Origin of the sequence: Hymenobacter sediminis (assembly GCF_003231285.1) — a bacterium.
Classification (GTDB): Bacteria; Bacteroidota; Bacteroidia; order Cytophagales; family Hymenobacteraceae; genus Hymenobacter; species Hymenobacter sediminis.
The window spans coordinates 227,948-285,618 of the sequence record NZ_QKNS01000001.1 but is presented as its reverse complement, the minus strand read 5'-3'; the positions used below and the strand labels follow the sequence as shown (position 1 = coordinate 285,618).

Annotated in this window: 48 protein-coding genes, 1 tRNA gene and 1 pseudogene (2 of these 50 running past the window's edge); 28 read left to right on the top strand and 22 right to left on the bottom strand. The window is 56.7% G+C overall.

Annotated features, from left to right (window positions below; genetic code table 11):
• The 7 genes and pseudogenes from DNI29_RS01225 to DNI29_RS01200 all read left to right on the top strand — a co-directional run.
• A protein-coding gene (locus tag DNI29_RS01225) for a T9SS type A sorting domain-containing protein (RefSeq protein WP_123823023.1) crosses the window boundary here: on the top strand, positions 1 to 153 show its 3' end. It extends 8,436 nt beyond the left edge of the window; only the last 153 of its 8,589 coding nucleotides appear in the window; the start codon falls outside the window, past its left edge; the stop codon is at positions 151 to 153.
• Positions 154 to 495: 342 nt separating this feature from the next.
• Positions 496 to 2,013, top strand: a pseudogene (locus DNI29_RS25295) (PA14 domain-containing protein); the annotation flags it as partial.
• Between the two features lie 99 nt (positions 2,014 to 2,112).
• Positions 2,113 to 7,569, top strand: coding sequence for a cadherin-like domain-containing protein (locus DNI29_RS01220; RefSeq protein ID WP_238387971.1), 5,457 nt, complete (start codon positions 2,113 to 2,115; stop codon positions 7,567 to 7,569).
• Between the two features lie 141 nt (positions 7,570 to 7,710).
• Complete coding sequence (locus DNI29_RS01215) at positions 7,711 to 8,676, top strand: NAD(P)/FAD-dependent oxidoreductase (protein WP_110976247.1); 966 nt, start codon at positions 7,711 to 7,713, stop codon at positions 8,674 to 8,676.
• A 252-nt stretch (positions 8,677 to 8,928) separates the two neighbouring features.
• Positions 8,929 to 11,442 (top strand): DUF5686 and carboxypeptidase-like regulatory domain-containing protein, encoded by a 2,514-nt coding sequence (locus DNI29_RS01210; protein WP_110976246.1) that lies wholly within the window; start codon positions 8,929 to 8,931, stop codon positions 11,440 to 11,442.
• A gap of 203 nt (positions 11,443 to 11,645) precedes the next feature.
• Positions 11,646 to 12,815 (top strand): galactokinase, encoded by a 1,170-nt coding sequence (galK, locus tag DNI29_RS01205; protein ID WP_110976245.1) that lies wholly within the window; start codon positions 11,646 to 11,648, stop codon positions 12,813 to 12,815.
• Between the two features lie 362 nt (positions 12,816 to 13,177).
• On the top strand, positions 13,178 to 13,453 hold the full coding sequence (locus tag DNI29_RS01200) for a hypothetical protein (RefSeq protein WP_110976244.1): 276 nt from the start codon (positions 13,178 to 13,180) through the stop codon (positions 13,451 to 13,453).
• Between the two features lie 73 nt (positions 13,454 to 13,526).
• Here DNI29_RS01200 and DNI29_RS01195 read toward each other — a convergent pair whose 3' ends face one another.
• The 4 genes from DNI29_RS01195 to hemW all read right to left on the bottom strand — a co-directional run bounded on the left by DNI29_RS01195 (position 13,527) and on the right by hemW (position 16,999).
• Positions 13,527 to 14,330 carry a cyclase family protein gene (locus tag DNI29_RS01195; protein WP_317048742.1) on the bottom strand — a complete coding sequence of 268 codons (804 nt, stop codon included), beginning with the start codon at positions 14,328 to 14,330 and terminating at the stop codon, positions 13,527 to 13,529.
• 23 nt (positions 14,331 to 14,353) lie between these two features.
• Positions 14,354 to 15,013, bottom strand: coding sequence for an alpha/beta fold hydrolase (locus DNI29_RS01190; RefSeq protein WP_110976242.1), 660 nt, complete (start codon positions 15,011 to 15,013; stop codon positions 14,354 to 14,356).
• A 186-nt stretch (positions 15,014 to 15,199) separates the two neighbouring features.
• The gene (locus DNI29_RS01185; RefSeq protein ID WP_110976241.1) at positions 15,200 to 15,682 is read right to left on the bottom strand and encodes a hypothetical protein; all 483 of its coding nucleotides are present in this window, start codon (positions 15,680 to 15,682) and stop codon (positions 15,200 to 15,202) included.
• Positions 15,683 to 15,865: 183 nt separating this feature from the next.
• Positions 15,866 to 16,999, bottom strand: coding sequence for a radical SAM family heme chaperone HemW (gene hemW, locus DNI29_RS01180; RefSeq protein WP_110976240.1), 1,134 nt, complete (start codon positions 16,997 to 16,999; stop codon positions 15,866 to 15,868).
• A gap of 282 nt (positions 17,000 to 17,281) precedes the next feature.
• On the opposite strand from hemW, the gene DNI29_RS01175 reads away from it, so the two are divergent.
• Positions 17,282 to 19,147: a BamA/TamA family outer membrane protein gene (locus DNI29_RS01175; RefSeq protein WP_110976239.1), complete on the top strand. Its 1,866-nt coding sequence runs from the start codon at positions 17,282 to 17,284 to the stop codon at positions 19,145 to 19,147.
• Between the two features lie 95 nt (positions 19,148 to 19,242).
• On the opposite strand, the gene DNI29_RS01170 is transcribed toward DNI29_RS01175, so the two are convergent.
• On the bottom strand, positions 19,243 to 20,397 hold the full coding sequence (locus tag DNI29_RS01170) for an alpha/beta hydrolase (RefSeq protein WP_238387970.1): 1,155 nt from the start codon (positions 20,395 to 20,397) through the stop codon (positions 19,243 to 19,245).
• Positions 20,398 to 20,612: 215 nt separating this feature from the next.
• Between DNI29_RS01170 and DNI29_RS01165 the strand changes: the two genes are divergently transcribed.
• Both DNI29_RS01165 and DNI29_RS01160 read left to right on the top strand, forming a co-directional pair.
• Positions 20,613 to 20,685: transfer RNA gene (locus DNI29_RS01165), tRNA-Met, on the top strand.
• A gap of 327 nt (positions 20,686 to 21,012) precedes the next feature.
• Positions 21,013 to 23,283, top strand: coding sequence for a heavy metal translocating P-type ATPase (locus DNI29_RS01160; protein ID WP_110976238.1), 2,271 nt, complete (start codon positions 21,013 to 21,015; stop codon positions 23,281 to 23,283).
• A gap of 231 nt (positions 23,284 to 23,514) precedes the next feature.
• Here the strand turns inward: DNI29_RS01160 and rpmA are convergent, their stop codons facing one another.
• Both rpmA and rplU read right to left on the bottom strand, forming a co-directional pair.
• Positions 23,515 to 23,799, bottom strand: a complete 285-nt coding sequence (rpmA, locus tag DNI29_RS01155; RefSeq protein WP_110976237.1) for a 50S ribosomal protein L27 — start codon at positions 23,797 to 23,799, stop codon at positions 23,515 to 23,517.
• Positions 23,800 to 23,904: 105 nt separating this feature from the next.
• Complete coding sequence (gene rplU, locus DNI29_RS01150) at positions 23,905 to 24,210, bottom strand: 50S ribosomal protein L21 (RefSeq protein WP_110976236.1); 306 nt, start codon at positions 24,208 to 24,210, stop codon at positions 23,905 to 23,907.
• A 451-nt stretch (positions 24,211 to 24,661) separates the two neighbouring features.
• Between rplU and DNI29_RS01145 the strand changes: the two genes are divergently transcribed.
• From DNI29_RS01145 to DNI29_RS01110, 7 genes are all read left to right on the top strand, one after another.
• Entirely contained in the window at positions 24,662 to 25,624 is a 963-nt protein-coding gene (locus DNI29_RS01145; RefSeq protein ID WP_110977252.1) for a ribonucleoside-diphosphate reductase small subunit, read from the top strand.
• Positions 25,625 to 25,826: 202 nt separating this feature from the next.
• Positions 25,827 to 26,762 (top strand): DUF6624 domain-containing protein, encoded by a 936-nt coding sequence (locus DNI29_RS01140; protein WP_110976235.1) that lies wholly within the window; start codon positions 25,827 to 25,829, stop codon positions 26,760 to 26,762.
• Between the two features lie 412 nt (positions 26,763 to 27,174).
• A complete protein-coding gene (locus DNI29_RS01135) occupies positions 27,175 to 29,556 on the top strand; it encodes a ribonucleoside-diphosphate reductase subunit alpha (protein ID WP_110976234.1) in 2,382 nt (793 codons plus the stop codon).
• Between the two features lie 119 nt (positions 29,557 to 29,675).
• The gene (locus DNI29_RS01130) at positions 29,676 to 30,137 is read left to right on the top strand and encodes an SUKH-3 domain-containing protein (protein ID WP_162303466.1); all 462 of its coding nucleotides are present in this window, start codon (positions 29,676 to 29,678) and stop codon (positions 30,135 to 30,137) included.
• A 161-nt stretch (positions 30,138 to 30,298) separates the two neighbouring features.
• Complete coding sequence (locus DNI29_RS01125) at positions 30,299 to 30,901, top strand: hypothetical protein (RefSeq protein WP_110976232.1); 603 nt, start codon at positions 30,299 to 30,301, stop codon at positions 30,899 to 30,901.
• Positions 30,902 to 31,774: 873 nt separating this feature from the next.
• A complete protein-coding gene (locus DNI29_RS01115) occupies positions 31,775 to 32,485 on the top strand; it encodes a hypothetical protein (RefSeq protein ID WP_110976230.1) in 711 nt (236 codons plus the stop codon).
• 233 nt (positions 32,486 to 32,718) lie between these two features.
• On the top strand, positions 32,719 to 33,411 hold the full coding sequence (locus DNI29_RS01110; RefSeq protein ID WP_110976229.1) for a haloacid dehalogenase type II: 693 nt from the start codon (positions 32,719 to 32,721) through the stop codon (positions 33,409 to 33,411).
• A 105-nt stretch (positions 33,412 to 33,516) separates the two neighbouring features.
• On the opposite strand, the gene DNI29_RS01105 is transcribed toward DNI29_RS01110, so the two are convergent.
• A complete protein-coding gene (locus DNI29_RS01105) occupies positions 33,517 to 33,819 on the bottom strand; it encodes a hypothetical protein (protein WP_110976228.1) in 303 nt (100 codons plus the stop codon).
• 164 nt (positions 33,820 to 33,983) lie between these two features.
• Here DNI29_RS01105 and DNI29_RS01100 point away from each other — a divergent pair, with 164 nt between their 5' ends.
• Together DNI29_RS01100 and DNI29_RS01095 are read left to right on the top strand one after the other, a co-directional pair.
• Complete coding sequence (locus tag DNI29_RS01100; protein ID WP_110976227.1) at positions 33,984 to 34,553, top strand: glycosyl-4,4'-diaponeurosporenoate acyltransferase CrtO family protein; 570 nt, start codon at positions 33,984 to 33,986, stop codon at positions 34,551 to 34,553.
• A gap of 98 nt (positions 34,554 to 34,651) precedes the next feature.
• The gene (locus tag DNI29_RS01095; protein ID WP_123823022.1) at positions 34,652 to 35,539 is read left to right on the top strand and encodes a DUF5694 domain-containing protein; all 888 of its coding nucleotides are present in this window, start codon (positions 34,652 to 34,654) and stop codon (positions 35,537 to 35,539) included.
• A gap of 39 nt (positions 35,540 to 35,578) precedes the next feature.
• Here DNI29_RS01095 and DNI29_RS01090 read toward each other — a convergent pair whose 3' ends face one another.
• From DNI29_RS01090 to DNI29_RS01075, 4 genes are all read right to left on the bottom strand, one after another.
• Entirely contained in the window at positions 35,579 to 35,980 is a 402-nt protein-coding gene (locus tag DNI29_RS01090) for a nuclear transport factor 2 family protein (protein WP_110976225.1), read from the bottom strand.
• A gap of 81 nt (positions 35,981 to 36,061) precedes the next feature.
• On the bottom strand, positions 36,062 to 36,391 hold the full coding sequence (locus tag DNI29_RS01085; protein WP_110976224.1) for a hypothetical protein: 330 nt from the start codon (positions 36,389 to 36,391) through the stop codon (positions 36,062 to 36,064).
• Between the two features lie 189 nt (positions 36,392 to 36,580).
• Positions 36,581 to 37,024, bottom strand: a complete 444-nt coding sequence (locus DNI29_RS01080; protein ID WP_110976223.1) for a hypothetical protein — start codon at positions 37,022 to 37,024, stop codon at positions 36,581 to 36,583.
• Positions 37,025 to 37,333: 309 nt separating this feature from the next.
• Positions 37,334 to 38,791 (bottom strand): aldehyde dehydrogenase family protein, encoded by a 1,458-nt coding sequence (locus DNI29_RS01075; protein ID WP_110976222.1) that lies wholly within the window; start codon positions 38,789 to 38,791, stop codon positions 37,334 to 37,336.
• 421 nt (positions 38,792 to 39,212) lie between these two features.
• Here DNI29_RS01075 and DNI29_RS01070 point away from each other — a divergent pair, with 421 nt between their 5' ends.
• Together DNI29_RS01070 and DNI29_RS01065 are read left to right on the top strand one after the other, a co-directional pair.
• Positions 39,213 to 39,836, top strand: a complete 624-nt coding sequence (locus tag DNI29_RS01070; RefSeq protein WP_110976221.1) for an Hsp20/alpha crystallin family protein — start codon at positions 39,213 to 39,215, stop codon at positions 39,834 to 39,836.
• A 174-nt stretch (positions 39,837 to 40,010) separates the two neighbouring features.
• Positions 40,011 to 41,291: a TPM domain-containing protein gene (locus DNI29_RS01065; RefSeq protein ID WP_110976220.1), complete on the top strand. Its 1,281-nt coding sequence runs from the start codon at positions 40,011 to 40,013 to the stop codon at positions 41,289 to 41,291.
• Positions 41,292 to 41,390: 99 nt separating this feature from the next.
• On the opposite strand, the gene DNI29_RS01060 is transcribed toward DNI29_RS01065, so the two are convergent.
• From DNI29_RS01060 to DNI29_RS01025, 8 genes are all read right to left on the bottom strand, one after another.
• The gene (locus DNI29_RS01060; RefSeq protein WP_110976219.1) at positions 41,391 to 41,699 is read right to left on the bottom strand and encodes a hypothetical protein; all 309 of its coding nucleotides are present in this window, start codon (positions 41,697 to 41,699) and stop codon (positions 41,391 to 41,393) included.
• Between the two features lie 412 nt (positions 41,700 to 42,111).
• Complete coding sequence (locus tag DNI29_RS01055) at positions 42,112 to 42,525, bottom strand: hypothetical protein (protein ID WP_110976218.1); 414 nt, start codon at positions 42,523 to 42,525, stop codon at positions 42,112 to 42,114.
• A gap of 133 nt (positions 42,526 to 42,658) precedes the next feature.
• Positions 42,659 to 43,033 (bottom strand): hypothetical protein, encoded by a 375-nt coding sequence (locus DNI29_RS01050; protein WP_123823021.1) that lies wholly within the window; start codon positions 43,031 to 43,033, stop codon positions 42,659 to 42,661.
• 111 nt (positions 43,034 to 43,144) lie between these two features.
• Positions 43,145 to 44,731, bottom strand: a complete 1,587-nt coding sequence (locus DNI29_RS01045) for a M56 family metallopeptidase (protein WP_110976216.1) — start codon at positions 44,729 to 44,731, stop codon at positions 43,145 to 43,147.
• A complete protein-coding gene (locus DNI29_RS01040) occupies positions 44,728 to 45,093 on the bottom strand; it encodes a BlaI/MecI/CopY family transcriptional regulator (RefSeq protein WP_110976215.1) in 366 nt (121 codons plus the stop codon). The genes DNI29_RS01045 and DNI29_RS01040 overlap by 4 nt, the downstream gene beginning before the upstream one ends.
• Before the next feature lie 140 nt (positions 45,094 to 45,233).
• Positions 45,234 to 47,372 (bottom strand): M13 family metallopeptidase, encoded by a 2,139-nt coding sequence (locus DNI29_RS01035; RefSeq protein WP_110976214.1) that lies wholly within the window; start codon positions 47,370 to 47,372, stop codon positions 45,234 to 45,236.
• Between the two features lie 104 nt (positions 47,373 to 47,476).
• Positions 47,477 to 49,591 carry a M13 family metallopeptidase gene (locus DNI29_RS01030; RefSeq protein ID WP_110976213.1) on the bottom strand — a complete coding sequence of 705 codons (2,115 nt, stop codon included), beginning with the start codon at positions 49,589 to 49,591 and terminating at the stop codon, positions 47,477 to 47,479.
• 1,005 nt (positions 49,592 to 50,596) lie between these two features.
• Positions 50,597 to 51,670: an NADH:flavin oxidoreductase/NADH oxidase gene (locus DNI29_RS01025; protein WP_110976212.1), complete on the bottom strand. Its 1,074-nt coding sequence runs from the start codon at positions 51,668 to 51,670 to the stop codon at positions 50,597 to 50,599.
• 218 nt (positions 51,671 to 51,888) lie between these two features.
• Between DNI29_RS01025 and DNI29_RS01020 the strand changes: the two genes are divergently transcribed.
• The 4 genes from DNI29_RS01020 (at position 51,889) to DNI29_RS01005 (ending at position 54,412) form a co-directional block, all read left to right on the top strand.
• Positions 51,889 to 52,743, top strand: a complete 855-nt coding sequence (locus DNI29_RS01020; RefSeq protein ID WP_110976211.1) for a pirin family protein — start codon at positions 51,889 to 51,891, stop codon at positions 52,741 to 52,743.
• A gap of 181 nt (positions 52,744 to 52,924) precedes the next feature.
• A complete protein-coding gene (locus DNI29_RS01015; protein ID WP_110976210.1) occupies positions 52,925 to 53,374 on the top strand; it encodes an Rrf2 family transcriptional regulator in 450 nt (149 codons plus the stop codon).
• A 147-nt stretch (positions 53,375 to 53,521) separates the two neighbouring features.
• Positions 53,522 to 54,112 carry an efflux RND transporter periplasmic adaptor subunit gene (locus tag DNI29_RS01010; RefSeq protein ID WP_162303465.1) on the top strand — a complete coding sequence of 197 codons (591 nt, stop codon included), beginning with the start codon at positions 53,522 to 53,524 and terminating at the stop codon, positions 54,110 to 54,112.
• A gap of 48 nt (positions 54,113 to 54,160) precedes the next feature.
• The gene (locus DNI29_RS01005) at positions 54,161 to 54,412 is read left to right on the top strand and encodes a phosphopantetheine-binding protein (protein ID WP_110976208.1); all 252 of its coding nucleotides are present in this window, start codon (positions 54,161 to 54,163) and stop codon (positions 54,410 to 54,412) included.
• A gap of 59 nt (positions 54,413 to 54,471) precedes the next feature.
• Here DNI29_RS01005 and DNI29_RS01000 read toward each other — a convergent pair whose 3' ends face one another.
• Complete coding sequence (locus tag DNI29_RS01000) at positions 54,472 to 54,897, bottom strand: hypothetical protein (protein WP_110976207.1); 426 nt, start codon at positions 54,895 to 54,897, stop codon at positions 54,472 to 54,474.
• Between the two features lie 111 nt (positions 54,898 to 55,008).
• On the opposite strand from DNI29_RS01000, the gene DNI29_RS00995 reads away from it, so the two are divergent.
• The 3 genes from DNI29_RS00995 (at position 55,009) to DNI29_RS00985 (ending at position 57,384) form a co-directional block, all read left to right on the top strand.
• Positions 55,009 to 55,578: a GNAT family N-acetyltransferase gene (locus DNI29_RS00995; RefSeq protein WP_162303464.1), complete on the top strand. Its 570-nt coding sequence runs from the start codon at positions 55,009 to 55,011 to the stop codon at positions 55,576 to 55,578.
• Between the two features lie 90 nt (positions 55,579 to 55,668).
• Positions 55,669 to 56,766 (top strand): acyltransferase family protein, encoded by a 1,098-nt coding sequence (locus DNI29_RS00990; protein ID WP_110976205.1) that lies wholly within the window; start codon positions 55,669 to 55,671, stop codon positions 56,764 to 56,766.
• Between the two features lie 234 nt (positions 56,767 to 57,000).
• Positions 57,001 to 57,384, top strand: a complete 384-nt coding sequence (locus DNI29_RS00985; RefSeq protein ID WP_110976204.1) for an Hsp20/alpha crystallin family protein — start codon at positions 57,001 to 57,003, stop codon at positions 57,382 to 57,384.
• Between the two features lie 97 nt (positions 57,385 to 57,481).
• On the opposite strand, the gene DNI29_RS00980 is transcribed toward DNI29_RS00985, so the two are convergent.
• Positions 57,482 to 57,671, bottom strand: the 3' portion of a protein-coding gene (locus DNI29_RS00980; RefSeq protein WP_110976203.1) for a hypothetical protein. 134 nt of this gene lie beyond the right edge of the window; 190 of the gene's 324 nt are visible here — the last part of the coding sequence; its start codon lies off the right edge, out of view — the gene reads right to left on this strand; its stop codon occupies positions 57,482 to 57,484.

Sequence of the window (57,671 nt, the reverse complement as noted above, 5' to 3'; positions counted from 1 at the left end):
GTGACGGACATGGCCGGGCGCAGCGTGCGCAGCTTCACACAGGCGGGGGGCACCAACCAGTCGCTGGACGTGCGCGACCTGCCGCTGGGCAGCTACCTGCTCACGGTGGAGGGCAACGGCCAGCGCTTCACCCAGCGCTTGGTGAAAGAGTAACCGACTGCGGCTGCAGCCGAAGCAAAAAAGCCCCTTCTCTCACGAGAAGGGGCTTTTTTGCTTTATGAACCTATCAAACAGCCATTATGGGAATTACTTGCCCTTAAAGAATCATCTATTATTAAATAACTATGAAATTTTATAACGAAATAAAATATCAACTTTATAACATTCTCAATACTAGAATGGACGAGCTTACTATTCATCGAGAAAAACCACGATTTTAACTAATTAAAGCATGCTCCCTGCGCGTGTGTGAATAGATTTGCCAGAATTGTAAAATTCTTCCCAACAAGGGAATATGGTAAAGCTTTCTTTTTCACACTCCAATTAATACAGTAAATGAAAACAACCTTACGGATTTTGGGGCTCTTACTGGCTTTAGTGCCGTTGGGAGCCTCATCTGCTTGGGCACAAGCTACTAGGAGGACACTAGAATTCTCTAGTTCCAGTTATAGTGGTAGCTGGGTCAACAGGGCAGCTACCGCAGTTCCGGTTGGCTCTTCTGTTACTACTGTTAGTAGCACGTATAACGTCAATAGCAGTAATACTATTTTGGGGGATCCTACTACTACTGATGGACGTTATTCTTTTAGCACAGGAGCGCTCAATAGCGTCACCTCTCTTATTTGGAGAGCAAATTATCCAAGTGGCTCTAATAAAACGTCTAAGGTAACTTTCAACTTCAACCGCCCTGTTTCAAACTTTGAGGTCCAGATTCAGGATCTTGACAGATCTGATAATACTTCCACCAATCCTAGCTTCATTGATGAAGTAATCTTTGAAGGAGCTGATGGCAGTGCAGCTGTTGTTCCAACCCTAACCCGTTCAGCTGTAACAGCTGGCACTATCAATGGCAATAAGGCTACTGCTAATACTGCTAACCTAGCAACTAGCACCAGTACCATTACAGCTTCTTTTGCCAGCCCTATTACCAGCTTCACGCTAACTTATAGGAACGCTTCCGGTATTGTCGATGCGGCAAATCAAGCTATTGGTATCAATAGCCTGTCGTGGGATAGCGCGCCACCAGTAGCTAATAATGTTACAAATGCGACGACTCTTGCCAGCACAGCGGGTCAAACGGATATTGACGACTTTAATGCTACTTTAGATGGTGGCACAGTTAATAACTACACCATTACACAAATACCTCCCTCTAACCAGGGTGTGCTATACTACAGCTCTAATGGTACCACTACTGGTACCTATGCAGCTGTAGCAGCCGGGCAAACCCTTACGACGGCTCAGGCAACTAACCTCAAATTCGATCCAGCTTCGACCTTTGCGGGCGGTAACGTTCAGTTTCGCTATACTGTAACTGATAATACCAACCAAACTTCAGCCTCTGCCGCCACATTCACAATTCCGATTGCTACCATTGCTGCACCCATCAGTTGCGGTGTTTCATATTTTGACAATACGAACTCTTACAGCGGCCTCACGGCGGAATACTACACGGGTAACTTCAACGATGATCTGGGATTCTTCAACAACAATACGCCCAAACTAAAGCGCGTAGATGCCCAGGTAAATTTTGCTACTGCTACTTTCGGTGACTTGGTAACAAGTGGCGCAGCAACTGGTTCAGTTGCTGACCCTGATAACTTCAGTGCTCGGTACCGTGGCAGCATATACATCGCTACAGCTGGCCGCTATACGTTCGATGTTTACTCGGACGATGCCAGCTACATGTGGATTGATGGAGATGCTTTGCAAGCTGTTCCCAGCCTTAGCACAGCCATTGTGAATAACGCAGGTGGTCACGCTGCTCAATCGGCCCCGATAAAAGTAGCTGTGAATCTCTCGCAGGGATTACACAATATCTTAATCTTCTACGGGGAGGGTGCAGGAGGTAATACAGTTGAGCTTCGCTACGTTTCTGGCCCAACAGGGATTACTGCTAATTCTGTAGTACCGAGCTCTGTACTCTGCGCAGGCCGCGCAAGCTTGCCTCCGGTGGCCAATAATATCACTAACTCGGCTACAGTGTTGAAGAATGCTAACCAAGTAACTCTTTCTGCACTTAACGCCTCAGATCCTGATAAGGATGGCAGCATTGCTTCTTACCGTATAGCAAGCTTACCTACAGCCGGTACCCTGTACTATAACAATAATGGGACCTACACGGCTGTTACTACAGCCGGTTTAGTACTCACTCCTGTTCAAGCTAGATCCCTCCGCTACACAGCGTCAGGCACTGCAGGTAATGTCACCTTCACTTACGCTGCTACGGATAATACCGGCATTGAGTCGAATAACACAGCTACTTACACCATTGAGGTAAAAGAGTTAGTGGTGGCGGCTAACAACGACAGCAATGAGGTACCAAAGAATACAGCCGTAACAGGTAACGTTATTCTCAATGACCTAGAGCCAAACTATAGAGCGTTAACAGCGGCGATTGTTACCAACCCTACTCGTGGCACGGTAACTATGAATGCTAACGGGGTATACACTTATACTCCGCAAACCGGCTATACTGGCGCTGATAGCTTTACGTACCGGGTCTGCAGCAGCGTAAACGCATCATCGTGCGCTACGGCTACCGTTAACTTACGGGTATATGATCCAGGGGCTGCCTGTACTTCATCGACGGGTACCAATCTGCTCATCAACCCTGATTTTACAGATGGCAATACAGGCTTTGCGAGTGATTACAACTACGTATCGCCTACAGCTAATGCTGCTACCACAAACGGTAATCAGGGCTTGGTTCCCGAGAATACTTATGCGGTCGATGCTAATGCTAATTCGTACCACGGCACCTTCCGTGGCACTGACTATGATGGCACCGGTAAATTTCTAATGATTAATGGCTCAGCAACTATCCAACGGATGTATGCTCAAACCATTACAGTCGAGCCGAACCGCTACTACACATTCTCCGCTTACTTCAATAACCTGCTGGCCCCTGGTAGCAACAGCGCCGTACCGGAAGTAGGTTTCGCTATCAACGGAACTGGCGTATCTAGCACGCTGCAAGTGCAGGAATCCCCGGACCGGTGGGTACGCTATTCTAGCATTTGGTACTCAGGTAACAACACCACGGCCATTTTCGAAATTCGAAACGTGTCAACTGCCGCTGGTGGTAACGACTTGGGCATTGACCACATTTACTTTGGTACTTGCAACGTAGCGCCTATTGCCAACAACGACCTGCAGACTACACTGCCTGGCACAAATATTACGTTCTCGGCCATCAGCAACGACGTGGACGGTGATGGAACGCTAAACAAAGCTTCCGTTAACCTTAATCCTTCTTCGTCTACTCGCCAGACCACAATGACTGTTTCAGGAAAAGGCACCTTCACCGTGGACGACAACGGTAGCGTGACTTTTGCTCCTGTAGCTGGCTTCATAGGCACAGTATCGATTCCTTACACCGTTCTCGATAACGATGGTGCAGCCAGCAACCCAGGAACACTATCGGTAACGGTACAGTATCCTCCCACAGATTTAGTTACTACTATTTCTGCCAACCCAAGGACTAGCGTTACTGCCGGACAGTCATTGACGTACACCGTGGTTGCGACCAATAATGGACCCGCTATTGCCTCTAACGTACAGGAAACACTACAGCTGCCCGCCGGCTTGACTAACAACGGCAACGCTGTAACATTCACCATTAACGGCACAGCTAACACTTCTCCGAGCTATAATAATGCAACGGGGGCAGTGACTTTCCCAGCTATTGCTACCCTTGCATCAGGAGCAAGCACAACATATGGTATTACGGTAAAGGCGCCCGGTGCAGGACCGATTACTGCAGTAGCTGGTATTGTAGCTAGTAACTCTGAAACCAACACATCTAATAATACTGCCAGCACCACGGTGGCTGTATCGCCGGTATATGATGTGGCCACAACTATCACAGGTCCAAGTAGTGTGGTGACTGGCAACTTGGCAACCTTCACGGTTACCACTAGCAACCGATCAACTACCGGAGCTCTTTCTACTGCCCCTAATGTGCTGCAGACTGTACAGATTCCGAAAAATCTAACCGGTGTTTATGCCTCTAACAATGGCAATTACGATGCCGCTACGGGTATCGTAAGCTTCCCGGTATTGGCAGCTCTACCTTTAGGTCAGACGGTAGTGAACACTGTAAGCTTCTCTGCGACAGCAGGCTTCACAGCTACAGCATCAGCTACAGCGAACTATACTGTAGCAGGTACTACCAACAATGTAGGCGACCTTGCTTCCACGAACAACAACCAGACGGCTACGGCTACAGTCGTTACGGCTGCCACAACAGCTAAAGCAAACATCACGGCTACTATTACAACTAGCACCCCCACTGCAACTCCAAATGGTACGGCTAGTGTAACGGTTCAGGCGCTAAACAATGGTCCAAGTACAGCAACTGGCGTAGTACAGCAGGTAAGTTTGCTGCCTGGATTGGCAGTAGGTTCTACCCTTACGGGCTTGCCGGCTGGTGCTACTTATGATCCAAACACAGGTGTTGTCACGCTGGCTACTGCCTCTCTTGCTAGCGGCGCTCAGCAAACCGCTACTCTGCAATTCACCTTGCCAGCTAGTGGTTATGTGTTAGCGGCTACTAACGTAAGCACAACGACTTCTGACCTGGTGATGGCCGACAACGCGGCTTCTACCCAAATTACCATTGGCTCGGTAACGGATGTTACTACTGCTCTAGCAGGTCCTACGTCGGCTTTAGCAGGTCAGCGAGTTAGCTATATGGTGACGACAGCTAATAATAGCGGGGCTGTAGCTAACAACGTAGTGCAAAGCGTGAGCATTCCTGCTGGTCTGACTGATGTCATTGTTTCTAACGGTGGTACTTACAATGAAGCCACAGGGGTAGTAACGTTTACCTTAAATAGTGTACCAACAGGTAGTCAGCAAGTAAATTCTATTTCCTTCAGTACCTCTAGCACTGGCAGCTTCTTAGCTACAGCAAGCGTAAGTACAACGACTCCAGAAGGCACTGGCACGGCTACCACCAACAATCGCGCTACGGTCACTACTACGGTACAGCCTTCGGTGGATGTAGTAGTAAGTGTAAACGGCCCAGTCACGGCAACTGTATTTAGCCCAGCCACATATGTGGTAGTTGCCACAAACAACGGTCCTAACACAGCTGCATCAGTTACTCCCACTCTGCAACTACCTGCTGGCTTAACAGTTATTTCGAAGCCCAGCTCAGCGAATTACAACAGCACTACAGGCCTTGTGACATTTGCAACAGTGAACGACTTGGCCGCTGGCGTGAGTAACGTAAACAGCATTACTGTAGTAATGCCGGACGTAGCTCAAATGACAGGTTTGGCACAAGCTGCTGTAACTGGTACTGCTGACCGCAACGAGGATAATAACCGTGCAAGCACTACCACTCCTTCAACTACCCCTACCGACCGGGTAGCTGATCTAAGAGTAACTTTAGGTAGTTCGGCTAGCAGTGTAACCGCTGGTCAGTCAATCACACTCACAGCTACCTTCGCAAATGGAGCTTTCGATGCTGCTGCTAACGCGGTACCACAGCTTAGCTTGCCAGCTGGCCTGACCATTACTAGTGGAGATATCTCGAATGGCGGCAGCTACAATGCAGCTACGGGTCTAGTTACTTGGCCGACTATTAATTCAATGGCAGTTAATGCTTCGGTAAACTATACCGTAAAGCTTACAGCTCCCGGCATTGGCCCAGTAGTAGCTGCTGCTTCGTTTACTTCTGAGACTTCTGATCCGGTAGCTAATAACAATGCTGCTACAACCAGCGTAACCATTACGCCGCAGGCCGATGTAGCAACGGTAGTAAGCGGTCCTACGGTAGTAGCAGCGGGCAGTACTGTAACGTATTCTGTGGTAACACTGAATAATGGGGCATCACCAGCCACAGCTGTTGTACAAAAAGTAACATTGCCTGTTGGGGTAACTGCAGGTAACCTACCAGCGGGCGCGAGCCAGAGTGGCAACACTATTACGTTTGCAACTATCGGGTCTCAGGCAGCTGGAGCAGCTGGGGAGGTAACTAACACCTTCACCATCACGGTACCTACTACGGCTTATGCTATAACGGCTAACGTTGTTACTAGCACAACAGAGTCTACTACAGGCAACAACAGCTCCACGGTGAACAGCACAATGTTTAATCAGCCACCAGTAGCTCAAAACATTGTTAACAGCTTGCAGACACCGCAAGGCAATACAGCTGGTCAGCTATTCATCACGGAACTAGCCGCAACGGATGCAGACGGCAGCGTTAGCACTTATGCCATCAATCCGGCCTCTTTACCTTCAAGCAACCAAGGCACATTGTACTATAATAATGGTGGGACGTACAGCGTATTGCCTACCACTGGTGCTGCCATTCCGCTTACTCCGGCCCAAGCTAGGACGCTGAAATTTGATCCGGCCGCCGATTTCAGGGGCAATGTGTTCTTTACCTACACTGCCACTGACAATGCCGGCAGCACTTCCATCCCTGCCTTGTACACGCTGCCAGTAGGTATCGATAATGCAGCTACTTACTCAGTACTTCCAGCAAAAGGAGGGGTAGCTCCTTATGCAAACAATGATGTTCTGGCTTATGTAGTTGACAACAATGGGGCTCTCTATACCAATGCAGGAGCAGTATACGATGCAACCACTGGTAACCTTAACAGTGGAGCTCGCAACGGTTTGCCTACTTTAGGTAATACGAATGCTACCATTTCGGCTGCGGATCGGACCTTGCTCAATAACGCAGGTATCGATCTGAACTCCACCACAGGACAGTTCTTTGTTTCGAACCGCGCCTTACTGCGCCAGAACTCGTACACGGTGAGTGTAACCACCACTGACCTGTATGGAGGCGTGACCACTCAGAATGTGACCATCCCTGTTGGTGCTCGTCCCTTGCCGGTGACGCTGGTTTCGTTCACGGCTCAGGCGGCCGGCGCAGATGCCAAGCTGCTCTGGCGCACCAGCCAGGAGCTCAACAATGAGCGCTTCGTCGTCGAGCGTAGCTTCAACGGCACCAGCTTCCAGGCCATTGGCCAAGTACAGGGCCAGGGCACCAGCGCGCAAGCGCATGACTACGCTTTCTCTGACCGGGGTGTTGGTTCACAGGCTGCTGGCACGGTCTACTACCGCCTGCGCCAGGTGGACACCGACGGCACCTCCTCTCTGAGCCCCGTGCAGGTCGTGCGCTTTGCCAAAGCCCTGACAGCAGAGGTAGCCGTGTATCCTAACCCGACCTCGAACACGGCTGACACCCGTCTGGACCTGTCAGCTCTGCCCGCCGGCACCTACCGCGTGCTGGTGACGGACATGGCCGGGCGCAGCGTGCGCAGCTTCACACAGGCGGGGGGCACCAACCAGTCGCTGGACGTGCGCGACCTGCCGCTGGGCAGCTACCTGCTCACGGTGGAGGGCAACGGCCAGCGCTTCACCCAGCGCTTGGTGAAAGAGTAACCGACTGCGGCTGCAGCCGAAGCAAAAAAGCCCCTTCTCTCACGAGAAGGGGCTTTTTTGCTTTATGAGCTTGTTTGAGTAAGAGCCCAACCTAACCCCAAACAGAAAATGCCGGTATAGTCAGACGCAACTATCCTTACTATGTCTACCCCTCGCACTCCCCGCCACCGCCCCCCGGCTCAGCCGCTTACCGATGTTGATGTCGCCATTATCGGGGCGGGTAGCGCTGGCCTGAGCGCGGCGCTAGTGCTGGGGCGCTGTTTACGCAAAGTAGTGGTGCTAGACGGCGGCGCCCCCCGCAACACCCCCTCTCCTGCTGTACAAGGCTTTTTCACTCGCGACGGCACTCAACCGGCCGACTTGCTCCGTGTGGGCCGGGAGCAACTCGACGCGTATGCTACCGTCGAAATTCGGGAGGCCCGGGTAGTAGGGCTGGCGGCGCAGGGCAATTGCTTCGAACTGACGTTGGAAGGCCCCACGGGCCGCACCTCTACGCTCACGGCCCGGAAGGTGCTGTTGGCTACGGGGGTGGAAGACGAGTTGCCCCCCATTGACGGCATGCGCGAGCTGTGGGGCCGCGGCGTGTTGCACTGCCCGTACTGCCATGGCTGGGAAGTGCGCGACCAGCCGCTGGCAGTGTACGGTAGGGCCAAAATGGTGACGGGTCTGGCCCTGCTGGTAAGCCGATGGAGCAAGGATGTAGTTGTATGTATTGACGGGCCAGGATTTCTGACCCAGAATGCCCGACGCCGTCTGCGCCAGCAAAAGATACAGGTTCGGGAGGAGCCGGTTGTGCGGCTGGAAGGCACTGCCACCGGCGAGCTGGAACATATCGTGTTTGAGTCGGGGGAGAAGCTGGCGCGCACGGCCGTGTTCGTGCATGCTCACCAGCACCAGCGCAGCACCCTAGCTGAGCAGATTGGGTGCCGCCTGACCAGCAAAAAAGCCATTTGGGTTGATAAAAAGCAGCAAACCACAATACGCGGCCTCTATGCCGCCGGCGACATTACCCCTGGTACCCAACAAGCCATTCTGGCCGCCGCCGAGGGTAGCGCCGCCGCCATCAGCATCAACGAAACCCTGACGCGGGAAGAGTGCCCGAAGTAGCTTGCCCTAATGCCTACCCCCTTCTGGAGTTAGAACCATCTGATGCAGTAAGAGGAGATACTATATAGCGCAACGATACCAAGCTCTGCGCGAGCTGGTACAGGCCAACTGACTTGACGTTTGCAGCACGGAAGGGGGTAGGGTGGCAGGGCAGCGAGGCCGACAACTTTGAGGGCGGTGTGCCCTTCGTGCGACAGGAACCAGTATCTTGTTAGCGAACCTGCGCCTAAGTGCCCGTATAATTCGTGTTGTATGAAATCAGTGTCTTCGCTGCTTTGTCTGCTCTTGCTACTGTTGGGCATGCCGGTGGCGTGGGCTCAGCGTGTGGTATTTAGCGGACGCGTGACGGAGGCCGCTACCGGGCAGGGAGTGCCCTTTGCCTCCGTGTTTGTGCGCGGCACCAGCCAAGGCACTACCGCCGACGATAACGGCCGCTACCAGCTGACCGTGACTGGCTCCATAGACACCCTCGTAGCCTCAGCCATCGGCTTTGCGGTTCAGAAACGTAAAGTAGCCCCTCTTCCTGCTCAGCAAACCGTCAACTTCAGCTTGGGCAGCGGTGGTGTATCCTTGGGGGAGGTGGTGGTGCGGCCCCGCGAAAACCCGGCTTACGTAATTCTGCGCCGGGTGCAGCAACACAAAGCCCGCAACGATAAGCGCAACCTACGGGCCTTCGAGTTTGAAAGCTATAACCGCACCGAAGTTTCCCTCAATAATCTGCCTGACCAGCTTAGCCGCCGCAAGGTGCTGCGCCAAATGACCCAAGTAGCCGATAGCCTTGGTGTTTCGCGCGATGCCAACGGCAAGCCCGTGGTGCCCATTTTTGCTTCTGAGGTTCTGTCGCGCTTCTACCAAAACAACGAACCCCTGCGCAAGCGCGAGGAAATTGTGCGCACCCAGATGCGTGGGGCCGCGCCGCGCGAAGGCTCAGTGGTGTCGCAGATTATGGGCTCCTCGTTTCAGGACTGGGACTTTTACCGTAACTGGCAGCAGCTGTTGGGTAAAGACTTTATCTCGCCCATCGCCGACGGCTGGAAGTTCACCTATGAATATGAGCTGCAGGATTCTGTGATGCTTGGCTCCGACTTCTGCTACCAGATAGGGGTAGTACCCCGGCGGCCTCAGGACCTGGCTTTCACGGGCACCATCTGGATAACAGCCGATACCTATGCCCTGCGCCGCCTCGACCTAACTGTAAGTCCGGAAGCCAACCTCAACTTCGTGGAGCAGATTCGGGTGTACCAGGAAATGGCGCCTACCCCCGCGGGTGGCGAGTTGCCCCGCCGCACACGGGTAGTTATCGGCATCAAGCCCACTAAGGGAAGTACGGGCGTACTGGCCCGGTTCACGACGGTCAATTCGGGCTTTGTGGTGAATCAGCCCAAGCCCCTACCCTTCTACGACCGGCCGCTGGAGACTTTGGCGTCGGCATTTGATGGACCCAAGGACTTTTTCGAGCAAAACCGCCCCGATTCCTTGAGCCGCGAGGAGCAGGCGACCCTGATGGTGTTGGACTCCGTGCGCCAGTTGCCCGCTGTGCGCTCCTTACTAGAGCTGGCCGACGTGGCCGTGAATGGCTACTACCGCGTGGGCAAAGTGGACCTGGGCCCCATCCTGACGGCGTATAGCTTCAATAGCATTGAGGGCCACCGCTTTCGGGTGGGCTTCCGGACTACCCCCGAGCTGAGCCGTGATTGGCTGCTGCGCACTTACCTAGCCTACGGCACCCGTGATGGACGCTTCAAATACGGCGTGCGAGTGCAGCGCGTGCTGGAGCGTCGGCACTGGACGGTAGCCAACTTCGAGCACCGCAGCGACCTGGACCAGGTAGCTCTCCTCGACAACGACTACGCCCTGGAAAATCCGTTGTTTGAGGCCTCGGCCCGCCTGGGTAATATCAGCAGCAGCCGACCCTTGCGGCGCGACCTGACCACGGTGGCCCTGCAATCAGATTTGTTTCGGGGATTTACCCAGCGCGTGATGCTACGTCACCAGCAGTTTCGGCCGCTTTACCCATTTGCCTACTACACCCAGGAAGCCCGCCCCGGTGCCCCTACTAACAATCAGTTCGACTTATCGGAAATAGTGCTGGAGTCGCGCTACGCCCGCGACGAAGTGCTGGTAGAAAACAACCAAAACCGCCGCACAGCCATCGGCCTGAAGCGGTGGCCAGTGTTTACGGTACGCTATACCCTGGGCGTCGATCAGGTGTTAGGTTCCGATTTTCGCTACCAAAAGCTTAATCTGCTCATCGACCAAAGCATCCGGCTGGGCCAGTTGGGCCGCACCGACTACCGCCTTGATGCGGGCTACATCCCGAGTACGGTGCCCTACCCCGTACTGAAAACTCACCTTGGTAACCAGTCGCCGTTTTATAACTCCGGGGCCTTCAACCTGATGCGCTACTTCGAGTTCGTGAGCGACCGGTACGTAGCCTTCCGGCTGGAAAACCAGTTTGATGGGTTTCTGCTTAACTCCTTGCCGGCCATTAAGCAACTGAACTGGCGCCTAGTAGCCACGGGTAACCTATTGTGGGGCAGTGTGCGGGAAGCCAATCGGCGCATCATACCGCAAGAAGACCCCGTGAGCGGCGGCCCCCTACCCTCCTTCCGACCCCTAGGCCGTGCGCCTTACGTGGAGGTCGGCTACGGAATAGAAAACATCTTCAAGGTTGCGCGGGTCGATTTCCTGCACCGCCTCACCTACCGCGACAACCCCGGCGCCCGCACTTTCGGGGTAAAGGTCAGCTTCCAGTTTAAGCTGTAAGACGAGGCCACGGGGCTGATAACATCAGAAACGTGTCCTCTCTACTACTCAATTTACCCACACGCCCTACCCTGGCCGCGAGGCCAATATTATTCAACAGCAAAAACCAGTCAGTTCTCGTACCAGTATCCTACCCCAGGAAAGCGCCACACCTACATCACGGCGCGGCCCTACCTCCCTGATACGCCACAACCTCTTCTGCCATGCTGTTAGCTCACGCCATTGCCAACACGTTCCGCCAGCATTTCCAGGGTGAGCCCCTAATGGTCCGGGCCCCCGGCCGCGTCAACCTAATTGGCGAACATACTGACTACAATGCGGGCTATGTGCTGCCAGCTGCCGTTGACAAGGAAATCTTTTTCGCGGTGGCACTCAACCAGACCGATACCATTCGGCTGGTAGCCCATGATCTGAACAAGAAGTTCTCGGTGGCCGCCGAAAGCGTGCAGCGCAGCAACACAGGTTGGGCGAACTACCTGCTGGGGGTGGTGGCCCAGTTCCAGCAGCGGGGCATCGCCGTGCCGGGCTTCGACTGCGTGTTCGGGGGCACCATCCCGATGGGGGCGGGCCTTTCCTCCTCGGCGGCGGTGGAGTGCGGCCTGGCCTTTGCCCTGGATCAGCTGCTGGGCACCCAGCTCGACCGCCTGACGCTGGCGCAGATGGCCCAGAAAGCCGAGCACGAGTTTGCCCTGGTGCAGTGCGGGCTCATGGACCAGTTTGCCAGCCTCTTCGGCCGCCAAGGCCAGGTCGTACGCCTGGATTGCCGCTCGCTGCAGTACGAGTACTTTCCCTTTGACACCACTGCCGCCCAGGTCGTGCTCTGTAACTCGGGGGTGAAGCACTCCTTGGCCAGCTCCGAGTACAACACCCGCCGCCAGGAGTGCGAGCAGGGCGTGGCCGTGCTGCAACAGTACGAGCCCACTATCCAGAGCCTGCGCGACGCCACGCCCGAGCTGGTGCGGGCCCATGAGCAAGAGCTGGGCGACGTCGTGTTTCGCCGCTGCCTGTATGTGGTGGAGGAGAACCTGCGGGTAGAAGCCGCCGGGCGCCACTTGCTGGCCGGCGACTTGGCTGCTTTCGGGCGGGAGATGTACGCCTCCCATGCCGGGCTGCGCGACCTCTACGAGGTCAGCTGCCCCGAGCTGGACGTGCTGGTGGCCGCGGCCCAACAGGCGCCGGGCGTGTTCGGGGCCCGCATGATGGGCGGGGGCTTCGGCGGCTGCACCATCAACCTGGTGGCTCCCAACCAGGTCGAGGCCTTCATTGCCCACCAGACGGCGGCCTACCAGCAGCAGCTCGGCCTGGAGCTGGAAACGTATACTGCCTCCATTGTGGCTGGTGTGGGTGAATGGATAGCGCCGACAGCTGAATAGCAACTACCTGATCAGCTGATAAGTAGAGGGGATTTAAAAAAATAAAGACCCAAGCACAAAGAGTTCGCTTTTGCCCGTTTAGCCCGCAGGCCTATCGTTTTTGCCTTCAGCAAAGAGTGGTTTGTACGATGATAAGGATATCCTTGCTTCTCATTATTTTATGGTTATCCGATAGAACAAACTACCTAGATGAGGCGTTGGACAACCAACAAGGCCCGGAGGTTTCAGACTTGTTTGGAGGCTGTACCTTTGGCATATTGAGCGCATCATAGCAGCTCTCTTCCTCACCAAATGGCGCATGAGTTATCCGGCTGTGGCCGGTTTGTAACAGGTATGCGCCGTTTTTCCAGCCCGACACACTTATGCCTAAGTACGAAGTTGCCAACCTGACCCTCGCAGAGGCCACCCGTCATGCTCCTTTCATTGACTACGCCCGCTGCATCGATGCCAGCCAGCGCCCCTACAACCACGTAGGCGACTGGCCCGAAGAAGGCCGCCTCTACCCCGTGCGGGTAGTTGACTCCCGCACCGAAGGCATGCCTCTGGTCCATGTACTTGGTTTTGAAGGCGAAGCTCCTTACTACAATGCCTACGGTCCGCACCGCTTTGAAATGCTGCTGACCGTGTGGCTGAACTAAGCGTTGTTTCTCTGTAATTGCCCGAACGGCCTCCGCTACCCCAGCGGAGGCCGTTTGCTTTTTAGTCTCCTTCCTACCCCTGCGTAGAGCGCAAAGCGTACAGAACTGGCTTGCTGGGGCTGGCATCCAGCTCTAAGCTCGTAACCTGCAGGTTCAGCAGGTAAAGCCCATCTTCAACCTCATCGGGCACGAAGATCAACTCCGTAATGGTAGCGGTGGTGCGGGTGGCGCTTGGGTACTGCCAGAACGCATGGTGGGCTAGTAGTTGGCCTGCGTCCTCCTCGCGGTCCACACTAGGCAGGTCCAGCAACAGGTGCTCGATGTGGTGGTCGGCCAAATACTCAGCCAGGGCAGGCTCTAGGTAGGTGGGGTTGGTGCCGGAGTACTGCCGATTGCGCTTGCTTTTGTGGTTGGGCAGGGTGCGCAGGATGAGTGCTTCGGGCCGAATGCCTGCCTCCGGCCCGCCTTCCAGTTCCCGCCGCACATCTTCCAGCAGTATTACTTGGTCGCCATTGGGCTGGGGCCGGGCTTGCACCGATACCAGCCGGGCCACGAACAGAAACCGACGCAGGCAGCGGTTAAGGGTAGCCTGGGGGTCGGCAGAAATATGACCGTAGCATTCGGTGTGGGTGCCGTTGCCGTGGGGCGTTACGTGTACACGCTTGTAGTTGGTACTGCCGCCTTCTGCCACACTCCCCACAAAGCTACCCACTCGAATGACATCAAACTGCACCGGCTCTGCCCAGAAACAATTTACCTGCTGCTCGCCCGGGGCTAGGGGTAGCGAAATGTCAAGCGGAGCAGCGGGGTCAAAGGCAAACGTGCGGCCCTGGTAGGGGTAGGTGGCAAGCATCTGATGGATGAGGCGAGTGGTCAAGTGAATTAACAAAGAAGAGTGGGCTACGATGCTGCTTCCCTCTCTTGCTGTTCTAACCGATTCAGAATCTGACTGATTTCTTTGGCGTGGCTGAGCACCATGAAGTGGCCGCCGCCCCGGATGAGATACTCCACGGGGGTAGGGCCGGGCGGAAATACCCGGTCATGGGTGCCCAGAATCTGAATGCTGCGGCCTACGTGGGTGCTGTCCCAGTGCAGGAGGCGATGAATGGCCCAACGGGTGTACACCGGTTCCATGTCCTGCAGAATCTTTTTGAACAACTCATACTCCTCCCCATTCTTCACCCCAAAATACCACTGCCCTGCCCGCGGGAACAGCTTCAACCACTGCGGCGGAAACAGCCGGTACACTCCAGTAGCCCGAATCAGGCGTAGCAGGGGCGGCAGGCAGCTGGAATCAGGAATACTGCTGACGAGTACGGTGCGCAGCCGGGGCCGCAGCCGGTTGATTTCCAGCCCTACTACACCCCCAAATGACACCCCTACCAGCAACCCCTCAGCATCCATCGGCAGGTCGGCGGCCATCCGGGTGGCATAGTGGGGTAGGGATTCGTCAGGCTCCGGCGTCAGCCAGGGCAGCACCCGGGTTGGGCCCTGCAACAGGGGTAGCAAATTCCGGAACACCCGCTCATCGGCCCCAAGCCCAGGAAGGAGGTAGAACATACGGGGATGTTAGTGAAACAGGGAGATGGTGAGGGTGATGTACTCAGGGCGCAAAACGGATAAGTCAATAATTGGTATCATTCTGCTGGGTATCGAGCGGTTACAGGGGGTAGCCCTATAATCGCTATATCTGCCTAACGGAGCTAGCTAAACGTCTCACCTTCTATTATTTCGCCAACTTACCGCCTACGGCTCGATGCGCAGGAATACGCCTTCGAGGTAGAAGATGTTATGCGGCTGGCTACCCTCAAATTCCTCTGCTTCCTCGCTGTCGGCGGCCATGCTGATGTCGAAGGTATCGTCGTCCTCGCCTTCCTCATAAGGTTCATCGGCGGGGTAGGTGCAGGAGAGCTTGAGGGCCACGTTGGGCAGGGGCACGGGCGGGTCGGCCTCGGTGGTGTACTCTAGCAGGCAGGGCCACTCGCGCACGGTAGCCAACGCATCAGCTACATCTTCCTGCAAGGCCTCGGCCCGGCCTCCGGCCAGGCGGATAAGTAAATCGAGCTGCTGAAACGGCAACCCTAGGTGAAAAAAGTGAGCCTCCTGGTCGAAGAAGGTAGTAGCCCAGATGGTAACATCGTCGGAGGTATCAAATACAATGGCTGTTATCTGCACCTGTTCAATAAAGAAATCCGTGTCATCGGCCAGGGCGTCTATCAGTCGTCTCATAATCACGGATTTAAGCAAAGACAGCAAAACTCACCAGGGCATCTGGCCCGAAAATGGGCGTGGAAAGCCACCAGGAACCTGCTGCTATAAACAATGGGTAGGCCGGGAAATTAGCAGATTCCGGCCGGAGTGTGGCAGCGCCTAGTCCATTTTGACACCGCCCCTACCCCAGTTTTCCCATTGTTAGCCCTGAAAAAGCTCCAGGGTAATGTGGTCGGCCAGGAGCTTGCCTGCGTCCGTAAGTTGCAGCACCCCGTCGCTCAGGGTAGCCAGCCCTGTGTTCTGCAGTTCCTGCACGTAGTCGGCGCGCTGGCCCAGCACATCTACCCCCAGCGCGTCGCGGAGGTGGGTCAGGTCGCAGCCGCGGGCGGTGCGCAGGCTGGTCATCAGGTACTCGTTGGCGCGGTCCTGGGGGCTGAGTGTTTCCGTGGTAGCCGGCACCTCGCCCCGCTCCAGAATAGCGGCTACGTACTGCGGGTTGTTGGCTACAGTGTACTGGCGGCTGTGCCCATTGAAGGAATGCGCGCTCGGCCCCAGGCCCAGGTACGGCACCCCACGCCAGTACGCCGAGTTGTGGCGCGACTCGCGGCCGGGCCGGCAGAAGTTGCTGATTTCGTACTGCTGATAGCCGTGGCGGCTTATCTCCGCGAGCAGCAGCTCAAACTGCTGGGCCACGAAGTCATCGGGTGGGGCCACAAACTTTCCTTTCTTCAGCTGCCGCCCGAACACTGTATCGGGCTCGATGGTGAGGGCATAGCAGGAAAGGTGCGGGACATTCAGGGCGAAGGCCGTGGTCATATCAGCCTCCCACAAGCTATGGTCGGGGGCCGGCACTCCGTAAATCAGGTCCACCGAAATGTTCTCGAAGCCAGCATCCTGAGCCCGCAATACCCCTGCCCTCGACTCTTGGGCCGAGTGCGCCCGGTTCATCAGCCGCAGGTGGGGCTCGTGGAAGCTTTGCAAGCCAATGCTCAGGCGGTTCACGGGCGAGGCCGCCAACTCCTGCACCTTGGCGGCTGTCAGGTCGTCGGGGTTGGCTTCCAGCGTGATTTCCGCATCGGGCGCTACCCGGAAGTGGCGGTGAATGGCCTCGAAAATCGTATCCAGCTCAGCAGCCGTCAGCAAGGAAGGCGTTCCGCCCCCAAAGTAAATAGTGTTGAGGGTAGCATTGGGGCCCAGGTAATTATGGCGCAGCGCCAGCTCCTGCGTGAGGGCTTCCACCAAGCGGCTTTTCAGTGCCATAGAGGTGCTGAAATGGAAGTCGCAGTAGTGGCAAGCCTGCTTACAGAAGGGGATGTGGAGGTAGAGACCAGACATGAAAAAAGAAGGCGCGGCTTTCAAGGGAGAGAGCCGCCAACACCGCCCAACACCAAAGCAAGTGCGGTGAACAGATGAGCGCGCAGCCCGTAAGCGCATAATCAGACTAAACCGGCTACCCCCTAACACCACCCGAACCCGCAGAAGTTGCGTGCAGGCCGCCGGTGTTAGGGCTGACGCGGGGGTAGGGCTCCGGCCGCTTTCCGGCTGCCGGCGGAACTAACAACCACCTCAACGTACTTTCGGGAAATTAAACGCGGCGTTTCGCGTTTCAGACTCCAAATGTACGCCCGCGTCTTCGTTTTCTGGCTGTTGCTCTTCGCACTATTCCCCGGCCCGGCGGCCTGGGCCCAGCAAACGGCGCCGCTCAATCCGGCGGCTCCGCCTCTGCAGTCGGCGCCGCCAGCCCTACCCCCCGATACCGCCCGGCGTACGCCCGTTTCGGCCCCAGTGCTGCGCCCGGCCCGGCCGGTAGTGCTACGCCTGCTGCTGGAAGACACCGACCGTGCTCTGCTCCGCCCCTACCGCTACCGCACTGTGCTCCCCGATTCTCTGGCTGCCCTGCGGGAAGTGCGGCAGTTGGTGCTGGCCCTGCAGTCCGATGCCTACCTCACTGCCTCGGCCGATGAAGCCCGCTGGAGCCATGATACGTTGCAGGTGCAGTTCTACATTGGGGAGAAGTTCCGCTGGGCCCGCCTGCGCAACGGCAATCTCGGCGACGGTCTGCTGACCAGAGCCGGCTACCGCGAAAAGCTGTTTCGCCAGCAACCCTTTCAGCCCCAGGAATGGGGTAGGCTGCAAGACCGGATTCTGCACGAGGCCGAAAACCAGGGCTACCCCTTCGCTACCGTTGGGCTCGACTCGGTGGCGTTGCGCGGGGCTGATGTAGAGGGCCGGATTGTCTTGCGCCGAGGTCCGGCCGTTGTCTTCGATTCGTTGCAGATAGTTGGCAAAACCAAAACCCGCGCCCGGTTCCTGACCAAGTATCTGCAGATTGAGCCTAACCAGCCCTTTAGCCAGCAGCGCATTCAGGAGGCCGCCCGCCGCCTACGCCAGCTGCCCTACCTCCAGCTCAAGGCTGAACCCGAAGTGCGCTTTGCCCAGGGCCGAGCCCGGGTGTACTTTCTGCTGGAAGACCGCACCTCCAACCAGTTCGACGCCATTGTGGGGGTGCTGCCTAACCCCAACCCTGGCATCGGCCAGAAGCGCATCCAGATTACCGGCGACGTCACCATCAACCTGCGCAACATCAGCGGGGGCGGCAAGGGCGTTGGGGTGCAGTGGCGCAAGCTCAACGCCAATTCTCAACTGCTAGACGCCCAGTACGTGCACCCGGCCTTCTTCGGGACACCGCTGGAGCTGGATGGCTCTTTCAACCTGCTCAAGCAGGACACGCTGTTCCTGACCTCGCGGCCCCGCCTGCAGGTGGCCTACCCCCTGGCCCAGGCCGGAAGGCTGTCGTTTTTCATCGACTGGCGCAACTCCCGCCTGCTTTCTGCTGACAGCAGCCTACGCCAGCTGCCCGCCAACATCGACTCCCGGTTTACCTCCTACGGGCTGGAATACACCTGGAACACCCTCGATGACCCCTATTTCCCGCGACGGGGCCTGCTGGCTACGGGTCAGGGCTCCTTTGGCACCAAGCGCATCAGCAAAAACGCTAGCCTCAACGATGCCCTGTACAATGGGCTGGCCCTGCGCTCCACCCAGGTAAGCCTTGGCATACGGGTAGAGCAGTATTTCAGGGTAGGCCGCAGCGGCGTGCTCATGGCTCGTCTGCGGGGGGAGGGCCTGATCAATGAGCGGCTTTTCCTCAACGACCTATTCCGGGTAGGCGGCCTGGCTACGCTGCGGGGCTTTAATGAGCTGAACTACTACGCCAGCCAGTATGCTGTGGGCACCGCGGAGTTCCGGCAGTTCACCGGCGCCGACGCCTATGTGTTCCTGTTCGTGGACCAAGGTTACCTCCGCCGCGACTTGCCCGATGCGCCCATCCCCCATGACACGCCTACCGGCCTTGGGGCTGGGCTGAGCTTCCGCACCGGGGCCGGCCAGTTTCAGTTTGTGTATGCCCTCGGCCGCGACCAGCAGCAGAAATTTGCTCTCAACTCCGGTAAAATTCACTTTGGCATTACCAGCCGGTTCTAGGCCTGCCTGGTCCTGTATATTCTCTTCCTTGCCGGGCAACAAAAAGGCCTCCCCTGTGATCAGCGGAGGCCTCTAGTCATGTTAAGCGAGCGTGCTTATTGCAGAGCTTTTTTCAGCTCCGCTGCGGCCAGCTCCTGAGCCTGGGCGGCTTGGGGCACTACGGCTGCCATACCGAAAAACTCGTGGGTTACGCCGGTATAGTTCTGGTATTTGGTGGGCACACCGGCCGCTTTCAACTTATCAGCCAGCATACTGCCGTCGCTCATCAGCGGGTCCAGCTCAGCAGTGATAATAGTGGTCGGCGGCATTCCTTTCAGGTTGGCATTCACCAGAGAAACCAAAGGGCTTTTGCCATCGGCGGCACCACGCAGGTAGTTTTCAAAAAACCACGCCATCATAGGCTTGTTGAGCGGCTTGGCCTGGGCGTTTTTCTGGTAAGAGGGCGTGTTCAGGTCGTAACCAGCAATGGGGTACACCAGCAGCTCATGGCGGGGTAGCATCACTTTTTTGTCGCGAGCCATCATACTAACGGCTGCGGCCAAGTTACCTCCTGCGCTTTCTCCGGCAACAGCCACTTTTTGCGGGTCGCCTTTAAAAGAAGCCGCGTTCTTCAGCACCCACTGGTACGCAGCAAACGAATCGTTGTGAGCCATTGGGTACTTGTGCTCAGGGCCCTGCCGGTACGCCACTGAAACGACGATAGCGCCGGTCTTTTCCACCAAGCCACGCACAGACGCATCATACGTATCGAGGTTGGCAATAACCCAGCCCCCGCCGTGGTAATACACTACTACCGGCAAGGTGCCGCTGGCATTCTGCGGCGTATAAATGCGCACCTTCACCCCAGGCATAACTTGGCGGCTCATGGTATCGGCGCTGGAGGGCGGCGTTGGAATGTTATGGTCGCGCATCACTTTCATGACGGCGTCAGTTGGCGTTGGTTGCTGACGGGCTTCCTGGGCCGAAAGGGTTTCAATAGGCTTAGGATTCAGGCTAGCTAAGGCTTCTATCACTGTCTGCATCTCGGGCGCGATGCTGGGTCCCCAGGCTGGTTTAGCACCCGCTGGCCGTACGGGTTTGGGTTCAGCAGTAGCTACACTGGTGGCAGGCGCGGTGGCCATAGAATCAGTAGCCGTAGCTGTGGCGCCAGTTGATTCCGACGTTTGGGCAGCATTACAGGAAGCAAGGACAGCTGCTGCCAATGCAGGCATAGCCCACCGCAGCGTAAGAGAAGAATGCAGGATATTCATTTGGTTAGCTTAGGAAGGAAACATTTTCCTGCGTCTACGCTTGAGCTTACCAGAAGTATAGCCGCGCACTAAATCCTGTACAATCCTTAGCGCAAAACCACGTTAGAATAAATTTTTACCCCTGATTATCAGCCATAAGGGAAATAGCTACCACTATTTATAACCTTGCGGCATCATTATCCGAAAAACCCTACTACATTTGCATTACCAAACAGTGCGGGGTGGAGCAGTTGGTAGCTCGTTGGGCTCATAACCCAAAGGTCACTGGTTCGAGTCCAGTCCCCGCTACCTCCAACGACCCGGTTGCCAATACGGCGGCCGGGTCGTTTTCTTTTTGCCCTATTCTGAATTCAGGGTTTTTCCTCTTTACACAGTCTTTCTCTGAAGGCAGCTTATTGAACGCCCTCTGCAGAAAGCAGGGATTTGGAGTACTGGCAGGGGTAGCAGGAAGGTTTCGGTAGTGCTATAGCGCCTGCTGACCAAAGACAAATTATACATGGTTTCGGCTAGGATTCCGTACCAACCCGGACCCTGGATTGCTGTTGTTTTGTTGAAGAACAGCGGGCCGGCAGTGAGCATGTAATGGCCTGGCCTCCTGCGTTACGCCGATTCATCATGGAACCCTCCATCAAAACTGAAACCCTCGATATTGAAGGCATGACCTGCGCCTCGTGCGCGTCTTTTGTCGAGAAGTCACTGAGCCGCACGCCCGGCGTTCAACGGGCCATTGTCAACTACGCCACCGAAAAGGCAACCATCGACTACCTGCCCACGGAAGCCTCACCAGCTACTCTGAAGCAAACAGTGTTGCAAGCTGGCTACGGAGTAGCAGAACGCACCCCTGATACCACTGCCGCCGACCGAAGCGCCGAACTGGATCAGCAGAAGGCCGAGGCCTACTACAAGCTCAAGCAGCGGTTTTGGGTGGCAGCTGGCCTTACGGTTATCATCATGCCCTTGAGCATGCTCATGCTTTGGCCAGCCCTCATGCAGCGCGTCAGCATGCCCTTGGTTAACTACCTGCTGCTGTTGCTGACGCTGCCCGTGCTGCTCTACAGCGGCCGTGAATTTTACCGCTCTGCCTGGAATGGCCTGCGCCACGGCACCGCCAACATGGATACCCTCATTACGGTAGGCACTGGCGCAGCCTTCCTGTACAGTGTAGCTGCTACCGTAGCTCCCAGCTTCTTCAGCCGCCAGGGTCTTCAGCCCGAGGTGTACTACGATACTACGGCCACCATTATTGCCCTGATTCTGCTAGGCAAGGTGCTGGAATTACGCGCCAAAACTCAGACGTCGGCCGCCATTCGGGCCCTGATGAGCCTGCAAGCTAAAACTGCTCGAATTGTCCGCTCGAATGGCCAGGAGGTAGATGTTCCTATTGAGCAGGTGCAGATAGGCGACGTGGTAGCCGTGCGCCCCGGCGAAAAAGTGGCTACCGATGGTACCGTTATCGAAGGCCAGTCAGCCCTCGACGAAGCCATGCTGACCGGGGAAAGCCTACCGGTGGAAAAGCACCCTGGCGACGTGGTGTTTGGGGCTACCCTGAACAAAACCGGCGCCTTCCGCTTCCGCGTAACCAAAGTGGGTGCCGATACCATGCTGGCTCAGATTGTGAAGCTAGTGGAAGATGCCCAGGGAAGCCGTGCGCCCATCCAACGGCTAGCCGACAAGGTTAGCGCGGTCTTCGTGCCTACGGTGGTAGGTATTGCCCTGCTCACGCTGGTGCTGTGGCTGGCGTTGGCACCCGCTGGTGTGCGGCTACCACTGGCCTTGGTGAACTTCGTGGCGGTACTCATTATTGCCTGCCCGTGCGCTCTAGGGCTTGCTACTCCTACTGCTATTATGGTGGGCACCGGTAAAGGGGCTGAGCACGGAGTGCTGGTGCGCAACGCCGAGGCCCTGGAAAAAGCCTACCAGGTAACTACTGTCCTGCTCGACAAAACCGGCACTATTACCCGCGGTGAGCCCAGCGTAACAGAAATAGTAGCCGCCCCCAACCACGACGCCGGAGCGCTCCTGGCGTTGGCCGCCGCCGTAGAACGCCACTCCGAGCACCCTCTGGCCCAGGCTGTGGTGCGCCACAACGAAACCTCTGAGGAGCAGATTCCCGCTACCAATTTCAGCGCCATTGCTGGGCACGGTGCCACTGCTACCGTAAATGGTCAGGAGGTAGCTATTGGAAACCGCCGCTTGCTGGCAAAGGTCGGCGCTACCCTTCCGGAAGAGCTGAATGCTCAGGCAGACCGATTGGTAGCCCAGGCCCAAACCGTGCTGTACGTAGCCGTTGATGGGCAGGTATGGGGACTGATTGGTGTGGCCGATACCGTGCGCGATACATCGGCAGCGGCCATCCGGCAACTGCGCAGCTTGGGTATTGAAGTAGTAATGATGACCGGCGACAACCCCCAAACGGCCGCCGCCGTGGCGCAGCAAGTTGGCATTACGCGCTACTTCGCCGAAGTCCTACCCCAGGAAAAGGCTAATAAGGTAAAAGAGCTACAGGCTGAAGGCCGAACTGTGGCTATGGTTGGTGATGGTATCAACGATGCGCCGGCCCTGGCTCAGGCAGATATTGGCCTAGCAATGGGAGCTGGCACAGATGTAGCCATGGAAGCCGCTGGTATTACCCTTGTGCGCTCCGATTTACGGGGCGTCGTGACGGCCATAGAGTTGTCGAGGCAGACGATGCGGGTCATCAAGCAAAACCTCTTTTTTGCCTTCCTCTACAACACCCTGGGCATTCCGGTGGCCGCAGGGCTTCTCTATCCTTTTTTTGGCATTCTGCTCTCTCCTATGTTGGCGGCGGGCGCAATGGCCCTCAGTTCAGTATCGGTACTGACGAACTCCCTGCGGCTGCGCGGGTTCTCCCCACGGAAAGCCTAATAGCTCTGAGAAGGTTTGACCAAGTACGCGGGGGTAGGGAGCTGTTTTTATTTAGACCGTTTCCTACCCCCTTCTACCTGGTTAAGCGGTTCTTTCGCTAGCCGTCGGAATACAAAGCCGAGGTAGACTTGGTACTATGGACAGCCTACAACGCAAAAAGGGACAGCCCTTACGGACAATCCCCTTTGCTCAAAATTCCGGATAACCCCGGAGTTTCTGTAGCGGCTAAAACTACTCGGCGGCAGCTACTTCAGCAACCTCCGTAACCGGAACTACCGATACGAACGAGCGGTCTTTGCGGCCCTTGCGGAACTGCACCGTACCGTCGATCATAGCGAACAGGGTGTGGTCTTTGCCAATGCCTACGTTCTGGCCAGGGTGGTGCTTAGTGCCACGCTGACGCACGATGATGTTACCGGCAATGATGCCCTGACCACCGAAGATTTTCACGCCGAGACGCTTGGAATGCGATTCACGACCGTTGTTGGAGCTACCTACGCCTTTCTTGTGTGCCATTTTATTTAATGCTTAGTGCTTGGTGAATAGTGCTTGGACAGTTGCGTTAGTGCCATCAACTCAGTCCGAAAACTAAGCACTACGCACTAACAACGAGGCACTATACTAGCCGATGCTGTTGATCAGTACTTTGGTGAATTGCTGACGGTGACCGTTCAGCTTCTTATAGCCCTTACGGCGCTTCTTCTTGAATACAAGCACCTTGTCGCCCTTTACGTGCGCCAGGATGGTACCGGTTACGGTCACGTCCAGCTCGGGGGCTCCGATGGTGATGGTTCCTTCGTTATCGGTCAGCAGGGCCTTGCCCAGCTCCACGGTGTCGCCGACGTTGCCAGCCAAACGGTGGGCGTATACAAATTTATTGGCTTCGACCTTGGTCTGCTTCCCGGCTATGTTGACAATTGCGTACATCGGCGTCTTCGCGGTTTCTGAAAAATGGAAGGCAAAAGTAGAAGGATGATTTTACAAATCCAAACCATAACTCACTAAACCTCATTGCCCCTGCCTCAGCAGCCTGCAACGGGCACATATGCAGGAACGCGCCAGTGGGCACGCGAATAGAATTTTTGTGGATAACCACAATTGTCCACACAGCAAATGTGGATAACTTTTGTTTATCCCCATCCTTTCGTCCTTTCCAGCCCAGCTTTTGCCTGTTAGCCCAATCATCAGCAGGCTAGCGGCATACGCAAAAATTAACACAGAAAAAATGTATTTCGTGGGCCGTGCTTCCCGTTAGGGCGGTTTATCTTTGGGTTCGGCCTTTCTGCAGGCGGCCCAAACATTAGGCTTTGCAGCAGGGTTAGCCACCGCTACCCTTTCGGCAGGGCGGCTTTTGACCTACCATTTTACTCTTGTTGCCATGGAACCTCTGCTTACTGAGAACCCCAACCGCTTCGTCCTCTTCCCTATCCAGCACAACGATGTATGGCAGATGTACAAGAAGGCCGAGGCCTCGTTCTGGACGGCCGAGGAGATTGACCTAGGTCAGGATCAGAAAGACTGGGACAACCTCAATGACGGGGAGCGGCACTTTATCAGCCACGTACTGGCCTTCTTCGCGGCCTCCGATGGCATTGTAAACGAAAACCTGGCCGTGAACTTCATGCAGGAAGTGCAGATGGCTGAGGCGCGCTGCTTCTACGGCTTCCAGGTGATGATGGAAAACATCCACTCGGAGACCTACTCCCTGCTGATTGACACCTACATCAAAGATGCCAAGCAGAAGGACCACCTCTTCAATGCCCTGGAAACCGTACCCTGCGTGAAGAAGAAAGGCGAGTGGGCCATTAAATGGATCAACTCGGAGAACTTCACGGAGCGTCTGATTGCTTTTGCGGCCGTAGAGGGTATCTTCTTCTCGGGCTCGTTCTGCTCTATTTTCTGGCTGAAGAAGCGCGGCCTGATGCCGGGCCTGACCTTCTCTAACGAGCTAATTTCCCGCGACGAAGGGCTGCATTGCGACTTTGCCTGCCTGCTCTACAAAGACCACCTGATAAACAAGCTGCCCGAAAGCCGCGTGCACGAAATCATTCGCGACGCGGTACAGATTGAGCAGGAGTTTGTGACCGACGCGCTGCCCGTAAACCTGATTGGCATGAATGCCCAGCTGATGTCGCAGTACATTGAGTTTGTGGCCGACCGCCTGCTCGATGCGTTAGGCTACAGCAAAATCTACGGCGCTACCAACCCCTTCGACTTCATGGAAATGATTTCGCTGCAGGGCAAAACCAACTTCTTCGAGAAGCGGGTGGGCGAGTACCAGAAGGCCGGCGTACTCAGCGAGCGGACTTCCAATGCCTTCTCCCTCGACGAGGACTTTTAATCTGTTAGCTCAGATCCAGCTAGGTTTCAGGTAGTGACTTAGACTACCAGATGCAACTAATTTCGAGGGGCGCTAATCGTATGATTGGCGCCCCTTGATGCGTTTATAGCATAATTGCGTTATTGCTGTATGCTTAGCCATCGGTGGCTTTAAAACCTTAACTGGCTGCTGTTTATCTCAACGATTTATCCTTCCTCACTCTATGAAAAAGGTCACTACCCTTCTGGCAACGCTCCTGATAAGCAGCAGCGTTGCCTTCGCTCAAAGCGAATTCCGAAAGCTTAATCAGCAAGCGGCGGATGCTTACGCGGCGAAGAACTACAAAAGCTCGGGCACTCTCTACGACCAGGCGTTTAAGCAAGCAAAAGCTCAGCCCACCAGCACTGACCTTTACAACGCAGCCTGTAGCTGGTCCTTGGCCGGCGATGCTACCAAGGCCTTTCAGTACCTCAATAAAGCCACTGCAGCTGGCTGGGAAAACGTAGCCCACGTAAAGCAAGACACCGACCTGACCCGCTTGCACGCCGACAAGCGCTGGCAGCCTATGCTTGCTAAACTGGAAGCAGCAGTAGCCAGGACCGAGGCCAACTACAACAAGCCCCTAAAACAGCAGCTCGATTCTATTTATGCCTCAGACCAAGGTGGCCGCCTGAAATACGATGCCATTGAGAAGCAGTACGGGATAAAATCACCAGAGATGACGGCGCTCTGGAAGGAGATTGAAGCTACCGATGCCCGCAACCTCCAGCGCATCACTAAGCTGCTGGACACGCACGGGTGGCCTACGAAAGCAGAGGTTGGGAATACGGGTACTAGCACCGTGTTCCTGGTAATTCAGCACTCTGATTTGGCTACGCAGGAGAAATATTTCTCAATGGCCAAACAGGCCGCCGAGCGTGGCGACTTGTCGAAACCGGCACTGGCGCTGCTGCAGGACCGCATTCTTATTGGGCAGGGCAAACCCCAGATTTACGGTAGTCAACTTCACACGGACCCTACCACTGGCAAAACCGTGTTTTCACCTATCGAAGACGAAGCCCACGTAGATGAGCGTCGCGCTGCCATTGGCATGGAGCCGCTAGCCAGCTACGCTAAGCGCTTCGGGTTGGAGTACAAGTACCAATCACCCGTGAAATGATTATTTCAGTCAGCCAGAAGGCGGATGAGTAGCTAGTACTTTTTAACCTTCTGCTTCCCGCACTACTTACTTAAAAGGCCGGTGTCCTTCCCTAGGATACTGGCCTTTGTTTTTTGGTTGCGCGGCACCGACGATACCACTTCTCACGGAAATCAGCAACTCAATTTCTAACTGTTTTAGCGAGCTATATAGGCATTCATAAATAACAAAAACAGCCTAAGCACTAGCGCATTAGCTATATGTGGAAAACTTCTAAAGAATAGGTTTGTCCTGACCTTTCAAGACGGATATCTTCGGAACCGTTGACCTTGCCTCCGGGGGTAGGGAAGCGCCCGAGGGTTTACCTGAATTGTTTGGCTGGCCTGCTCCGGCCGTACTCATACTTCTACTACCACATCAACCTGCTACGCCTATGTTGGTAATCAAGCGCGACGGCCGCCGCGAGTCCGTGAAATTCGATAAAGTAACGGCCCGCATCGAGAAGCTCTGCTACGGGCTCAACCAGAACTTCATTTCCCCGATTGAGGTAGCCAAGAAGGTTATCGACGGCATTTACGATGGCGTAACCACCGTGGAGCTGGATAACCTGGCGGCCGAAACGGCGGCCTCGCTCACCACCAAGCACCCCGACTACGCTATTCTGGCGGCCCGCATTGCCGTGAGCAACCTGCACAAGGTGACCAGCAAGTCGTTCAGCAGCACCATGAAGCGGCTGCACACCTACGACGACCCTAAGACCGGCGAAAATGCCTCGCTGATTGCGCAGGACGTGTGGGAAATTGTGCACGCCAACGCGGCTACCCTCGACTCGGCCATTATCTACGACCGGGACTACAACTACGATTACTTCGGCTTCAAGACCCTGGAGCGCTCCTACCTGCTGCGCCTCGATGGCAAGGTGGTAGAGCGGCCCCAGCACATGCTGATGCGCGTGGCCGTGGGCATTCACAAGGAAGACATTGCCGCCGCCATCGAGACCTACAACCTCATGAGCGAGCGGTGGTTCACGCACGCTACGCCTACCCTCTTCAACGCAGGTACGCCCAAGCCCCAGCTTAGCTCGTGCTTCCTGCTCACGATGAAGGACGACTCCATTGAGGGCATCTACGACACGCTGAAGAACTGCGCCCTGATTTCGCAGAGCGCCGGTGGTATTGGTCTGGCCGTGCACAACGTGCGCGCCACGGGCTCTTACATCAAAGGCACCAACGGCACCTCCAACGGCCTCACGCCTATGCTGAAGGTGTTCAACGACACGGCCCGCTACGTAGACCAGGGCGGCGGCAAGCGCAAGGGCGCTTTCGCTATTTACCTGGAGCCCTGGCACGCCGACATCTTCGACTTCCTGGATTTGAAGAAAAACCACGGCAAGGAGGAGATGCGCGCCCGCGACCTGTTCTACGCCCTCTGGACGCCCGACCTGTTCATGAAGCGCGTGGAAGCCAACGGCGACTGGACCCTGATGTGCCCCAACGAGTGCCCCGGCCTCGATGAGTGCTATGGCGAGGAGTTTGAGCGCCTCTACCAGAAGTATGAGCGTGAAGGCCGCGGCCGCAAAACCATTAAGGCCCAGGACCTGTGGTTTGCCATTCTGGAAAGCCAGACCGAGACCGGCACGCCCTACATGCTGTTCAAGGACGCGGCCAACAACAAGAGCAACCAGAAAAACCTCGGTACCATCAAGAGCTCCAACCTCTGCACCGAGATTATGGAGTACACCGACAAGGACGAGGTAGCCGTGTGCAACCTGGCCTCATTGGCCCTACCCCGCTACGTGCGCCCCGACGAGGCCGGGAACCTGTTCTTCGACCACCAGAAGCTGTACGAGGTAACGTACCATGCCACGAAGAACCTGAACAAGGTTATCGACATCAACTACTACCCCGTAGCGGAGGCTGAACGCAGCAACCGCCGCCACCGCCCCATCGGGCTGGGCGTGCAGGGCCTCGCCGATACGTTCATTGCCCTGCGCATGCCCTTCGAGAGCGACGAAGCCAGCGGCCTGAACAAGGACATCTTCGAGACCATCTACTTCGCGGCCATGACGGCCTCCAAGGACCTCGCCATCCGCGACGGCCACTACGAGACCTTCCCCGGTTCGCCGCTGAGCCAGGGCCAGTTCCAGTTTGATATGTGGGGCGTGACGCCTAGCTCCGGCCGTTGGGATTGGGAAAGCCTGCGCGCTGAGGTAGTGAAGCACGGCGTGCGCAACTCTCTGCTGGTAGCACCCATGCCTACGGCCAGCACGGCCCAGATTCTGGGGAATAACGAGTCGTTTGAGCCCTACACCTCCAACATTTATGTGCGCCGCGTGCTGAGCGGCGAGTTCATGGTGGTGAACAAGCACCTGCTCAAGGACCTGGTGAAGCTGGGCCTGTGGAACGACCAGATGAAGAACGCCATCATTGCCGCCAACGGCTCGGTGCAGGACATCCCGAACATTCCGCAGAACATCAAGGACCTGTACAAGACGGTATGGGAGATTTCGCAGCGCCGCATCATTGATATGTCGGCTGACCGGGGCGCGTACATCTGCCAGAGCCAGAGTCTGAACCTGCACGTGATTAACGTGAACTTCGGCAAGCTCACCAGCATGCACTTCCACAGCTGGAAGAAGGGCCTGAAAACCGGCATGTACTACCTGCGCACCAAGGCCGCCGTGGATGCCATCAAGTTCACGGTGCAGAAGCAAGCCGCCGAGACCCTGGAGCCGCTGAACGTATCGGCCCAGAACGCCTCCGACATGGCCTGCTCCCTGGATAACCCAGACGCCTGCGAGGCCTGCGGTTCGTAAGGAGAGAAATGAAAAACCGGTAGCTAACAACTACCGGTTTTTCATTTTAGTAAATGCCGTATGGTTTTTACTTGCTTTACCCTTAGATGCTAGCTGAGATTAGCTTACATCTGATGTATATGATTATTCTATCACAATCCACATTGGAGCAACTGGCAAAAGCCGGTTGGCAGCCAGATCGAGTCATTTCAACGCTCAGCTATCAATTAGCACTAAGAATAGAAGGATACCCTTGGTTTTCTGCCATTGAAGATTTTTTGCAGGAGTTTGGTGGGTTGCGAATTACATTTAGTTATCAAGATGGAAATACGGGCATACTCCATTTTGATGCTCGTAAGGCAGCAGCAGACGTAGATACGGATTGGGCGCTGAGTAATTACAAGCAGCGCATTGGCTGTAGTTCCCTTTGTATTATTGGTCAGGCGCACTCAGACCATATGTCGCTGTACATCGATGAGGAAGGTAAGGTATATGGGGGCTTCGATGATTTTCTATGTTTGATTGCTGAAAACGGTAAAGCGGCAATTGAAACTATATGTCAGAGGATGCCAATACGAGAAATCCCAGATCTGCTGGACTAGCTACTTACATGACTTAGTACCAAATCATAAAGCTGCGCCCCTCGATGAAACCTTAGATATACTAAACTCATGCTGATGGAGCATAGCATACTAGTAAAAGCCACTATCCGCCCTACTTGGCACAGTTTTCTATATAGTGTTTTTACACTTCTCTATTCCTTATGAACTACAACGCTACTCTCTCGCTACTACTGGGCCTGACGCTGGCCTTTACCGCTGGCTGTGATAAAGATGATCGGGAAGAAACGCCCGAGCCACTGCCGGAGCCCACCGTTACTTATAGCCGCTCCATTGTGTATCAGGACAACGGCCAGCACCAGGATACCACCTTTCAGGCGCCACAATTGAAGGGCAATGTCACGCAGACTGCTCAGAGCTTATCGGTAAGCGTGGAGCCCACTACCCGTACCGAGGGCATCGGCTTCGCGCTGGACCGCACGAAACTAGCCGCCGCTCTTACCGGTACCTACACCCTTAAAACCCTCCGCGACCAAACGCTTAATGCGGATGTGAGATACTATTACGACCAGCCCGAAAGCCTGGGCGGTGGTACCATTCTGTATTTCAGCAGCCTGCAGCACGTTACGGGCAGCTTCACCATCAGCAGCTACGATGCCAAGCGGCAACTCCTGAGCGGCACCTATACCGCTACCTTAACCGGGGCCAGCGACCCAACCGTGGCCTATAGCACCTTCCCGAAGCGCAAGTGCGATATCACCGTTACGGGCACCTTCGCCAACGTGCCACTAAAGCAGGCAGAATAGCCAGCCTGCTAGGCCATTCTTAACCGCACCAGAGCGGGTCCTGTGCTTTCCCGGAAGCGGTAGCAGTGGGGCTAGCTCAGCAGCAAGCCAGCACCGCATCCTTCAGGTCCTCTATGCATTACTTCCTGTCGCTGTTATTAGAGTCTGGTCTCTCAGAATGGCTGGTTGGTATCGTATGGATGACAGTTTTTGCCCTCTGGATACCCCAAATACTAGCTATTTGGTTTGTAGTAAACCGTAGGAAGAAAGAGCAAGAAAAGCGTAGCATAGAGCTGCTGATACTGCTAGTACCGCTTGCATCCTATATACTGGCCGTTGCAAGCGCCCCGGACATCTTCTTACTGCTAGCTTATGCGCTGTCTTATGCCTTCACAGAATGGGATGTATGGTTGCTAATCCTACCATTGCCAACCCTTGTAGGTATAATTCCAGTCCTAGGAACCAACCAAACTGCTAAGCATTCCGCATCCTACCCGACGCCTCATTCATCATCCCGGTCACGGCGTAGGTATGTACTTATTGGGCTGTCTATTATCGGGATACTAGCCATTGTGATTTATAAGAGCCAATCTCCCTCCCCTGAACAGACAAGTCACGATTTGCCGTGGCCCTATAACGACGAAGAGCGGCTGTCAGCGCAAGCCCGTCGGGATTCAATTGAGTTTAGTGAGGAGTGGAAGGAGAACCGGATGCCAAGTTGGTAACAACCTTGCCACCAGTCTTTTAGCCCTTAGCTTAAGCTTAGAAGGCCGCTCACGGACTTTCGGCCAGTTGGTGGTAGAAGCGTAGTCTGCCCATGCTCGTGCCTTCCCAGCAGCAGTAGAGCACAGTTGCAGTTGGCGACTGTGGCCACAGCAGAATATATTGCCTCCCATGAATATACAGACAAAGGTGAGGCAGTTACTGCTGTATCTGGTAGGGCTCGGCGTGGCGGGGTGTAGCACTTCGCCGCCGGAGCAGCAGGTAGGGCAAGGGGCGCCGGTGGCCTCGGCAACTTCGGTGGCGCAACCAGCTACGGCTGAAGCGTCTACCCCTTCGTCCGGCTCCTGCCCTTTGCCGGTGTACGATATGGAGGCCCTGAACAACCGGCTGACGGAGAAGCAGAGCCTGCCCGATAACGTGGTGGCGCGGCTGGTGCGCCAGTACCCGCGGCTGCCGGAGATGTTTCGGAAAACGGAGGATGGCCTCAACCTCTACGCCCTCGATACGGTGCGCTGCCCGAAGTTCCGGCTGGTTTCCTACCTCTACCAAGGGTACGATTACTACGCCTATCTCTACTACGTCACCTTCAGCCCAGATGGGCGCCAACTCCTCGACTGGGCCCAGGTAGCCACCATTGGCGCCGACGAAGGGTGGTATGCCCGGGCGAGCATGCGCCTGGGCCCCAATGGTAGGCTGCGGGTTACTGCTTTGGTGCAGGATGCCTCTGACCCCTCCACCTACGTTACCGACTACCAGGATTCCGTAGTCACGGCCTACCGTCTCACGCCCCAGGGCCGCTTCCGGCACACCCGCCTCGACAGCGTCCGGCGCGACCTACCCCCTTCGCCTCCGGAAGCTACCCCCGACCAGCCGGCCGGTTAGGGATTGGAGCTAGCCAAAGGGGTAGGGAAGCGCCAGGGTCTCAGTCGCTGTAGCTGTTGATGCTGGTGCGAAGAACTTCTGATTTGTTACCAGCCCGGAAACTGCCGGAGGGCGGGGCACGGGCTATGCGAGCCAAACGAGGTAGCAAAGCCCATCATCCTGTACCGCCGCGGCGGGCGCGGCTGCGTACCAGCGGGTAACCCGGCGCGTGCCGGCCCTAGCTGCCACTATCTATGTCTGACTCCGCCATTTACCGCCCGCGGCCCAAGGTGCTCCTCTTCGACGTAAACGAAACCCTGCTCGATATGGGCCCGCTCAAGCGGGCCGTGCCAAAAGCCTTCGGCAACAAGCACGCCTTCAAGCAGTGGTTTGGCCTGCTGCTCCAGTACTCGCTGGTAGATACTGTAACGGGCTCCTACCACTCCTTCCCCGACATTGCGGAAGCGGCCCTTGACATGACCGCCGACATGCTGGAAGAAAAGCGCTTATCGATTACTGAGAAAAAGAAGCTGGTGAGCTTGCTCACCCAACTGCCCGCCCACCCCGATGTACCCCGGGGCCTGGAAATGCTGCTGGATGCCGGCTTTCAGCTGGTGGCCTTCACCAACTCTCCGCAGGCCAGCCTGGATGCGCAGCTACGTTACGCGGGCATCATTCATTACTTCGAGCGGGGGCTGAGCGTGGAAGCCGTGCAGCTTTACAAGCCCCACTTTCATACCTACCAGGCGGCCGTGCAAGCCCTGGGCGTGGCCCCCACCGAGGCCCTGCTCATAGCCGCCCACGGCTGGGACGTAGCCGGTGCCCAGGACGCCGGCCTGCGGAGCGGCTTTATTGCCCGCCCGGGCCAAACGCTGTATCCGCTGGCTGCGCCGCCTACCTACCAAGGCAAAGACCTTCCGGCCCTGGCCCGGCAGATCATTGGGTAGCCCCCACCTCAAACCTTGTACTAAGCTCTTCTGGCCAACCAGGTTGCTACCACATGCAAAAGGCATCTGCCATCTGGCAGATGCCTTTTGCATGTGGTGGTACGCTTAGTGGCGACCGTGGCCATGTCCTCGGCCGTGCCCATGCCCGTGCTTAGGTCCGTGGCCATGCCCATGGCCGCGCGGCGCGTAGTACACGGGTTGAGCCGGCACGAGCATCACCGGGCGAGGCTGATAGTAGTGGCGGCGGTGCTTCCAGTGCCGGGCCGGCCGGGCCTCCCGCACCACCACTACCGGCGGAGGCGGGGCGGGCCGCCCGATGTTTATAGTAACCTGGGCCTGCGCCGGGGCCGCATCAAGCAGCAGGGCAGCGCCGGCAAGGAGGGCAGCAAAGGGAAGAGCTTTCAGCATGTGGAACTTAGTAAAGTGGGAGAGAGGTAAGAAGCCGCGAACGAGGAGCTTCGGTCAAAGATTAAGCCAAACCCTGGGTCAGCTACCCGCCCTACCCCATCACGCCGCTAGGAGGCCAGGGTATTTTGTAAGTTGCCTTCTTCGCCCTTACGTGTAGCCCCCTGATGCCAACCGGAAGCAAATTTGCTACGCCTTCCCCAGCCGTACTGGCTTTCTATAACGCTGTACCAAGCGTGTTCTGGTCGGTGGTGGGCTTGGTGCCGCTAAGTGTGTTCTGCTACCGGCACCTGGCCCAGCCCTGGCTGTACGGGTTTCTGATGGGTAGCGGGTTGCTGTACCTCATCCCGAAGTCGTGGTTCCGGTGGTGGCAGCTGAGCGCCCGGCTGGCAGTGTATCGGCGGCTTGGGGTGCCGCTAGTAAACCATTTTACCCAGCACGGCACTCTCATTAACCAACTCATCAGGGTGCGCTACCCCCGGTATCGGCACGTAGGCACGCGGGCGTCGGTGCGGGCACTTATTGGGGGTAGCTACCATATGGAGCGGTTTCATTTGGCGCTATTCGTGTTTTTCCTGCTGATCAGTGGCTACGCCGCCGTGCGCGGCCAGGCAGGCTGGGCACTGCTGCTGAGTGGTCTGAACGTGCTCTATAATCTCTACCCCATATGGCTGCAGCAATACCTGCGGATACGGCTGGGCGCGGCTGTTCCCGACCACCAAGCCGGGCAGCAGTGAACGAAAATAGGTGAAGTGGACGCCTGAAGATCAGGCAGGTTAGGCCTTCCTTTTATCTTCTATCTTCGCCCTACCCTACTCCTTACTTTCTATCTTCAATGCGACTATCCTTAGCTCCCTGCTTGCTGGCACTTGCGGGCATACTTGGCTGTACCCGCCTGCCGGCCACCGGCCCCCTGCCTACCACTCCCCGGCACCCTACCGACATTATGCTGGTTGCCTGCCCTCACCTCTCCCAGTTCCTGAAGAAGGACAAGCCCACCAGTGACGTGCTGACGCCCACGCGCCAAGCCGAAATAGGGGCTTTGCTAGGGCACATCCAGCGCTTCCGGCCCGACGTTATTATGGTGGAAGAGCTGCCCGAGGAGCAGGCGCGCATCGACAGCCTGTACGCGCTCTACCGGCAGAACAAGCTGGACTTGAGCACCCTACCCGGCGGACGCAGCGAGGTGTACCAGCTGGGGTTTGCGCTGGGCAAGCGGTTAGGCCTGGAGCGCATCTACTGCGTCAACTCGGAAGGCGGCACCTCGCAAAGCATTCTGCACGAGGGCAAAAACATCAAGCTGTACGAAGACGCCACCACAGAGCATCGCGCCTACTACGCCCCCGTTGTGCAGAAGTGGGAAAGCGGGGAAGTATCGATGTCGGGGCTGCTGTACTTCCTGAACAGCCGGCCCATGTTGGAGCAGCTGCACACGCTGGTATACCGCACCCCGGCCCGCGTGACAGATGGCGCCCTGAAAGCTGACCCCATGGTGGACGCCAGTTTCGTGAAGCCCCACTACGTAGGAGCCGAGTTTATTTCGGTTATCTACAACCGCGACCTGAAAATCTACTCCAACATCGTGACCACCCAACTGGCTACTGGCAGCGCCCGCATCCTGACCATTATCGGGGGCCGGCACGTAGCGTCGTTGCAGGGCATTCTTAGGACTGATCCGGCCTACCGGGTAGTGTCTGCCACGGACTATCTGAAGAAAAAATAAGCCCGCCTGCTAAAGCAGGCGGACCGAAATAGGGGTAGGCTACGACATGTAGTAGCAGGGGTAGCGCCGTTGCCGGTAGATTTTGCCGTCTTTGAACTCAAACACCAGGCACAGCTGTCCTTGCACGCGCTGCCCGCGCAGCAGGGGACCCACGTCGCTGGCAGTGGTAGCGTGCCAGAGGCCTTCTACCACCACGCTGCCATCGGGGTTGGTTTGCATGTGCTCTACCTCGAAGTGCTGGTCGAGCAACAGCTCCCGCCCGGCGCGCAGGTTGTCCATAATGTCGCTGAAGGAGCGGCGCTGAACAGTCTTGAAGATCAGATTGGGGTACTCCGTCTGCTCCACATCGGGGTGCAGAATGGTCGCGTAGGCTTCGGGCTCGGTGTTAAAAGCCTGAACCAGTTCGAAATAGGAAGTAACTACAGCAAGTTGCTCGCTCATGGGTGGGGAAGCACTGAAATGGGATTCGAAGATAAGCGAAGAGTCTTACTTCGTTGCCTCACGCTCGTTTTCAAAGCAGGCTTAGGGCCGGCGGCGCTGCGTACGTGCAGGCGTAGCCGGCCGGGGCCGCGCCGCAGGTTTCACCTGCCCCGAATCGAGGGGGCCTACGCTTACCTGGCCGCTGGGCACCGAGGGCTGGGGCAACGGGTGATTGGGTAATACTTGGGTCGGAACGGGCACTGGCTCAGCTTTGCCTTGCCCTACCCCGGCGGGCAGCGTGACACCCGGTACGGGGCTTACCCGCTCTGTGGGCTGGCGCCGCACCGGTTGCACAGGGGGGCGGTTCTGGGCCTGAGCAGCCGTAGCGGCCAGGCTCAGGAAAGCTATTCCAAAAAACAGAGTACGAGACATAAAACAGGGAGCACATGGCCATTAGGTGAACAGCTGCGCACCGCGGCGCAGCACCTGCTGCCAGGCTCTCTGCCATACGAGGCGGACCGAAGCCAAGTTCATCTGTTGGGGGCGGCGCACCTGCACTGGCCCCAGAGGTTGGCGGTGCTACGGGGGGGGAGGCTACCCTACCTGTACCAGGGCAAGCGGCTACTTTCCCGGGGAAGCGGGCTGCTGCAGAAGCCAGGCCTGGGCCGCCGCGTCGGAGTCGAAGGAGCGGTAGGTAAGGGCCAGATTCAAGACCTGAGTGGTAATGTACGCCGTAGCCAGGCGCACCATCACGTTCGGGGAAACCAGCACTGCCCCGTGCCGATAGCCGCCTTCTGTTACGGCCCGCGGCAACCACTGCTGGGCTATCCACTGCTGCTCCTCGGGGCTGAAGGGCCGCATATTGGTTTGATCAATGAGCATGCGGCTCCAGTTGCGCCGCTGCAGGCCTACCATCATCTGCGAGAACAACGCCTGCACATCGGCCTTCAGGTACTGCTGGGTTTTTCGGCCCCAGATGGCCCGAATAAAGCCTGCTGGCTCTTCCAACAGGGCGCCCGCAGCATTTTCATAATAGACGACAGGCGTGGACACAGCTTGCTTCATGATTGGTAAAAGTACGCTATTGCCAAGCACGAAATACGGCTCCTGCGCTATTTCTGTCAGGTAATACGCACCAAGTTCTGAAGCACCTTACTGTTGAGCTTGTTGCAACGCTCGGTCTTCAGATCGTCATCAGAATTTGTCGGGGGGCGGCGGCGTTGTGGATGGCAGAAGCAAGGGCAGCACTACCCCCTGTGGGAGTGTGAATCCTGCTGTAGCCCGGCAACGCAACAGGGCGGCAGGCCCTCTCCGAGGAGTTTTGCCCGCCGCCCTGTTACCGGCCTCGTCTACCATGCCGTGGGGCCAGATGCCTTAGATGGGATATTCGCGGGGCTCGTGCTGCACCGAAACCCACTGCACACGAGTCATTTCCTCCATTACCCACTGCCCGCCAAAGCGGCCCAGCCCCGATTCCCGTTCGCCACCGAAAGGCGCATTGGGCTCATCGTTCACGCTCTGGTCGTTTACGTGGATCATGCCGGTTTCAATCTGGCGGGCCAGCTGTACGCCGCGCGTTACGTTGCGGGTGTGCAAAGCCCCACTGAGGCCAAAGTCCAGCTCGTTGGCCAGCTGCAGCATCTCGGCTTCGTCGCGGAAGGGAATCAGGGGCGCCACGGGCCCGAAGATTTCATTCTGGGCAATGGGCATATCGTTGCGAACATCGCGCAGCACAGTGGGGTGCAGGGTAGCCCCGTCGGCCTCGCCCCCACACACAACTTTGGCACCCTGGGCCACGCTTTCCTCAATGTCTTTCTGGATGCGCTTTACCTGCTTCTCGTCGATGAGGGGACCGATGTCGGTGTCGCGCTGCTGCGGGTCGCCTACTTTCAGGGCTTTGGTGCGCGCTGTCAGCTTTTCGCAGAAGGCATCATAGATGGGCTCGTGCACCAGAAAGCGGTTGACGGCCATGCAGATCTGGCCCTGGTGCATGAACTTACCCATCATGGCGGCGGCCACGGCCCGGTCGAGGTCAGCGTCTTCCATCACAATAAACACGTTGTTGCCACCCAGCTCCAGAGCCACCTTTTTCAGGGCTTCGCCGGCCAGCTTACCGATGCCCTTGCCGACGGGGGTAGAGCCGGTAAACGAAATTAGTTTGGGTACCGGGTGCTGCACGAAGGCGTCGCCGATAAGGGAAGATTTGCCCATTACCACGTTGAACACGCCCTTGGGCAGGCCGGCTTCCTCAAACAGCTTGGCCAGCAGCGTGCCACCCGTTACGGGTGTCTGGGAGGCGGGCTTCACCACAATGGTATTGCCACAGGCCAGGGCCGGCGCAATGGAGCGCATGGACAAGTGCACCGGGAAGTTCCAGGGGCTGATGATGCCCACTACCCCCAAGGGCTTACGGTACACGCGGCTTTCCTTGCCGGGGGTGCTGGAGTTGAGAATGAAGCCGTGCAGGCGGTTAGGGAATGACGAGGCCTCCATGAGCACCTCGTGGGCCAGCATGATTTCGGCCTCGGCTTTGGCGTGGGCGCCGCCCGCCTCGCGGGCTATCCAGTTGGCAATTTCGTCTTTGCGCTCCAGCAGCAGTTGGGCGGCCCGAATCAGGATGTCGCGCCGCTCCTGGGGTAGGGCGTTGCCCCAGCCGGTGGCCGCTGCTTTGGCCGCACCATAGGCTTCGTCGAGTTCGGCGAGGCCGGCGCACTTGATGGTCAGCAGCTCGGAGTTGTCGAAGGGGTTAATGTCCTTGATATAATCGTCTTCGCGGCCGGGCTTCCACTCGCCGTTAATGAATTGCAGCTCGAGGCCTTGGTAGGGTTGCATGGAAAGTTGTTTTCGAGGGGGTTAGAGAAAGAGCAGGACGCCGGCCTATATCAGGCAGGCAATGCAAATCAACCTTGAGCAAATACCAATAGTTTGAATAAAATCTGGTGTTGAGCTGGCAATCAGAGGTAGCCTGCCCAGGTGCTCTCTTGAGAAAAGCTTCTATAACACGCATCCTTTATTACAAATTGGTAGTCAGTTTTTTACCTTTAAACAAGGTCGTCCTGTCGAGCTGTCCGAGACATCTTGCGTGCTGACGTTGAGTTACTACCCAACGATTCGAGCGAGATGTCTCGACTAGCTCGACAGGACGGTCTACTGTAGGAAGCTCCTACCCAGCGCAACTCTAGTAACCCCTGATTTTTAAGGTCGTATAAAATGCCGTTTTCAGTGATGTCTCACTTTAAAACGGCACATAATCATGGCTATTCAGAAGTATCAGGATTCGTTTTCCGACCTAGCCTCCTCTAGCTTCAGCACGATGCTCGACCGGTTTTTCAACGACTCACTGGCTTCCCGTGGGCGGGTGAACAGCTTCTCGCCCCACGTAGACGCCTATGAAACCGAGAAAAGCTACGAGATAGAAGCCGCCCTACCCGGCATGAAACGTGAAGACATCAAGGTAGACTTTCACCAGGGCCGCCTGACAATTTCGGGCGAGCGGCACTTCCGCCAGGAGCAGAACCAGCGGCGCTACCACATGGTCGAAAGCTCGTTTGGCTCTTTCCACCGAACCTTACAGCTACCCGACACGGTAGAGGCCAGCGGCATTGAAGCCCGCTTCGAGGATGGCATTCTGCACGTAAGCGTGCCCAAGGACGAGAAGAAAACCATGCGCCACCAAATTGAGGTACGCGGCGGCCAGAACCAGAACAGCAGCCCCGGCCAGATGTCGGAGCGCGTGGGCCAGCAGGCTACGGATGTAGCAGTGCAGTCGTCGGGCGGCAGCGCCGGCAACGGGCACCCGTCGAACGGGGCTGCGGGTTCTATTGACCCCTCCGAGGAAATGAAGAGCCGGCCCCAAAGCTCCGGGGTAGGCTCCTGATTCCCTTTTCAGCTCTCGGCTCATTGCCACACGCAACGCCGGCTCCCGTGGGGCCGGCGTTGCTGCATCCGGGTATTCGTTCTGGTCATCTGCCCAGCACTTGAAGCATAGCCACTTCAGCCCACCAGACGTACAAGAAAGTCGGTATTTCCTTCACCCTAACTCTGCGACATCATGCACCGCCTTCTTCTTTTTCTGTGGCTCTTCGCGGCGGGCCTAGGCTGGTCGGCCGTGGGCACTGCTCAGGAGTTGCCACCCCGGCCTTCGCCGTTTCAGTTCGTGAACGACCAGGCACATCTCCTACCCCCCGCCAACGCCAAAACACTGGAAGGCGGCCTGCGCCGGTACGCCGATGAAACCGGTACCCAAATTGTGGTAGTAACGGTGCCCTCCCTGGGCGGGCGCAGTGCCCCTGAATACGCCCGGGCGCTGGGCACAGCCTGGGGCATTGGGCAGCGCGACAAAAACAACGGCCTGGTGGTACTGCTAGGGGCCCAAGACCGACAGGTAACCATTCAGGCCGGCTCGGGCTTGCAGGACCGCATTACGCCGGAGCTGACGCAACGCGTTATCAGTGAGCAAATGACGCCTAGCTTTAAGCAAGGCCGCTACTTTGCGGGGCTGCGCACCGGACTGAATACCCTGATGCTGGCGGCTAACCCCAGCTCCGACCCGCGCCAGAACCAACCCGCAGCCACTGCTACCCCTCCTACCTCCTCCAACGATATCAGCACCACCGCTCCAAATAGTGGCCTCGCCGATGAGTTGCCAGCCAGTGCTGCTACCCCCAACCCAATGATGAGGACTGCTCCCGAGCCAGCCTCTTCGGGCTTTGGCATTGGCACACTAGTACTGGGAGTGGTGGTGATAGGCGGGGCCATCTGGCTGATTTCAAAGCTATTCCGGCGGCGCACGCCAGCCCCCGGCACGTATGGTTCCGGCACTGGCACTGCTCCTGATTTCCTTCCCAGACAGCCAAACGCCCCCGCTGGTAATTATGGGCCACGCCCTCAAACTCAGCCCGGTGGCGCCCCTGATTTTCTGCCCAACCGAAATAGTAGCTTCGGGGGCGGGGGTAGCGGCATTGGAAGCGGGGTTGGAGGCATGCTCATGACCGGGGCAGCCGCTGCTGCGGGCGCTTACCTAGGTAACCGCATGGCTGAGGGCCATGACCGCCCAGATAGCACTTCTCTAAACTCCGATACGCCTCCGCCTAGTCTAGGCACTGATACTGCGGCTGGCGCGGCTGGCGGAGCCGCTTCTGGTGGCTTCCCGGCGCTGGATAACACCGCTGCCAACGACGAAGCTGGCCCCGATTACTTCTCTGAGGATTATACCTCCAATGAGCCTGATTACTTTTCCTCCAACGATTCCTCCACCTACGATGATCTGTCGTCAGATGACACGGGTGGAGGCGGCTTTGATGGTAATGACGACAACAGCGGCAGCTGGTAGCCGCTGCCCTATGGGTTGCCACCTCTAGTAGGGGTAGGAAATTAAAAAGCCGGTTTCCGCATCTACGGAAACCGGCTTTTTCGCTGAGAGGAGTGCTACTTATTTCTTGGGCATACTCCGTGTGGGTGCCCCTACTTTCACGCTAGGATTCAGCTGTCTGCGTTTGCGCTGAGCCTTCCGGCGCAGCTTCCACCGACGAAACGGCCCCAGCTTTTTCATCTTGTGGCGACTGTTGCCCCGGTACTTCTTGTAGTTGGGTCGGCCGCGCTTGTAGCTCCGCTTAAACACTGGATTGCTTGCGGCCATTTCCGTGTTGACCGCTGCATTCGTTCCCATTTCGGCTCGCACTGCCTCTGGCTCCAGAAACAGAAGAAACGCTAAAATCAGCAGGAGTATAGTTTTGAACATAAGAAAGAATAAGAGGTGAGAAGGCCACTGCTTACAAGTCCAATCCAAAGTAAGTCAATCTTTGTTTACTTCTGCTAAATACTTGATATAAAGATTTTATCTTCAAAAAGTACCAGCGAATAACATTCTGTCCGGATTCGAATATTAGCATTATTTTATTTAATTATTCTAATTCAATCAATGTATCAACCTATTTTCTACATCCGATTTGAAGCGAGCCCATGGCGCTGGGTTATCTGATTTTGAGACTAGGAAGTGGTTTTGGTTAGTCTTAATTCAATAACTGTGACCCATAACCATCTACTGGCAATGGCCTACGTCTTCTAAAGCCAAAAAAGCCTGGCTCCACTACCACAAAGGGCAGCAGAGCCAGGCTTGCAAAAGGCGGAAGAATGCCTTGTTGATTAATAGGTTAGTTCTGAGAGCAGAGCCACCGCACGGCCTCGCCTTCATCAGTAAACTGGTTCAGGGAGCAGTAATTGCCGTGGGTATAGGGTAAGGAAGGAAGGGTGTCGTCATGCACGTCGTCCAGCTGATACGGGGCTACCAGAAATGCCAGGTACACATGCTGGCCGAGGTGCTGGCCTAGCAGAGGGTAGAAAATGGTGGTCAGCCAGTGCACGTCGCGGGCATCTACCTCTAGTCGTCGGCGCGAGTCAATCAGCCACCGGCGGCAAGTGTCGCAGTCGGCAGCATAGCGCAGCAGCTCCTGGTAACCAGCGCGCAGTTCGTGCGAGGCCGCCGGGCGAGTCCAACGGGCGGTGACAATACCTAGATCAGGGCGGTGAGTCAGGTGCAGGAAATCGGCAAGCGTGGTGGAAGTCATGCAGTCAGGGCGGAAAGGCAAACCAACGAAGAACGTTGTCCCGATACGGAGCCCAGGCACCGCATGTTGAGTTGCCCCGTAAACCGCATCAGCACGTTCTGACTAGGTTTGGCGCTCAGCCGGAGGTAGTAACCTACGATTTTGCGGGCGCAGCAGGTGCCTCCACCGGCCGGATGTCGTAGCGGCGGTTGAACTCCGCCACCGCGGCCGAACCTACGTTCCGCTTCGTCACAACAATCATTACACCTTCAGCGGCTTCGGCACCGAATATGCGGGTCGCAGCCTCGCCTTTCACGACGTTCACGGAGGCTATGGTCCGGCGGTTCAGCGCATTAATGGTTTTCTGATCAGAAGCTACACCATCCAAGAAATACAGGCTGGGGCCGTCCGTCTGGCGAGCCGGGGCTGCCGGCTCTTGCTCGGCCTGGGCAGCGGGGGTAGTAAGTCCTAGCAGCAAAAGTAGGCTGGTTCCGAAGGCAGTTTGGCGGAAGGAGGATAAGATCGGCATAGGATACTGCCGAGTGCAAAGTTTGTGCCGCAAGCTCAACAGAAAGCCCGATTTCCGTCAGAAACCGGGCTTTTCAGCAAATAATAATACGCCGTTAACTTAACCGCTGGGCTACTGCTTGGTAGTGATAACCACAGCGCCCTTTTTGCCCTTCTCGCCATATTTGGCAGCGGCCTTTTCGGCATCCATGACATACACGCTCTCCAGTTTACCCTCCGCTATAACTGTTTGCGCCACTGTCCCCTCTTTGCCATTGATTACTAGAAGCCGCCCTTGCAATTCATTTTCAGTAAGCCCTTTACCTGTGGTTACCGCAGCTACCACTTGTTGAACTTCCGGTGTTGGTGGTGTAAACGTGATGTTGTGCTCCTTAAGGAACGCCTGAACCTCTGCCGAGCCTTTGTTTTTCATTGTGAAGATCAGCATAACCCCATTCTCAGCCTTTTCGCCAAAGGATTTAAGGGCTCCTTTGTCTTTTAACACATTCACACTTTCGATAGAAGCTGGATTGAGAGCCTCTACATCAGCTTTGGTTACTGGCTTCCCATCTAAAAAGTACAGGAGCTCCGCTGCAGTTGTTATTGCCTTTCCCTGTGCGTCGAACAGCACCTTGACGGGGCGGCGGCCATAGGCTATTTCTGCCCGATAGCGCAGGTTGCTGCCATCGGCTGCTCGTACTTCCGTTACGCCAATGAGGCGGTAATTAGGATACTCCTTCACGATATGGGCTAGTGCAGCCGGGGGAAGTGCACTGATAGGGGCATCCTTCTCAACGTCAGCACCTGAGTTGTTGATGGAATGAGCAGGTGCCACCCTGGCTGATGTAGCGCCAGGAGTAGAGAAACTCAAAAGGCCTAAAGCCAGGGGTAGCAGCAGGAGGTAGCGGGCGGCCTGTGCGGGGGCGGTGCGGGGCTTGTTCATCATGGCAATACGCGTTTTCAAAAGGTGGAAATTGAAATGACTAACCAGTGAATTCGAATCGGCCTGGCTTTGCACGCTTTGTTGCAGCAGGCGGTATTGGTAGGCTTTGGGCTGAAGCAGGCCGGATTGTAGCACCCGGTAATCGGTGTTGAACTCCAGGTTTTCGTGCAGGGCCTGCCGCAGCAGCCACACGCCGGGGTTAAACCAGTAGAACAACAGGCTCAGTTGGGCCAGCAGCACATCCAGCGTGTGCCATTCGCGCACATGCACCTGCTCGTGGCAAAGAATAGCCGGCAGCTCTTCGGGAGCATGTTGGTCGGGGTTCAGATACACCGTCTGCCAGAAGGCAAATGGCGCAACCGGCTCCGGCACCGCCCGGAAGCCTACCCCATTAAACTCCGTGGGCCTGGAGCGGCGGTGCAGGCGGTAGAGGGAAAGCAACTGTAGCAGAAAACGTACCGCCAGCACTCCTACCCCCGCCCAATAAGCCAACACCAGCCAGTTGGTAGCGGCAGGCGCAGCGGCAGCACCAACTGGCAGTGCCTGCCAATTAGGCGCCAACTCCAGTAGCTGAGTAGGCAGTGGTTGGCTTTGGACAAACCACTGGCTGAAATCAACCAGCGGATAGAGCGGCGCGAACAGCAAGACAACCAGCAGGAAGGCCCGGTTTAGGCGGAAGAAGGTCAGGCGACGCAGCAACAGGTAGTACCCCGCGCAGAACAGCAGTAGCGCTCCGTTCACCTTCAGCAGGTAGGGTAGCAGCTCGGGCGTGTTCATTTGTCCTCGCCTTTTTCAATCATGCGCACAATTTCCTTCAACTCCTCGGCACTGATTTTCTGCTCTTTGGCAAAAAAGGAAACCAGTTCTTTATAGGAGTTGCGGAAGTAGTCGCCCACGAAAGTGCCCAGGAAGCGCTTGCGGTAGTCCTCGGCCGGAATCAGGGGGGTGAAGCGGTAGGTGTTGCCCAGCTTTTCGCCGCGCAGGTAGCCCTTGCGCTCCAGATTGCGCACCGTGGAAGCCAGAGTGGTGTAGGGCGGCCGGGGCTCAGGCAGCAACTCCAGCACGTCTTTGATAAAGCCACCATTCAGTTGCCAGAAGCCACGCATTGCTTCTTCTTCGGGTTGGGTAAGTCGTTCCATATTAACTATTACTATCTTTTCGTAATACTACGAATATTTCGTAATTAGACACAGAGAGCTATCGAATATTTTTTCACAGTACACAAAAAGCCCGCTTGCTGAGCGCAGGCGGGCTTTTCTATCAATAGCTTAGACCAATACTACCAGATGCGGGCGCGTACGTTCTCGGCGCGAACCATCTTGGCGTCCTGTTTGCAGCCGAAGGCCTCGTAGAACTCGGGCATGTTCATGAGCGGGCCGTTGGTACGATACTGAGCCGGGGAGTGCGGGTCCGTCAGGACTTGCTGACGGATGTACTCTGGCCGGGCGCTGGTACGCCAGATCTGGGCCCAAGCCAGGAAGAAGCGCTGCTCGGGTGTCAGGCCGTCGAACTGGGGTACGTTGCCGTTGGGGTATTGCTTCTTGATCTGCTTCTGCAGGGCCGAGTAAGCCAGCGCGGTGCCGCCAAAATCGGCCAGGTTTTCGCCCATAGTCAGCTTACCGTTCACGAATACCGAGTCCAAGGGCTGGAAAGCTGAATACTGAGCGCCTACTAGGCCCGCACGCTTCGTGAATTCGGCGGCGTCCTCTTTGGTCCACCAGTCGCGCAGGTTACCCTCTGCGTCCGACTGCCGGCCCTGGTCATCGAAACCGTGGGTGATTTCGTGGCCAATAACGGCGCCCATGCCGCCGTAATTCACAGCATCATCGGCTTTGGGGTCGAAGAACGGAGGCTGCATGATGCCGGCCGGGAATACAATTTCGTTCATCGATGAGTTGTAGTAGGCATTCACCGTGGGCGGGGTCATGCCCCACTCGCCGCGGTCGATGGGCTTGCCGTACTTGCTCAGGTTATCCTTATACTCCCACTGGCGGGCGGCCAGTACGTTTTTCAGGTACGACTCGCGCGAGATGCTCAGCTCCGAGTAGTCCTTCCACTTATCGGGGTAGCCAATCTTCACCGTAAAGGAGTTCAGCTTCTTCATGGCCTCCGTTTTGGTGGCCGGGCTCATCCATTCCAGCGCTTGGATGTGCTCCCCCATGGCTTCTTTGATGTTGGCTACCATCTCCAGGGCTTTCTGCTTGGTTTCAGGCGTGAAAGCCTTCTCCACGTAGATCTGGCCGAACGCTTCGCCCAGGGTAGCATCGGTAGAGCGCAGCATGCGCTTCCAACGGGGCTGCTGTTGCTTGGCACCGCTCATTACCTGCTGGAAACGGAACGACTCATCCACGTACGCCTTCGGCAGCGCCGAGGCGACGGAATTCACCAGGTGGGCACGCATGTAGGTTTTCCAGTCGGCTATGGGCTCTTGTTGCAGAGCCGTGCTGGCTTCCTTCATGAACTCGGGCTGACCCACAATAATCTCCTTGGCCGAGCCGAGGCCTACCTGGGGCAGCATAGCCGACAGCCCCAAGTTTGGGAACTGTTTGTTGGCTTCAGCTACCGTCATTTTATTGTAGTTAGCGTACCGGTCGCGCAGGGCTACCCGGTCTTTGCTGGCTTTAGCCAAGCGGGTTTCCAGGCGCAGCACGGTGGCCGCGTTCTTAGAAGCCGTGGCCTCATTATCGCCCAACATCTTGAACATGTTGGTCAGGTAGGTAGTGTAGGCCGAGCGGATGGTTTTGGAACGGGCGTCTTCCTTGAGGTAGTAGTCCCGGTCAGGCAGGGTGAGGCCACCCTGGCCGAGGTAGAGGGCATACTCGGTGCTTTTCTTGGAGTCCTGGCGCACGCCGAAGCCGAACACCGAGCGGGTTTGCAGCATCTGCTGGCGCACCAGTTGGGTTTGCAGGCCTTTCAGGTCTTTCACACTGTTGATGCGTGCCAGCTCGGGCTGCAGATACTTCAGGCCAGCTTTTTCAATGGCCACGGTATCCATGGCCGAGGCGTAGAAGTCGCCTACTTTCTGGGCGTTCGTGCCCTTCGCGGCCGATTTGTTGGCAGCGGCTGTTTCCAGAATGTTGCGCAGCACGGCGTTGTTCTGGTCAATCAGCGTGTTCCAAGAGCCCCACGACGATTCGGCGGCCGGAATAGGCGTGTTCTTAAGCCAAGTGCCGCTGGCATACTGGAAGAAGTTGTCGCAGGGCGAAACCGACAGATCGCGGGCCGAGAGGTCGAGGCCAACGCCGGGCATTACCGGACCCTTCGGTGCTTCCGTGGCGGTAGCGATGGTAGAGGCCGTAGCCGTGGTTGTGGTGTCAGTAGTAGAAGCCGAGGCAGCGGGAGAGCTGCTGGCGCAGCCCGTAAGGGCCAGGCCGGCGGCAGTACCCAGCGTAAGCAACAGGTAGCTTTTGGAGGTCATGGAGAAGGATATGTGGGGAATGTCGAGTTCTAAGTTAAGAAACTTAAAAGCTAGTTACCCCTCTTCAACTGAGGAGGGGTAACTAGCTTCTAGTTTCCGTTAAACTACCAAATAACGGCCCGCTCAGCGTCGGGGCGCACCATTTTCTGACCCTGCTGACAGCCGAAGGCCTGGTAGAAGGCGGGCATGTTCATCAGGGGGCCGATGGTGCGGTACTGACCGGGCGAGTGAGGGTCAGTGAGGATTTGCTGGCGCAAAGCCGCCGGCCGGATGTTCTGGCGGCGCAACTGGGCCCAGCTCAGGAAAAAGCGCTGCTCGGGCGTGAACCCGTCAATCAAGGGGCGGTTGCCTTTGCCGTAGGTTTTGTCGAGCTGCTTCTGCAGGGCGCCGTACACGATAGTGAGGCCCGCAAAGTCAGCCAGGTTTTCGCCCATGGTCAGCTTGCCATTTACGTGCACCGAGTCCAAGGGCGAGAAGGCGTCGTACTGGCGGCCTACTACGGCGGCGCGCTTGGTAAACTCTTCACCATCGGCCTTGGTCCACCAGTCGCGCAGGTTGCCTTCGGAGTCGTACTGGCGGCCCTGGTCGTCGAAGCCGTGGGTCATTTCGTGGCCCATCACCCCGCCAATAGCCCCATAGTTTACCGCGTCGTCGGCCGCGGGGTCGAAGAAAGGTGGTTGCAGGTACCCGGCCGGAAACACAATTTCGTTCATGGGCGGGTTGTAGTAGGCGTTGATGGTAGGCGGGGTCATGCCCCACTCGTTGCGGTCAATCGGCCCACCGAACTTCTTCACGTTCTGGCGGTAGTTCCACTGGCGGGCAGCCAGCACGTTTTTCAGGTACGACTCGCGCGAAATACTCAACTCCGAGTAGTCCTTCCACTTATCGGGGTAGCCGATTTTCACCCGCAGGGCATTGAGCTTCTTGAGGGCTTCGGCCTTGGTGGCGTCGCTCATCCAGGTATTGGTCTGAATGTGCTCGGCCATGCTTTCCTTGATGTTGGCCACCATTTCCAGGGCCTTGCGCTTGGCTTCCGGCGAAAACGCCTTGTCTACGTACAGCTGCCCGAACGCTTCCCCGAGGGTAGCATCCGTAGCCGACTGCATGCGTTTCCAGCGCACGGGTTGCTGCTTGGCCCCACTCTGCACCTGCTGGAAGCGGAAGGCCTCGTCGGAGTAGGCTTTGGGCAAAGCCGAGGGTAGGGAGCTGACGAGCTGCCAGGTCAGGTAAGTTTTGAGGTCGGCCAGGGGCTCCTGCTTCATCACGGCGCTGACTTCCCGGAAGAAATCCGGCTGACCCACGATGACCTCCTTGGCCGAGCCGAGCCCGTTCTGGGCCAGCATGCTAGGCAGGCCGATGTTGGGAAATTGTTTGTCCGCCTCGGCCAGGGTCATTTTGTTATACGTCGAGTTGGGGTCGCGCAGGGACACCCGGTCCTTGCTGGCTTTGGCCAGGCGGGTTTCCACACGCACCACGGTAGCGGCTTTTTGGGCAGCTGCGGCCTCACTGTCGCCCATCAACTTAAAGGTGTTGGTGAGGTAGGTGATGTAGGCGGTGCGCACAGCCTTCGAGCGGGCGTCGTCCTTGAGGTAGTAGTCCCGGTCGGGCATGCCTAGGCCGCCTTGGCTCAGGTTCACGGCGTACACGGTGCTTTGCTTGCGGTCGGGACCCACGCCGGCCCGGAAGAAGGCGCCGGTGCCCAACGTCTGCTGACGGGCCAGCTCGGTTTGCAAAGTCTTTAGGTCTTTGATGGCGGCTATGCGCTTCAGCTCGGGCTGCAGGTACTTCAGGCTCGCCTGCTCAATGGCGGCAGAGTCCATGCCCGAAGCGTAGAAGTCGCCTACTTTCTGGGCGTTAGAGCCTTTGGCGGCCGACGTGTTGGCGGCAGCTTCTTCCAGAATCTGTTTCAGCGTTGCCTGGGTCCGGTCGCCGAGCAGGTTGCGCGGGCCCCAGCTGGAGGCGTAGGCCGGCACCGGGTTATTCTTGAGCCAGTTACCGCCCGAAAACTGAAAGAAGTCCTCGCAGGGCGACACTGAGCGGTCCACGTCCTGGGGGTTGATGCTGCGCCCGCCGGTAGTGGAAGCCACGGCGGCCGGGTTGGCGGCAGCGGCGGGGGTAGCAGTAGTTGCGGTGGTTGTGGGTTGGCTGGTAGCGCAGCCGGCCAGCGTGAGCAGCAGGGCCGCGGCCCCGGCGCGCGGTGAGGCAGAACGGTGTTTCATTCAGCGAATTAGAGGAAAGGATTTCCGCTAAGGTCGCATGTTGAGTTGTGAAGGTTGCGCCTATATGATTCCCGTTATAGTAACGCTTCTAGAATGGTTGCCTCTGCACCCCGAAGTGCCACTATAGGCTATATACCGTAGTCTTTGGCGACAACTAGCCTCACATTCTGAGTTAGTTTAACGTGGAAGGATTACCTGTAAAGCTTTCTTGCCCGTCAACTGCTACTATTTGTTAACCAGTTCAATGCAACCTTAACCCGGCTGCGGTACTCGTAAGTTTGAGTGGCTTATTCCTTCCTGTTTTTTCGCCCATCTACTCCTTGATTAAGCTACCTCTAGGGCATCGCTAGCAGATAGGGCTAGCAAAAGATAGACACACAATCATAGGCCTTTACTTTAAACAAATTCTCCCTTATCATGCGCACCCTTATTCCTCTCCACCATCTGGCGGGTTTTGGCTTACTCTTTCTGGGTTTAAATGGCTGCACTAATCAGGATAGTGTTGCTCCAGCTGCTACTGAGTGCAGTGAGCTCGTCACGGTACACTTCTGCCCGAGTTATGGCGATTCACCCAATTGTAAGACATCACACACAACACTACAATTAACGAACAGCCGCGAGGGATTGCCGGCTGGCTACCATGTGCTTCCGACTGGGCCGAAATGGCAAGCTTATCAGGCGAACCAAATAAATGGGCAGGTGCTTCGGGTAGGCTACCAGCTTGGCCCCGAGGTACCACCTAATGTAGATGGATTAAGAGAAGCTACCATTACCTGCCTAGAAGTGCCAGATGAGGTGCTACCAGGCCAATAAGATAGTAGGCAAGGTAGAGTGCAACTCACTTTGCTTGTAACCTAGATTTTATTACAAGACTATACTAGAGCAGATAAAATAGTAAGCTGCTTACCTTCAAAGGCAGCAAACCTTCACTCAGCAAGTAACCTCTAAAAGAGAGCAGACATGCTTCTCGCTCTCTTTTAGAGGTTACACTGAATACAAAGCTCCCTACCGCCGACGCGGTTTGGCCCGTTCGTACTGCTCGGGCCACGCTACATCTACTCCCAACTCATAGGCGGCGTGCAGGGGGAAATGCGGGTCGCGGAGAGATTCGCGGGCCAGCAGTACCAGGTCGGCCTGGTTGGTGGCAATGATGTCTTCGGCCTGTTGGGCTTCGGTAATCATGCCCACGGCACCAGTAGCCAGGCCGGTTTCACGCTTGATTTGCTCCGCGAACTGCACCTGGTAGCCGGGGCCCACGGGAATATCGGCGCGGGCTACGTTGCCGCCGGTGGAGCAGTCGAGCAGGTCCACGCCTTTGTCTTTCAGGATAGCCGCCAGAGCCACGGAGTCGTCGGCAGTCCAGCCGCCCTCCGTCCAGTCGGTGGCGGAAATGCGCACCAGTAGGGGCAAGTGGTCGGGCAGTTCGGCGCGGGTGGCTTCCACTACTTCCAGCAGCAGCCGGATGCGGTTTTCGAAGGAGCCGCCGTACCGGTCGGTGCGCTGGTTGCTGAGCGGCGAGAGGAATTGGTGCAGCAAGTAGCCGTGGGCCGCGTGTAGCTCAATTACCTCAAAGCCAACTGACAAGGCGCGGCGCGTGCTCACCCGGAAGGCTTCTACTACCTCCTGAATATCCGCAAGGCTTAGCTCACGCGGGGCGGGCTCATCGGGGGTGAAAGGCAAGGAGCTGGGGGCTACCGTTTGCCAGCCGCCTTCGGCTTCGGGTACTACGGTGCCGCCTTTCCAAGGGCTGCTGTGGCTCGCTTTGCGGCCAGCGTGGGCCAGTTGAATGCCCGCCACGCAGTTTTCGCTTTTCAGGAAGTCCACTATGCGGCGCAGGCCCGGTAGGTGCTCGTCTTTCCAGATGCCCAGGTCATCGGGGGTGATGCGGCCTTCGGGCACTACGGCCGTGGCTTCCAGCAAAATAAGCGCCGCACCACCCACGGCCCGGGCGCCCAAGTGCACTAGGTGCCAGTCGTTGGTAAAGCCATCTTCAGCGCTGTACTGGCACATGGGCGAGATGACGATGCGGTTTTTCAGGGTGAGGCTGCGCAGAGTGAGCGGCGTGAAGAGTTGAGCCATTATGAAAGAGCGTCGAAATAAAGTTGGAATGGAAGCCTGATAAACCAATGGCCGGGCCCCAGGGTTTTTACGGTGGAGGTTTGCGTTGATTACAGGGGTAGGCGACCAGCACCTGAAAGCTGCACACGAAAACTATTCGGGCCGGCAATTGGTATGCATCTGGCGCTGGCGGCAAGCTGCCCGGCGCTTTCCCCTGTCTTCCCCCGCTGCCTACCCCCATGCGCACCATCAAAGTCCAGCACCGCGCCCAGAATGCACCTATTGCCGACTTGGTAACCTACCGGGCCCTGCCTACCAACTCGGTAGAACACCTCGACCCGTTTCTGTTCCTGAATCACCATGGGCCGCAGGTGTACCAACCTAATAACCAGGGCCTCCCCTTCGGCCCTCACCCTCACCGCGGCTTCGAAACGGTAACGTTTATCCTAGACGGCGACATCATGCACCAGGATACGGGCGGGCACCAAAGCATTATCGGGCCGGGCGGCATTCAGTGGATGACGGCAGGTAGGGGCCTGATTCACGCCGAGGTTTCCTCGCCGGAGTTTAAGCGCACGGGCGGCCCGCTGGAAATTCTGCAGTTGTGGGTAAACCTGCCGGCCAAGGATAAGATGGTAGAGCCGCGCTACCTTGGGCTGCAGGAGCCGGAGATTCCTACGGTGGCGCTGGATGAAGGCCGGGTTACCATTCATGCCATATCGGGCAGTTGGGCTGGTACGGCCGGGGCTGTTACGCCCCTGGCCGATATTCAGTTGGCCACTATCAACTTCCGGGCTGGTGGCAAGCTTGAGTTGACCATTCCTGCTGAGCGCACCATTTTCTTTTACACCGTACGAGGCCGCCTGCGCGTGAACGGCCAGGACACGGAAGCCCGCAAGCTGGTGGAATTCAACTACGACGGCGACGAACTGCACATCGAAGCCTTGGAAGACGCTGTGTTGTTGCTGGGCCACGCCAAGCCTTTCCAGGAGCCCGTTGTTTCCTACGGCCCTTTCGTGATGAACACCGAGCAGGAAATCCGCCAAGCCTATCAGGATTACCAGGCCGGGAAATTTGGGCGTTGGGAAGAATAAAAATGTGCTGCCCGGTAAGGTAATCAAGCCGATGAAACGTCTACTACAGAGGACCACTCTTAGGTAGTTCCGCTTACTATATGACCTACACCTTTACTTCTTACAGCTGGAAACCGGAGAAAAGATTGTGCACAATCTTTCTACCTCTTACATTTGTAACCAAATCTGTTACTAATTCCTCATGAACACTCGCTTTGCCGTCGCGACGCACATTCTGGCCTATTTGGCGCATGCCCAGGGCCAGCCGGTGTCGTCGGAGGTGCTGGCTAGTAGTGCGGGCACCCACCCGGTAGTAGTTCGTCGCCTGATGAGCAATCTTCGTGAGGCCGGCCTGGTGCAAAGCCAGCGCGGCGCCGGCGGCGGCACCGTACTGGCCCGCCCCCCTGCCGACATTACCCTTCTGGAAGTGTTTCGGGCTATGCGGGAGTCGGACCCCGATATTTTTCAAGTAGGCAGCACCAATCCCAACACTCAGTGCGACCTGGGCGGGGTGATGCAGGCCACGCTGGAAGATATGTTCGGGCCGGCTATTGAGGCCATGCGGGCGGCTTTGGCCAGCATCACGGTGGCTCAGGTAATGCAGGAGCTGGCCAAGCGCCTGCCCGGTGCCTGTCCGGGCGCTGTCGGCTAACGGCTTTTTTTATTTCTCAGGAAATGTAACCAAATCGGTTACTATCTGTCTTTCACTGCTTTCCGTGCAGCCTTCGGGCTGGCGGCCACTTTTGCCGGATGCTGGTAACGCAGCATTCGGGTTGCCGGGCAAGCCGGTATGCATCTCATGAAAAAGCTACTTGGCGTGGGGCTGGTGCTCCTCGTCGCTCTAGGAAGCTTCTTGCTTCCTCTCTGGCTTACCCCGACCGATGAGTCGGGCGTAACTATGCCTATTGTTCCTACCGCACACTTCACCCCAAACGCTACGCCTCCTACTGCTACCCCCACCGACAAGGGACAGGCCGTCCGGACGGAATATGCAGGACGGGTTTGGGAGGTGTATTTCCACGAAGGCCAACGCGTAAGCAAAGGCCAATTGCTGATGAAGTTGGTTGAAAAACTACCCAGTGTAACGCAGCAGCAACTTAAGGCCCGTTTAAGCCAGCAGCAACGCGCTTACGACGCCCTACTGGCTACCCACCCAGCGGCCGACAACCCTGCCCTAGCCACCGCTCGTGAGCAGCTAGAAAACACCCGTCAGCAACTGGCCCGCGCCGTGCCCATGCTCAGCTTCGTGTTTGTAACGGCCCCGGCCAACGGCATTATTACTGCCAAGCACGTTGCTCTCGGCGACTACCTGGCTCCGCAGACTGCTGTTGCTCAGCTTTCTTCTCAGCTACTCTCCGATACCACCTTGCTGCTATCCAGCGTTGACTAGGCAGCCATTCATTTTCTCTTTTTCTCTTCCCTGTTACCGTACCACATTATGGAACAGCTCGTCCGCTATCAAGTAGAGCGCATGTTGCGCCGCAAACATCGGAACCCAGCCCTCACCCTTACCCCCGCTTCTCGCTTGCACGAAGACATCGGCCTCGACTCTATTGACATGGTAGAGCTGGTGATTAACCTGGAGCACCGGTTTCACATCGAAATTTCAGACCGGGAGCTGGAAGACCTCCGCACCGCTCAGGACGTCCTCAATTGCGTTGATGCCCATTTGGGAGAAATAGCGGAGTAAGTAGTCAGGCAGCCTGCCACTAAATGCTTTACACTGACTTCACCAGCAAGCTATTAGCTCTATGCCGTATGCCGACGCCGGGCCTGCTGCAGCCAGGCAATGGCCTCGCTTTCCTCAATGAACCGCTCTGAGTCAAAAGGCTTGTCTTCGAAGAAGCTGGCTGGTGGGAAAGCGGCATCGGCCTCAACGTCCCGCATAATCACGGGCGCGAGCAGATAGGCCAGATAAGTACGACCACCCAGGCGTGTATGCAGGGTAGGCAAGAAGGTTGAAATCATCCACTGGGCCCCTTCCCGGTCGGTGTTGAAGCGGCGGCGGGCATCTAGCAGCCACTGTCGGCAGCGGTGCTCAGCGGCCACTTCTAGCACGTACAGGTAGCCTTGGCACATTTCCGCCAGAGTTACTTTCCGCATCCACCGGATCAGCAGCACGTCCAGATCAGCGCGGTAGGCAATTTCTATAAACTCCGGAGCAGCTGGCAGCATTGTGGGGCAAAGCAGGAAAGAATGCAACCAAAGGTAGAGGTTCAAACCGGCATCCCCGAAGGCCTAGCTCCGTATTTTGCTACTTTCCCGACCAACCCCAGGTTCTTCTCTATGATTCCACTGATTGCCTATACCTCCCGCCTCACTCTGATAGCTGCTAGCCGGGCCCTGCTTACTGCTGAGCTTACAAAACCGCAGTATTTCCCCATGCTCTTAGGAGCTGCTCTACCCGCCCACTGGCCCCCAGGCGAGTACGATGAGGAAGCTATGCGTTACTTCCTGGAACAGTTGACAGTTGGCGGCCGACATGCGGCGGGCTGGTACGGCTGGTACGCCATTCTGCGGGCGGGTACCGATGCTCCCCAGAACACCCTCATTGGGGCTGGCGGTTTTCACGGTCCGCCCCATCAAGGCACCGCCGAAATTGGGTTTTCTATTTCCGATGACTGGCAGCGTCAAGGGCTGGGCACAGAGATGGTAGCCGGCCTTGTGCGCCACGCCGCCGATACGGAGTTGGTACAACTCCTCACAGCTCGCACCACCCTGGCTAATGTGGGTGCCCAGCGCATTTTGCAGCAGAACGGTTTCCATCTGGTGTCGGCTACCCCCGACGAAGAAGGCCGCCTGCACTTTGAGCGAGACATCATCGCCACCGACAAAACCAGTAAACCCGCCACCTAACGGGTAGCTTAGCTGCCACGCAATTATTTCGGGGCTGCTGGTTGGCATAGCCACGCGCGGTACTTTTGTGCTTCTCTTACCCTGCTGCGTATGCCTGAACCTGCCGGCTCCCCACTTGCTTACCGTCCTGAACTGAATGGGGTGCGGGCAGTAGCGGCATGGCTATTAGTAATACAGCACTGGACGGCATGGCCGATCATGGCGGGGGCGGGAAGTTCGCTGTTTTTTGTGCTGAGCGGCTACCTAATTTCCGGCATCATCTGGAAGCAGCAGGTTTACCCGGGGGCACCCGGAAAATGGAGGCAGCGCCTGGGCATCTTCTATTTGCGGCGGGCCCTCCGCATTTTTCCGCCTTACTATTGTGCGCTGGCACTAAGTGCCCTACTACCCCTAGCTACCATTCAAGAGTATCTGGTGTGGTTTCTATTGCCGGCAGCAAATCAGCTATTCTACCACTTGCAACGCTGGGGCGAAGGCCTCGGTCACCTCTGGACCCTGGCCGTCGATGAGCAGTTTTACCTGCTCTGGCCGGCTTTGTTAGGGGTAGTAGGAAGGCGCTGGCAATGGTTGCTCCTGATTGGGGTAGCCGGATTGGCGTTCCGGGTGGGTTGGAGCCTGCTCGTTACCTCCGGGTTTGTACTGGTCTTGCTACCCTCTTCGCTTGATTTATTTGCGGCCGGGACATTGCTGCGGCTTTTCGAGAAATCGGAGCGGCTGGCCCGGTGGGTACGGGGCCGTTACGCTTTGTTGGCTTGGGCCGTATGGTGGGCGCTATGGGCTTTGTTGCACCAGCACCGCGGCGGCGCTACGTGGCTTCTGGTGTTTCCAACGGTAGGAGCAGTAGCTTCTTTCCTGACGTTGGGCTGGCTATTGCACAAACCAGGCGCAGCCCGCCGGGTAGGGTTGCTGCACCCCGTACTACTTTGGTTAGGGAAGCGCAGCTTTGGCACCTACCTATATCACTTACTGCTGCCTGTATTTTGGCAACGGCTGGTATACAAGCTATGGCCGGCCAGCTCTGAGTGGCGCGAGATACTATTAGGCCCTATACCTACTGTGCTCGTGTTGGCACCATTGCTGATCCTACTTAGTGCAGCTTCCTGGCACTTCATAGAAGCTCCTCTGGACCGCTTCAAACGCCATTTGGTTTACTCCCCAGCTGTCAGCAAGGCTCCTGTTGGATCTTGAGTTGCCTCTCACTTGCACCATCAGCTAGCTCAGTCCCTGATTAAGGATGCTTCACTGCTTGGTTGACTGAATTTTAGCCTCAGCAAGATTTATTTCAGTCAAACTGGCATAAAACAAGACAAACACAGCCGTAATTCAAGCCATTTTGGCCGAAAATTAAGGTGTAGTGGCATTTGCTACGGCTGGTACAGGATTTGAAATAAGCCTTGTACATCGTAAGAAAGGAACCCTACCATGAACCTGATCAGCAAAGATTTTATCCGCAACATCGCCCCGCAACTTGACCTGCTCAACACTTTGGGTGGAGGCATTGCGCAGGCTACCATGCGGATTGATAAGCGGGAGAAAGGCGTGGTGGTCCGGGTGGCTGCCCCGTCGGTAAGCCCCCAGAACTTCCACGTAGTGCTCAACAATAATGTGCTGACGGTATTCGCCGAGTATCGCCATTCGGCTGAGGACAAACTGGCGGCTCCTCTGTTCAGCCGCACTCTGAACCTGCCCGCCAACCTCGACTTGAGCCGTATCGACGCCGTGTTCGAAGGCCAAGAGTTGCACGTCCGCATTCCCTACCGCGACATTACCACCGAGCCGCGCGAAATCACCATCAAGCAGCGCTAACCGACAGCAGCTGCCTATAACGCCGGGACCGACCGGTATCCTTCTATGGTTTCACCTGCCACTCCCACCTGGGTAGTGGCTTTTTTATGTCCTGTCCTCAGTCAAATAGAGGCCACAACAGCAGAAATCCTGTCAGGAGCGAGAGGTAGAACCAGCCCATGAGTTGGCCGCGGTGTCGGCGGGGTAGGCGGTTACTCAATATCAGCACGGCCGTTACTACCAGAGCCAAATACAGCAGCAGAAACACCACTGTCTTCACCCAATTGCTTACGATAGTGTTTTCGGGC

Bases quoted from the DNA above. Each gene is read 5' to 3' on its own strand.
- DNI29_RS01215 (WP_110976247.1), top strand. From the start codon at position 7,711: ATGTCTACCCCTCGCACTCCCCGCCACCGCCCCCCGGCTCAGCCGCTT.
- DNI29_RS01210 (WP_110976246.1), top strand. From the start codon at position 8,929: ATGAAATCAGTGTCTTCGCTGCTTTGTCTGCTCTTGCTACTGTTGGGC.
- galK (WP_110976245.1), top strand. From the start codon at position 11,646: ATGCTGTTAGCTCACGCCATTGCCAACACGTTCCGCCAGCATTTCCAG.
- DNI29_RS01200 (WP_110976244.1), top strand. From the start codon at position 13,178: ATGCCTAAGTACGAAGTTGCCAACCTGACCCTCGCAGAGGCCACCCGT.
- DNI29_RS01190 (WP_110976242.1), bottom strand. From the start codon at position 15,013: ATGTTCTACCTCCTTCCTGGGCTTGGGGCCGATGAGCGGGTGTTCCGG.
- DNI29_RS01185 (WP_110976241.1), bottom strand. From the start codon at position 15,682: ATGAGACGACTGATAGACGCCCTGGCCGATGACACGGATTTCTTTATT.
- hemW (WP_110976240.1), bottom strand. From the start codon at position 16,999: ATGTCTGGTCTCTACCTCCACATCCCCTTCTGTAAGCAGGCTTGCCAC.
- DNI29_RS01175 (WP_110976239.1), top strand. From the start codon at position 17,282: ATGTACGCCCGCGTCTTCGTTTTCTGGCTGTTGCTCTTCGCACTATTC.
- DNI29_RS01170 (WP_238387970.1), bottom strand. From the start codon at position 20,397: ATGAATATCCTGCATTCTTCTCTTACGCTGCGGTGGGCTATGCCTGCA.
- DNI29_RS01160 (WP_110976238.1), top strand. From the start codon at position 21,013: ATGGAACCCTCCATCAAAACTGAAACCCTCGATATTGAAGGCATGACC.
- rpmA (WP_110976237.1), bottom strand. From the start codon at position 23,799: ATGGCACACAAGAAAGGCGTAGGTAGCTCCAACAACGGTCGTGAATCG.
- rplU (WP_110976236.1), bottom strand. From the start codon at position 24,210: ATGTACGCAATTGTCAACATAGCCGGGAAGCAGACCAAGGTCGAAGCC.
- DNI29_RS01145 (WP_110977252.1), top strand. From the start codon at position 24,662: ATGGAACCTCTGCTTACTGAGAACCCCAACCGCTTCGTCCTCTTCCCT.
- DNI29_RS01140 (WP_110976235.1), top strand. From the start codon at position 25,827: ATGAAAAAGGTCACTACCCTTCTGGCAACGCTCCTGATAAGCAGCAGC.
- DNI29_RS01135 (WP_110976234.1), top strand. From the start codon at position 27,175: ATGTTGGTAATCAAGCGCGACGGCCGCCGCGAGTCCGTGAAATTCGAT.
- DNI29_RS01130 (WP_162303466.1), top strand. From the start codon at position 29,676: ATGATTATTCTATCACAATCCACATTGGAGCAACTGGCAAAAGCCGGT.
- DNI29_RS01125 (WP_110976232.1), top strand. From the start codon at position 30,299: ATGAACTACAACGCTACTCTCTCGCTACTACTGGGCCTGACGCTGGCC.
- DNI29_RS01115 (WP_110976230.1), top strand. From the start codon at position 31,775: ATGAATATACAGACAAAGGTGAGGCAGTTACTGCTGTATCTGGTAGGG.
- DNI29_RS01110 (WP_110976229.1), top strand. From the start codon at position 32,719: ATGTCTGACTCCGCCATTTACCGCCCGCGGCCCAAGGTGCTCCTCTTC.
- DNI29_RS01105 (WP_110976228.1), bottom strand. From the start codon at position 33,819: ATGCTGAAAGCTCTTCCCTTTGCTGCCCTCCTTGCCGGCGCTGCCCTG.
- DNI29_RS01100 (WP_110976227.1), top strand. From the start codon at position 33,984: ATGCCAACCGGAAGCAAATTTGCTACGCCTTCCCCAGCCGTACTGGCT.
- DNI29_RS01095 (WP_123823022.1), top strand. From the start codon at position 34,652: ATGCGACTATCCTTAGCTCCCTGCTTGCTGGCACTTGCGGGCATACTT.
- DNI29_RS01090 (WP_110976225.1), bottom strand. From the start codon at position 35,980: ATGAGCGAGCAACTTGCTGTAGTTACTTCCTATTTCGAACTGGTTCAG.
- DNI29_RS01085 (WP_110976224.1), bottom strand. From the start codon at position 36,391: ATGTCTCGTACTCTGTTTTTTGGAATAGCTTTCCTGAGCCTGGCCGCT.
- DNI29_RS01080 (WP_110976223.1), bottom strand. From the start codon at position 37,024: ATGAAGCAAGCTGTGTCCACGCCTGTCGTCTATTATGAAAATGCTGCG.
- DNI29_RS01075 (WP_110976222.1), bottom strand. From the start codon at position 38,791: ATGCAACCCTACCAAGGCCTCGAGCTGCAATTCATTAACGGCGAGTGG.
- DNI29_RS01070 (WP_110976221.1), top strand. From the start codon at position 39,213: ATGGCTATTCAGAAGTATCAGGATTCGTTTTCCGACCTAGCCTCCTCT.
- DNI29_RS01065 (WP_110976220.1), top strand. From the start codon at position 40,011: ATGCACCGCCTTCTTCTTTTTCTGTGGCTCTTCGCGGCGGGCCTAGGC.
- DNI29_RS01060 (WP_110976219.1), bottom strand. From the start codon at position 41,699: ATGTTCAAAACTATACTCCTGCTGATTTTAGCGTTTCTTCTGTTTCTG.
- DNI29_RS01055 (WP_110976218.1), bottom strand. From the start codon at position 42,525: ATGACTTCCACCACGCTTGCCGATTTCCTGCACCTGACTCACCGCCCT.
- DNI29_RS01050 (WP_123823021.1), bottom strand. From the start codon at position 43,033: ATGCCGATCTTATCCTCCTTCCGCCAAACTGCCTTCGGAACCAGCCTA.
- DNI29_RS01045 (WP_110976216.1), bottom strand. From the start codon at position 44,731: ATGAACACGCCCGAGCTGCTACCCTACCTGCTGAAGGTGAACGGAGCG.
- DNI29_RS01040 (WP_110976215.1), bottom strand. From the start codon at position 45,093: ATGGAACGACTTACCCAACCCGAAGAAGAAGCAATGCGTGGCTTCTGG.
- DNI29_RS01035 (WP_110976214.1), bottom strand. From the start codon at position 47,372: ATGACCTCCAAAAGCTACCTGTTGCTTACGCTGGGTACTGCCGCCGGC.
- DNI29_RS01030 (WP_110976213.1), bottom strand. From the start codon at position 49,591: ATGAAACACCGTTCTGCCTCACCGCGCGCCGGGGCCGCGGCCCTGCTG.
- DNI29_RS01025 (WP_110976212.1), bottom strand. From the start codon at position 51,670: ATGGCTCAACTCTTCACGCCGCTCACTCTGCGCAGCCTCACCCTGAAA.
- DNI29_RS01020 (WP_110976211.1), top strand. From the start codon at position 51,889: ATGCGCACCATCAAAGTCCAGCACCGCGCCCAGAATGCACCTATTGCC.
- DNI29_RS01015 (WP_110976210.1), top strand. From the start codon at position 52,925: ATGAACACTCGCTTTGCCGTCGCGACGCACATTCTGGCCTATTTGGCG.
- DNI29_RS01010 (WP_162303465.1), top strand. From the start codon at position 53,522: ATGAAAAAGCTACTTGGCGTGGGGCTGGTGCTCCTCGTCGCTCTAGGA.
- DNI29_RS01005 (WP_110976208.1), top strand. From the start codon at position 54,161: ATGGAACAGCTCGTCCGCTATCAAGTAGAGCGCATGTTGCGCCGCAAA.
- DNI29_RS01000 (WP_110976207.1), bottom strand. From the start codon at position 54,897: ATGCTGCCAGCTGCTCCGGAGTTTATAGAAATTGCCTACCGCGCTGAT.
- DNI29_RS00995 (WP_162303464.1), top strand. From the start codon at position 55,009: ATGATTCCACTGATTGCCTATACCTCCCGCCTCACTCTGATAGCTGCT.
- DNI29_RS00990 (WP_110976205.1), top strand. From the start codon at position 55,669: ATGCCTGAACCTGCCGGCTCCCCACTTGCTTACCGTCCTGAACTGAAT.
- DNI29_RS00985 (WP_110976204.1), top strand. From the start codon at position 57,001: ATGAACCTGATCAGCAAAGATTTTATCCGCAACATCGCCCCGCAACTT.